The sequence below is a fragment of the Haladaptatus sp. DYSN1 genome, assembly GCF_029489995.1.
Taxonomy (GTDB): domain Archaea; phylum Halobacteriota; class Halobacteria; order Halobacteriales; family Halococcaceae; genus QDMS2.
This window is the reverse complement of the sequence record NZ_CP120470.1, coordinates 559,808-613,584: the sequence shown is the minus strand read 5'-3', so window position 1 is coordinate 613,584 and position 53,777 is coordinate 559,808. Positions and strand designations below refer to the sequence as shown.

Sequence of the window (53,777 nt, the reverse complement as noted above, 5' to 3'; positions counted from 1 at the left end):
ATGCGCTTTTCTTCGCCGAGTTGCGAGAGGAAGTCGTCGAGGGTGGTGGCCGGCGATGCGCCCGCCTCCGCGGCGGTGGCGACTGCCTCGTCGCTGAGGTCGTAGGCGACGACGTCGTGGCCCGCGTCTACGACGCGATTGACGACGATTTGCCCCATTCTACCGAGTCCGATGACGCCGAGTTGCATACTGCACCCTCCGTGGTCGCAAAGTAAGGGATTGTGGTTCGGCGCGCGGCGCGCTGTGGGGCGGAGACGGGAACCTTTATCAAAATACGGGCAATCTCTCAGGGTATGAGCGTGATGTCGTCGGTAGTATATTGCCGACTGTAAGTCAGTGGGAGCTCTCGACGACACCCGGTCGTCGAGTATACACACCCAGTTACAGTCGACGATATACGCCACTAGCGCGAGTACATCGCGCATGTTTCTTCAGCCGACACAGACCCGTCAGTACCGGGTCAGGCCCTGCTCAACCGAGTGCTTTCAAACTATGACAGAGATGCGAGAGAACTACGACCCCGACACGATCGAGCGAAAATGGCGCGACGCCTGGGAAGACTCCGACGTCTACGCCTACGACGACGACGAAGAACGCCCAGACTACATCATCGACACGCCCCCACCGTACCCCACCGGCGACTTCCACATCGGCAACGCCCTCGGCTGGTGTTACATGGACTTCGCCGCCCGCTACCACCGCCTGAAAGGCGACGACGTGCTGTTCCCGCAGGGCTGGGACTGCCATGGCCTCCCGACCGAGGTCAAAGTCGAGGAGAACCACGGGATTCACCGGACGGATGTCCCCCGCGACGAGTTCCGCCAGATGTGTATCGAGCACACCGAGGCGCAAATCGACGCGATGTACGAGACCATGCAGACACTCGGGTTCAGCCAGGACTGGGACCACGAGTTCCGCACGATGGACCCCGAATACTGGGGTAAGACCCAGCGGTCGTTCGTCGAGATGGCGGACAAGGACCTCGTCTACCGCGACGAACACCCCGTCAACTGGTGTCCGCGCTGTGAGACGGCCATCGCAGACGCCGAAGTCGAGAACATCGACCGTCAAGGGAATCTCTACTACATCACCTTCCCCGGCGTCGACAACGACGAGATAGAGATTGCGACGACCCGTCCGGAATTGCTCGCCGCCTGTGTCGGCATGGCGGTCAATCCGGACGACGAACGCTACGCGGACCGCATCGGCGACACCTTTGAGGTGCCACTGTTCGGACAAGAAGTCACCCTGCTCGCGGACGACGACGTGGACGGCGACTTCGGGACCGGCGCGGTCATGATCTGTACCTTCGGGGACAAACAGGACGTTCGCTGGTGGGCAGAACACGACCTAGACCTGCGGCCGGTGTTCACCGAAGACGGCCACCTGAACGAACTCGCCGGCGAGTTCGAGGGGCTGACCATCGCCGAAGGGAAGGAGGCCGTCGCGGAGAAACTCGACGCAGAAGGCTTCCTCAACGACACCCAGCCGACCGAGCAGTCCGTCGGGGCCTGCTGGCGCTGTGACACCCCAATCGAAATCCTGAGCAAGGAACAGTGGTTCATCCGCGTCGACACGGACGAAATCATGGCGAAGGCCCAGCAAATCGAATGGATTCCAGAGCACATGTACACCCGCCTCGAAGACTGGGCGGAAGGCATGGAGTGGGACTGGGTCATCTCCCGCCAGCGCGTCTTCGCGACGCCGATTCCGGTCTGGTTCTGTGGCGACTGTGACTACGTCCACGTCGCGACGGTCGAGGACCTGCCAGTGGACCCGACCGAGGAAGGCCCGTCCATCGGCGACTGCCCAGAGTGCGGGGGCGACCACTGGCACGGCGAAACCGACGTCATGGACACGTGGATGGACTCCTCCATCTCCGCGATGCACGTCGCAGGCTGGCCGGAAAACGAGTTCTCGCCCGTCCAACTGCGCGAGCAGGGCCACGACATCATCCGGACGTGGGCGTTCTACACCATCCTCCGCACCGCGGCGCTCACCGACGAGATTCCGTGGGAAGAAGCCCTCATCAACGGGATGGTCTTCGGCGAAGACGGCCACAAGATGTCCAAATCGCGCAACAACTTCGTCCAGCCAGAGGAAGTCGTCGCCGAACACTCCGCGGACGCCTTCCGCCAGGCCATCGCCCTCGGCGGCCAGCCCGGCTCCGACATCCAGTTCCAGCGCAAGGAAGTCACGAGCGCGACCCGCTTCCAGACGAAGGTGTGGAACATCACCCGGTTCGCCCTCCAGCACTTAGACGAGGACACGCCGAAGATTCAGGACCCGGCTTACCGCGACGCCGACAAGTGGATTCTCTCGAAACTCGCCCGCACCGCCGACGACGTGGCCGAAGACATGGACGCCTACCGCTTCGACTCGGCGCTCCGCACCGTCCGCGACTTCGTCTGGCACGACCTCGCGGACGACTACCTCGAACTCATCAAGGGCCGCCTCTACGAGGGCCGACCAGGCGAGCGAAACGCCGCCCGCCACGCCCTCTATACCGCACTCAAATCCTCGCTCGTCATGCTCGCGCCGTTCGCGCCGTTCTTCGCGGCAGAAGCCTACAGCCACCTGCCCGGCGACGACGACGGCGTCCACGAGGCCGCGTGGCCGAACCTGAAATTCGAAGACGAGGAGGCAGAAGAACGCGGCAACCTCGTCGCCAACGCCGCCTCCGCCATCCGCGCGTGGAAATCCGAGGAGGGCATGGCGCTCAACGCCGAACTCGACCGCATCGAGGTGTACCCAGACGACAGCATCTCCTTCGACACCTACGACCTCTCGGGCACGGTCAACGCCCCGGTCTACATCGAACAGGGCATCCCCGACGTGGACCTCGTCCCCGTCGGCGTTGACCCCGACCACAGCGTCATCGGGCCGAAATTCCGCGGGAAGGCAGGAGCCGTCATCGGGGCGCTCGAAGCCGCAGACCCCGCCGACCTGAAGAAAGAAAAGCGCAAGGGCCACGTCGACCTCGAAGTCGACGGCGAGACCATCTCACTCGACGCAGACGCCTTCGACATCAAAGAAGAACAGCAGGCCGCGACGGGTGAGGAAGTCGAAGTGCTGGAGATTGACGGGGCGACGTTGCTTCTTTTCCCCTAGCCACGCACCTTTTTACTCGTCGGGTGCGCGAAGCGCACCTCTCCGAGTAAAAATCTGCACCAAAAAAGCCGGTCACTCGCTTCGCTCGTGACCGGGTGCAGTGCATGAGAAACTACCGCAGACCGCACCTGTTTTTGCCCCGCCTTCGGTAGAGAGGCCATGGACGAGCGAGTGCGCGAACACGCCCGAACCCTCGTAAACTGGAGTGCGCGAATCGAACGCGGTGATTACGTCGTCGTCAACGTCGGCGAAGACGCCCACGACCTCGGCGTGGCCGTCGCCGAGGAACTCGGAAACGTCGGCGCGACCATGTTCGTGACCTACGGCTCCGGAGAGATGCTCCGGGCCTATCTCAAGAACCACGACGGCGACTTCGAGGACGTCGCCGGGCCGGAACTCGCCGCCTACCAGAACGCAGACAGCGTGCTCTTTCTCGGCGGCGGACGAAACACCACGGAACTGGCCGACGTGAGAAGCGAGGTTCGCCAGGCGTACAACCGCGCGACCAACGAGGCCCGCGAGGCCCGGATGGACACCGACTGGGTCTCGACGGTCCACCCGACGCGCTCACTCGCCCAGCAGGCCGGGATGGCCTTCGCCGAGTACAAGGACTTCGTCTACAACGCCGTCCTCCGCGACTGGGAGTCGCTCGCAGAGGAGATGGCCCAGATGAAGGAGATTCTCGACGAAGGCAGCGAAGTCCGCCTCGTCAAGGAAGACACCGACCTCACCATGAGTATCGAGGGACGCATCGCCGTGAACTCCGGGGCCTCCGTCGCCTACGACTCGCACAACCTGCCCTCCGGCGAGGTGTTCACCGCGCCGTACGACACCGAGGGAACCGTTTACTTCGACGTGCCGATGACGCTCAACGGTAAGCGCGTCCGGGACGTCCACCTCACCTTCGAGGACGGGGAAGTCACCGACTTCAGCGCCGGGCAGAACGAGGCGGTTCTCGAAGAGATTCTGAACACCGACGCAGGCGCACGACGACTCGGCGAACTCGGCATCGGGATGAATCGCGGCATCGACCGCTTCACCGACTCGATTCTCTTCGACGAGAAGATGGGCGACACCGTCCACCTCGCGGTGGGTCGGGCCTACGATTCGAACCTGCCAGAAGGCGAGGAAGGCAACAAGAGCGCCGTCCACGTGGATATGATTACGGACATGAGCGAGGACTCGCGCATCGAGGTCGACGGCGAAGTCGTCCAGCGAAACGGCGTGTTCCGGTGGGAAGACGGCTTCGAGGGCTGAAGGCTACGCCTCGAACACCGCCACCAGTGCGAACGCCGCACCAAGCAAGCCCGTCACGAGAACGACGTAGAGCAGAATGCCCGGCGGTGCGCCGTCGGCGACAATCCAGAAGAAGGCCGCCGCCCCGAGGAAGACGGCGGCGAAACTGAGCAACACCGCCTGGACCAGTCGGTCCGGTTCGTCGCGCTCGGGGCCGTCCTGTTCGACGCCCGCTTCGAGCACCAAGGCGACCTGGTCGGACTGGTCTGCGGGAACCGAGACGAATCGCGGCGAGTTCAGTCGTGCAGCACCCCGTTTGTAGGAGAGATAGCAGAGAACGACGTCCCCAATCTTCACGGTACGAACCCCCGCGAGGGCGTCGAGTTTCGTCGCCGCGCCGTAGCGCAGAACACCGCGTTCGCGGTCGATGGAACCAACGCCCGCGAACAGCGAAATCGCCACGAGCAAGCCGAATTTGAAGATGAGAATCGCGAGAATCGCCCGCGAGTCGGCGCGGATGACGAGTAGATAGCAGGCGGCGAGAAGGACGGCGAGTACCGCAATTTGTCCCCAGTTTTCGATGTCCGAGAACACCGTCTGTTCGAGCGTCGGGCGCTGGGATGCGTCGGTCAGCATCGGCCAGAGGTAAAGCAGCGAGGCTGGGCCGCCAACGAGCGCGAGGATGACGACGAGCACGCCGACTTCCGTGGTCAGCGTGGCGAAGATGGCGGGCAGGGCGTAGGCAAACAGGAGCGCGAACAGGATGGCGAACGCTCCGATAGAGGCGGCGAGCGCGGTGCGAAGGACGCGGACGGTGCGGGCGGAGGTACCGTCTATCGTCCATTCGAGCGGCGGGGGTTCGGACACAGTTCGACGGTTCTTGTCAACCGGGTAAAATTATTCCCACCAGTCGCCCCGGCGGTCGGTGTAGGAGGCGTCGCGGAACGGAGCGGGATACTCGGATTCCGACGAGAACCCGAAGCCGTAGCCGAGCCACCAGCCGACGTGCCAGCCGGTGGCTTCGGTGTCGAGGCCCGTCAGCGTGATCTGGAGGTTGGTGTAGGTTTCGAGTTCGCCGTCGCCGTCGGGGTCCTGCCCGCGGACTGCGCCACACGACCCGGGGTCAGCGCCACAGGGTGAGGCGTCCGTGAACTGAATCACGACGTCGGCTTCGGCCTCGGAGTCGACGCTCACGAACGAGATGTTGGTCGGGACGTATCCCTCTGCGCCCGACGCGTAGTAGTCGAGGGCGTGTTGGACCTGCTCGCGGGTTTCGGCGCGGTCACGGTCCCGGACGGCGCTGTAATCGACGTAGACGCGGAGTTCAGAGCGGTCCCACGGGTTTGGCTTGTCTGTCGCGTTGGTCATCGGGAGCGTGGTCAGGTTCGCGTGACCCGCCATGATGTCCGCTGGTTCGTCGTCGTGGTTCAGCCCCATCGCGTGGCCGAACTCGTGCTGGATGACGAGGACCGTGGACGAATCAGAGAGGCCCGTGAGAACCTGAATTCGCTCGGGTCGGTTTATCTGCCGAGAGTCGGTGATGTAGGGCGCACAGCCGGCGACTTCGCGTTTCTCGCCGCAGGTATCGACTCGTTCGACGAATTCGACGACCACGTCTGCGTCGTTCGCGTTCGGTTCGACGTCGAAGGAGAGGGCGTAGCCGGCGTACTGCTCGCTGTTCGCCTCCCAGTAGTCGAGGGCGTCCCGGAGGAGGACGGTGTAGTCTCGCGAGTCACCGTCCGGTGCTTCGACGGCGATAGTCAACGTCCCCTCTTGCCACGGATTGGAGCGCGAATCGACGGCTCCCGGCGTCTGGGTCTGTGTCTGCGTCTGGACCGCGTTCGGCGTGCCGTCGGCTGGCGGTTGCGTGGTCTGGACCTGCGTGCTGGTCGTGTCGGCGAACCCCGGGTCGAGGGGAGCCGCACAGCCGGCGAGAACGACGAGGAGCGTCAACAGGAGGGCACGCCCGTTCATTACTGACATATCCGGCAGCGCTAAGTATCACGTTTGTGGTCACCGCAACTGCTCGTCGGTACGAAAGTGGCTGAGGGGAGTAAGCCCCCTTCTGTTCTTCCCGGTATTCGGCTGAGCGTCCGCATCGTTGTCCGGGCTACCTTGGCCGATGGGACTTGCACCGGTGAGGTTTCGCCGTTCCATCCGTTCTCCACCATCGACCCTCGGTGGGTTAGCTCCCCGTCCTTGCGGTTGGGTTCGCGCACCTCATCGGTCCGGTGGAGGGGTCTCGTTTCTGTTCCAGCGCCAGCGGTCTCCCGCTCCAGGCTTGCGCCTGGTCACCTGCCCAGACAGTGGGGGGACTTTCCTCGTTGGCTCGCGCCACGGGAACCGGGCTCCCTCTGCCGGCAGATGGTAGGCCGCGTAGCACAATTAAGGCGTTCGATTGGCCGGGTGGAAATAGCGATTGAGATAGTTCGCGTTCCAGATTGTCTGAATGAAAGCGTTGATTATGCTCGTTCCCGTTACAGGTGGTATGTCCGAGGCCCAGACTGCGCTCTTCTCGTACGACGACGGCCGCCGCTCGGTCGACCTTGCACGCGAGGCGGTGGAACTGTTCGTAAAGAACGGCCAGCGAAAACAGCCGGGAAGCATGCGCGACGCCTTCTACAACCGGGCGGGCGTGTTCGTGCGCCTCCAGTCGGCACAGGGGCGTGGCCGCCTCCGTGGCTGTGCGGGTACCGTCCAGAGCCCCGACCGAGTCGGCCACTCGCTCGTCGAGGCGGCGATTCAGGCGGCGAGCGACGACTCCTGTGGCTCCGAAGTCGAGGCCGCAGAACTCAACGCCATCGCCATCTCGGTCTGCGTCGTCACCGACGTCATCGAGAAGAGCGACCCCGCCGCCGACCTCGAAGTCGGCACCCACGGCCTCTTCGTCCAGGACCGCGCCCGCTCGGGGTGGATGTACCCGACCGTCCCGGTCGAAAACGGCTGGAGTGAGTTCGAGTATCTCGACCGTACCTGCCGGAAGGCCGGCCTCTCGCCGACCGCGTGGGAGGACGACGACGTGGACGTCCTGCTCTTTCGCAGTCAGGTGTTCGAAGAGCGCAAGCCGAAAGGCTCCATCAAGGAATTGACGTTCTAGTTCTCGCCGAAGCCGACTTTTTTCGCGTCCGTCGCGGCGCGTTTTGCTGCATCAGAGAGGTCGAACTCCCGAACGAGTTCGCCGTCGCGGATGAGCGGTTCGAGCAGCGGTTTCCCGTCGGTCGGCCCGGGCCGACTCGCGAGGCCAACGTGGTGGCCACCGTCGCGGGTGCGGTACACCTGCTTCTTCCCGGAGAGTTTCCCGCGCTTCGACGCGGGTTCGCCCTCAACTTCGACGATGTCGAGCGCGAAGTCGAGTGGGTTCGCGTTCGAGACGTAGCCGCCGACGCCGAAGCCATCGACGAGGTCCTTCAGTTCGTGGAGGTCCGCAGGCCCGAGGCCGCCTGAGACGAAGATATCGACGTGGTCGTGGCCGCGGATGTCGAGTTCCCAGCGCACCTCTTTGACGATGTGCGCGAAGTCCCCGCGCCGCGAGCGGGTCGTGTCGATGCGCACGCTCTCTAAGTCATCGCCGAGTTCCGCGGCCGCGCGGAGCACCTCTTCGACTTCGTCCGAGTAGGTGTCACAGAGCGCGACGCCCTGCCCGGTCGTCTCGTAGAAAGCGCGCCAGGCGGCCTCCTGTTCGCCCCGGCCATAGCAGATGATGAGCGCGTGAGGCATCGTCCCGCTCGGTTCGCGCCCGAGCAGGTCGCCCGCAGCGACGGAGGAAAAGCCGTCGAACCCGGCGACGAGCGCGGAGCGTTCGACCATCGCGGCAATTGAGGGGTGGACGTGGCGTGCGCCGAAACTGACGACCGGCGTGTCCGGGGCAGCGAGGCGTGCTTCGAGTGCTTTCGTCGCGATGCCCGTCGCGTGCGAGAGGAAGCCGAGCAGCGCCGTCTCGTAGCGAGCGAAGTCGCGGTAATTCCCCGAGATCTGGAGGACGGGTCCTGCGTCGAACAGTTGTCCCTCCGAGAGTGCGTCTACGTCTACTGGAAGGCCTTCGAGAAGGTGGGCGGCGTCTTTGACGCCGGCGAAAAGATTGAACGCGCCCGTCGGGAACTGGTTGGCGGTTACCTCCGCGACGACCGTCGGGTTCAGTCCCGCGTGATCGAGCGTGGTTTCGGTCCGCTCGAAGTAGACATCCGTGGCGCGGCCGTCACGGATGGCTTCTGCGGACACGATATCGAACGAATCGGACATAGTCGGCGCTTACCCGCGAGGGGCGAAAAAGCTACCCGTCTATTCCCGAGAGGTCGGCTTCGGTCGGCGCGTTCACGATTTTCACTCGCGTCCCGTCGAGGGTCACGCGGAAGGCGTCGCCGTAGGGCTGGCTATCAGGAATCCGATAAACGCCCGACGAGCGTTCTGTCGCACCGTTGTTTTCGAGCACCTGGAGGTAGGCATCGTTGAACTCCTGGGCGTCGGTCTCCGTCTCCCACTCGGTCACCCAGACGTAGCCGTACTCGCCGTCGTTGTGGTAGGGGACGACCCTGTCGCCCGCCCACCCGGTCGAGGCGGGGAAAGTGTAGGTGTACGCAGACTGGTCGCCGGCCACGCCGTTCGCCCAGAGCATGGCGTAGATGGACGCCTCGCCGACGGTGTCGTAGTCGGGACGGTTCTCGAAGGTGAACCGCGACCACGCGTTCGAGGAGCGGTCTGGAATCGATATCTCGACGGGCGTATCCTCGGGGTAGTCTTCGGGGTGGATGACCTGTTCTGTGCTCTGTGGGACGGCGTCGTAGGCGTCGTTCACCGCCTCCCAGCCGCCGGATTCGCGCAGCGAGTCGACGAATCGAGGGCCGTCGGCGTAGGGCTGGTAGATGGCCGAGAACACGCCGCGGTTGAAGTCGTCCGGCGACCCGGACTGGTTTCGCTCGGGACGGTCGAGGCAGTCCCACTCGGCCTGACACCGCTGTTCGTAGAGCGATTCGACGTAGTTCGCGTCGCCCTCGATGAGACCGTCGTAGGCGAGTTCGCCGTCCTGCGTGTCGCGGTTGCCCGAGAGGCCGAAGTGCTGGTCCTGGAGGGCGTGGACGAGTTCGTGCGAGAGCGTCGTGCGGTCGACCATCGGCGTCTCGGAGTCGCTCACGAGCGTGATTTCGCCGCCGCCGTAGTAGCCCTGGACCGCGCTACCGAACACGCCGCCGAAGGCGTCGTCGACGGTGGCCTCTTCGTCTACGAGGAACAGCGCTTCCCAGACCTGCTCGTTCCACCGCTGGTAGGTGTTCTGCTCGATGGTTCCCCCGTTACCACCCCGTTGGGCGCGGTACTCGTCGCGGGTGATGAGATTCACCGGGACGGACTGTTTGAACTCGAGTTGGCGGATGACCTCCACGCGGGCCATCGTCCGCGAAACGACGGCTTCGCGTTCGGTTTCGTTCAGGCCGTCGCTCTCGTCTACGGCGAGCGGGTCGTCGTACCAGTAGCCGTTCTCCCAGCCGATAGTGTCGTCGTCAGGCGCGTCTCTGGGGCCGAAAAAGCCGCCGACACAACCCGAGAGGACGAGGAGGAGCGCGAGGCCCACGACAGCGATTGCCCTACGCATTTAGGCTCCAGCGCCGTCGTACACCGCAGGCAGGTCGCCTTCGGTTGGGGCGTTCACGATGGTGACGGTGTCACCCTCGACGTGAATCCAGAAGGTGTCCGCGTACGGTTCACCCTCGGGGATGACCCACGTGTTTTCACCGGCCTGCTCTGCGCCCCAGTGCTGGAGGAGGCGCTCGTAGCCGGTCACGAACTGGTTTGCGTTCTGCGGGGAGTCCCAGGCGAGTTGCCAGACGTAGGCGGTCTCACCGGCGTCGTTCCAGTAGACGTGCATCCGGTCGCCGTCCCAGCCACGCGTGTAGCGCAGGTCGTAGTTGAACGGGTCAGAGCTGTTGACCCGGCCGTTCTGCTCGTAGTTGATAAACTCCTGGGGTTCGACTACCCGCGAGCGGTTGTACTCGTCGGTGAACGTGTGGGCGAACATCGAGGAGAGTGCGGATTGGCCGAGGCTGGCGTAGGCCGGGCGCTCCTGACCGGGGTACGGTGACTCGGGAACGACGCGCTCCCACTCGCCGGAGTTCGTGTCCTCGAAGGTCACGTCAGTCGGCTGGTCTTCCCCGTACTTCTGCGGGTAGATAATCTGCTCTGAGCTGTTCGGTAAGTCGCTGTAGAGTCCGTTTACGCCGTCCCAGCCCTGCGTGCGGTGAATTTGGCCGACGAAGCCGGGACCGTCGCTGTACGGGAAGAAGTTGAGGAAGTAGATTCCCCAGTGGAAGTCGTCTGGTACCCCGCCACCGCCGCCGGAGTCGGGTGCTTCGAGGCACTCCCATTCGCCGCCACAGCGTTCCATGTAGAGGCGCTGGACGTAGTTTGCCTCACCCTCGATGAGGCCGTTGCGACCGTTGTGGAGTTCGCGGGTCGGACGGGAGATGCGAGAGAGGTTGAAGTGCTGGTCCTGGAGGGCGTGGACGAGTTCGTGAGAGAGCGTCCCCTCAGCGTCGAGCGACGGGGTGTCTGAGTTCGCCACGATGACGATGGCGTCCTCCTTCGGGCTGAAGTAGCCGAGGACGTTCGAACCGCGGTTCGTATTCTGGACATCGAGAGCGTCTCTGTCCTCGCCGACGAAGAACATCGCCTCGAACTTCGTGTTGTCGAATGCGCGGAAGGCGTCGGTGTAGTTCTCGTTCGACTGGTTCTGGTACTCTGCACGGGTGATGATTTCGACGGGAACCGTCTCCTGGAATTCGAGTTCGCGGACGTGCTCGACGCGGGCCATCGCTCGGGCAACGATGGCGTCGAGTTCCGTCTCGTTCAGGCCGTCGTCGGTGTTGACCGACAACTGGGCGTCGTGCCAGTAGCCGTTCTCCCAGCCGAGGACGTCAGATTCGGGGTCGGGCCGCGGCGTGGGAGCGGGCGTCTGCGTGCCGGGAGAATCGGTCGTCGGTGCGGCGGTCGACGGCGTGGAGGGCGTCTCCGTCGTCGTGTCGGTCTGCTCTCCAGTCAGTCCGGCGCTGCACCCAGAGAGAACGAGGAGGAGTGCAACGAGGACGCTGGCCAGTGCTCGCATACCCCCATAGACGGGCCTGAGCGTGAAAAAGTACCCGCCGTGTCAGAATTCGTCGCGAGCCAGTTTTTTGCTGGCGGCGAACGCACTCTCCAGCATGAACCTCGACCCAGCCAGAGTCGCCGTCGTCGTCGTCGACATGCAAAACGGGTTCTGTCACCCCGACGGCAGCCTCTACGCGCCCGGCAGCGAGGCCGTCGTAGACGACGTGGCCTCACTCGTCGCCGACGCGAGAGCAGCAGGCGCGACCATCGTCTACACCCGAGACGTCCACCCGCCCGAGCAGTTCGACGACGCCCACTACTACGACGAGTTCGCGCGGTGGGGCGAACACGTCGTAGAGGGAACCTGGGAGACCGAACTCGTCGCCGACCTCGACGTGCGCGACGAAGACCACATCGTCGTGAAACACACCTACGATGCCTTCTACCAGACCGATTTAGAGGGGTTTCTCGACGCGCACGGCATCGACGACCTCCTGATTTGCGGGACGCTCGCGAACGTCTGCGTGCTGCACACGGCGTCGAGTGCGGGCCTTCGGGACTTCCGCCCGATGATCGTCCGCGAGGCCGTCGGCGCTATCGAAGACGCCCACAAACAGTACGCCCTCGACCACGCGGACTGGCTGTTCGGCGAGGTGATTTCACGGGCGGACGTGGCGTTCAGGACTGAAACAGTCTGAAGGCGGCCTGTCCGGTGGCGACTTCTTTACGCTCGCCGTCTGGCGTCTCGCTCTCGACAGTCACCTCGACCCAGCCAATCGACGACCCAGTGCGGATGACCTCTGCGTGGGCGGTAATGTCGCTCGACGCCCGACGCAGGTAGTTCACGTTGAGGTTGACCGTCGCCAGCGTGTCCTCGATGGGGTTTTCGAGCGTGGTTCTGAGCGCGAGGCCGCCGGCGGTGTCGATGAGCGTGGCGGCGACGCCGCCGTGAATCGTCGGCGGGTCGGACGGGTTGGTGAGTTTGTCGTCGAACGGGATAGTAAGGTCCACCTCGCCGTAGCGCACGTCCTCGACCTGCGTTCCGAGCCATGACAGGAAGCCGTGGCGCTCGTCGATGAAGTGCTGGATGGTGCTCGCGGTGCCGTCGGGAACCTGTGGCTCGCTCATATGCGGGTCGTTACAGGGAACTGCCTTTTAGCCTCCGCTACGAAGATTGACGGATTTCTGTGACGAACAATATTATATATTTATATGTTCAGCTACTCAATATATGGCCAGTCGCCACTGAGGGGTCGGGGGCGAAGGGGTTATGCAGTGATACTACACTGGGGTCTGGAGGTCGGCTGGATGGTCGCGGTTCCAATCGTAGCCGCCGCTGTCCCCGTGTTCGGGTCGGCGCTCCGGTCGGTCACTGACATCGTGCCCTGGCGAAACCACGACGACAGCGAGAACATCCACGCAGCTTGTCCCATCCTCGTCGCCCACGTGGTCAAGCGCGTTCCGCCGGACACCATCGTCAGCAACTCCTGGGCAGACCCGATAAAGGATTGCCGGGCGCTTCAGTACATTCTGCGAGAGGCGTTTCTCTCACAGAAGGTGCCGAAGCTCGTCCTCACGAAATCGGAGACCGTCCACGAGGTCAAACACGTTCTCTCGCTGTTGCCGTACACGGAGGGTGAAGAGGAGAACGAACGCGACGGCTACTACGTGAACACCAGTCAGGGTGTGGTCGTGCTCACCCTGGAAGACCCGCTCAAGAACGGGAAATAGCGAGTTCGACACGGTCACCGACCGCGAAGTCGTGGCCGCGGACTACCAGTTTTGCGCCGAATTCGTCCTGCGAACAGAACAGCGAGAGCCCAGTGAGCGCCACGCCGTTCGCCCGGAGGGAGACAGCGTCCCACGACACGTCGCGCCCGGTGGCGACGCCCACGCGCTCGCCCGCCACCGAGACCACCTGCTCGCTCCCGTCCTCGTTTCCGAGCGCGCCGCCGCCGTTGTAATGGGGTAGACCGCCGTCGAGCACGACGCCGGGTGCCCCCTCGATGCCGGCGAAGTACTCGCCGGGGGCGGGGTGGGCCGGTGCGTCGAGTCTGATCCAGGTTTCACCGGTTTCGACCACCGTTCCGGTCCCGTCCCACGGGAGGGGGCGAACGTCGAAATCGAGGTCGATTGGCACCGACCCCGACGCCCGGTACGGGTTCGCGTCGGAGTCGCGAAAGCCGAGGTGGATGTGATTTGCGACCCACGGGGCGAAAAAGCCCGCTCTGACCATCTCGCCGAGCGGGTCGCCGACTTCGACGTGGTCGCCAGCCTCGACTGCGGGTTCGACGTGTAACATTCGGGCCACGTAGTCGCCCGCGTCGACGAGAATGAGGTAGTCGTGTTCCGGCGAATAGGGCTTCGGCGGCGCCCTGACGGCTCGCGTGTCGAGCACCTCGCCGGCGACGGGGGAGGGTGCGACGTTCGTCTCTGGATAGAGGTCGATGGCGCAGCCGTGGTCGTGGGCCGCGTACGGCGAGTTGTAGAGCGAAAAGCGCGGATAGCGCGCGAGCAGAGCCGAGTCGAGCGTGACCATCGACCGCGTGTAGCAAGGGAGAGTGTTTAGTCCCGTCGGGAAGTGGTGACACCCATGCGCGTCATTCGCGGCCGGGGCGACTCCGTCGAGGCTGACCGGGCGGTGACCCGCCGAATGCTCGATTGGGTCGCTGAAAGCGAGACGCCGGCGGTCAGAGTGTGGACGCCGCACCGACAGGTCGCCTTTGGCCGCCGGGATGCGACCGCGCCGGGCTACGAGCAGGCCAGACGAGCCGCAGAAACTCACGGCTTCCCGCCAATCGAGCGCAGCGTCGGTGGCCGCGCCGTGGCCTACACCGGGACGACCGTCGCGTTCGCCCGGGCCGTCCCCGTTGCGGACACGCGAACCGGCCTGAACGACCGATACGACGCCCTCACGGCAGACGTACAGGCTGGTCTTTCGCAACTCGGCGTCCACGCCACCGCGGGCGAACCGCCGGACTCCTTCTGTCCCGGGGCGCACTCGCTGCAAGCGTCGGGAAAACTCGTCGGCATCGCCCAGCGCATCCAGCGCGGGGCGGCCCTCGTCGCGGGTATCTGCGTCGTCACCGACCACGAGGAAATCGCGGCGGTGCTCACCGAGGTGTACGACGCCCTCGACGTACCGTTCGACCCGGATTCGGTGGGCAGCGTCGAGCGAGCGGGCGGTCCGGCAGACCCACAGGCGACCATCGACGCGCTGGAAGCCGCACTCGCGGGGTCGGGTGACCACGACGTCGTCCCGGTCCGGGACGTTTAGGGTACTCCCCAGCGCAGGTGCATCCATGCTCATCACTGACGCGACGCTCGCGGACGGTCGCCGCCGCGACGTGCGAATCGAGGACGGGACGATTTCGGAAATCGGGCGCACGCTTTCTGGAGACGCGGACGTAGACGCGAGCGGGAAGCTCCTCCTGCCGGGAATGATAGACGCCCACGTTCACTTCCGGCAGCCGGGATACGACCACAAAGAGACGTGGGAATCGGGCAGTCGCTCTGCGGCCGCAGGCGGCGTGACCACCGTCGTCGACCAGCCCAACACCTCGCCGCCGACGGTGACGGGCGAGGCGTTCGACGAGAAGGCCAAATTTGCCGAACAATCCTACGTCGACTGGGGCATCAACGGCGGCGTGACCGAAAACTGGGAGCGAAAAAGCCTGCTCTCGCGCCCGCTGTTCGCTCTCGGTGAGGTGTTTCTCGCCGACTCGACGGGGAACATGGGTATCGCCCCGGTGTTGTTCGAGGACGCCGTGAAAGCCGCGACGAAGAAGGGCATCGCCGTCACCGTCCACGCCGAGGACGCGACGCTGTTCGACGAATTGGCGAAAGAACGCGACGATGCCGACGCCTGGAGCGCATTTCGGACGGCAGAAGCAGAGGCCGAAGCCGTCGAGTTGGCGTGTAAGGTCGGCGAGAACGTGGGCGCACAGCTCCACATCGCCCACACGAGCACGCCGGAGGGGATAGACCTCGCCGCAGAGTACGGCATGACCTGCGAAGTCTCACCCCACCACTTGCTGCTCTCGCGTTCCGATTACGAGGACCTTGGCACGTTCGGACGGATGAACCCGCCGCTGCGCATCGAACAACGTCGCGCCGCCGTCTACGAGCGCGTCGTGAACGGAACGGTGGACATGATTGCGACCGACCACGCCCCGCACACGCGCGAAGAGAAAGACGCGAGCATCTGGGACGCGCCAAGCGGCGTGCCGGGCGTCGAAACCGCCCTCCCGCTCCTGCTCGAAGAGGCGCGCAAAGGGAATCTGACCTACGAGCGCGTCCGGCAACTCACGGCGTCGAACCCGGCGGCCGTGTTCGACCTGCCGAAGAAGGGGCGCGTGGCCGTCGGTATGGACGCAGACCTCGTGCTCGTCGATCCGGACAACAGCCGCGAAATTCGCGGCGAAGACCTGCACTCGAAGTGCGACTGGACGCCGTTCGAGGGCATGAAGGGCGTGTTCCCCGAGTGGACAATGGTTCGCGGCGAGTTGGTGTTCGAGAACGGCGCGTTCGCCGACCCGGTTGGGCAGAACGTGCGCTGAGCGAGAGTTTTGCTCTCGGGGCGCGTAGCAACGTGAATGGCCGAAATTCCCCCGGAGTTCCACGACCTGTTCGAGGGGCGGGCCTTCGCCCAGTTCGCCTCCGTCCTCCCCGACGGCACCCCCCACGTCGTCCCCATGTGGGTCGAGTACGAAGACGGCTTTCTCTACGTGAACACGGTGACGGGCAACCGCAAACATCGGAACGTCGAACGCGACCCCCACGTCTCGATTGCGATTAGCGACCCCGAGAACCCGTATCGCTACCTCCACATCCGCGGCGAAGTCGTCGAAATGCGCGAAGACGTCGACCGTGAGCATCTGAACAAACTCGCAGAGCGGTACACGGGCGTCAGAAAGTATCCGCGAGATGCGTCGAACGAACCCGGACGCACGATTTTGAAGATTCGCCCCGATGCGGTTATGGGGCGTGCGCCGCCGACGCGCCAGCGTCGTTAGACGAACGACGCGACGACCGCGCCGAGCATTACACCCGCGCCGAACCCGGCGATGCGGGCCATCGCCCGGCGAGAATCTGCTTCTGTCCACTCTGACGACTCTGAGAGGTACGACTGCATCGTCTCGATGGAGCGACCCATGAACACGGAGCCGGTCCAGCCAAGCGTGGCGAAGCCGAGCGCGAGCGCCCCGAGGGCGAACACCTGATTGACGGCGAACGTGGCGTCACCCAGCCAGAGGCCGTAGGCGAGCGTGCCGACGACGCCGACGGCGAGGCCGACGAGGCCAGCCCCACCCAGCAGTCGGATGCGCGGGCGAAGCCACGCGAGCAGGTCCATCAGTCGATGGCGTCGCGCATCCGTGGGTCCAGTGCATCGCGCATCCCGTCACCAAGGAGGTTGAATCCGAGGACGGTGATGGCGAGGAACAGGCCGGGGAAGAACGACCACCACCAGATGCCAGAGAGCAGGCCCTTGTTGACCCCGTTCGAGAGCATCAGCCCCCACGACGGCGTCCCGGGCGCGGCACCAAAGCCGAGGAACGAGAGCGCCGCAAGGTCGATGATGGCGAGGCCGAAGTTGAGCGTACTCTGGACCGTGATGGGCGCGAGCGTGTTCGGCAGGATGTGGCGGAACAACACCCGCGGGTCGCGTGCGCCGAGCGCGACGGTGGCGTCCACGTACTCGTCTTCGAGCACTTTGAGCGCCGCCCCGCGGACGACGCGTGCGAAACGCGGCGTGTAGACGAGGGTGAGCGCGATGACCACCTTCCAGAGTCCCGCGCCGAAGATGGCGACGAGCGCCAGTGCGAGCAGGAGCGATGGGAACGCGAGCAGCACGTCCATCGTCCGCATGATGACGTTGTCCGTGAGGTCGGAGTAGTAGGCGGCCATGATGCCGAGCGTGATGCCCGCCACCGTCGAGAGGCCGACCGTGATGGTCCCGAACTTCATCGCCAGCCACGCGCCGTACATGACGCGCGGGAAGATGTCGCGGGCCTGCCCGTCCGTCCCGAACCAGAATTCGGCCGACGGTGCGGCGCGGTCGGGGTTCGTCCCGAGTTGCGACGTGGTAATCGCACCGACGTCGATGAACAACCGTGCGTAGATGGCGATGACCAGCATCGAGAAGATGATGAGCAGGCCAGCGACGGCGAGCCGGTTCGACAGGAGTTCAGAGAGGAACGGCGAGGCTTGCAGGCGGTCGAGAAGGCCGCGGTCGTTCCGTTGCTTGGTTTTGGTTTCCGTACTCATTGTTCGATCCTCGGGTCAAGGTAGCTGTAGGTGATGTCGACGCCCAGGTTCACGAGCGTGAACAGGAACGCGAAGGTGAGGACTGTCCCCTGCACGACCGGATAGTCGCCCACCTCGATGGCCTCGACGAGCAGCGTGCCGATGCCGTTGAGCGAGAACACCGTCTCGGTCAGCACCGCGCCGCCGAGCAGCGTCCCGAACTGAATCCCGATGACCGTGATGACCGGGATTAGCGCGTTCTTGAAGCCGTGTTTCATCAGCGTGATTTTCACGCCCTGACCCTTCGCGCGGGCGGTGCGGATGTAGTCCTGGCGGACGACTTCGAGCATCGACGAGCGCATCATCCGCGAGAGCAGCGCCATCGAGTAGATACCGATGACGCAGGCCGGCAGGATGAGGTGGTGGACCGCCGAGAAGAACGCGTCGTACTGCCCGTACAGGAGCGTGTCTATCGTCAGTAGGCCCGTGATGGGTTCCGGCGTCGAGAACAGCGGCGAGATGCGCCGGCCCGTCGGGAAGACGTCGTACTGCTGGGCAAGCAGTAGGATGAGCAGCGGCCCGCTCCAGAAGATGGGGACGCTGATGCCGGTGAGCGCGCCGATTCGCGTGAAGTGGTCGGTCAGGGAGTCCTGTTTGACCGCCGAAATCACGCCGAGTGGAATCCCGAGCAGGATACCGATTATCTGCCCGTACAGCGCGAGTTCGAGCGTGACGGGGATGCGAGTCTGGAGCAACTGCTGGACGCTCGAGTCCTTGTCGATGACGAACGAGTTTCCGAACTCGAACTGCGCCGCGTCGACGAGGAAGCGCCCGTACTGGACGTAGATTGGGTCGTTCAAACCGAGTTGATTCTCTATCTGTCTGACTGCCTCCTCTGTGGCCCGTTGCCCAGCGATGACGCGCGCCGGGTTGCCCGGCGCGAGGTGGAGGATTGCAAAGACGAGCGTCGCGACTCCGAACAACACCGGAATCAGCAACAGGAGTCGCTTTGCAACGAACCGCTTTGAGACCATAGTTCACTAAAAACGAAGTTCAATCAAAAATTGCCCGATTCTATTGTGAGAGGGTAACGTCCTTCAGGTACGGCCCGCCGATTGCAGTCGGGGTGTACCCGGAGACGCCGTTGGCGACGCCGCGAAGCTCCTGTGCGTGGTCGATGAAGACCCACGGAGCCTCGTCGTGTGCGAGTTGGGCAGCCTGGTTGTACTTCTCCGTGCGAGTTGCCTCGTCGTAGGTGGCCTGGCCCTCTTCGACGAGCGTCATGTACTCCTGATTCGCCCAGCCAGCGACGTTGAGGGTGTTGAAGCCCTCGGTGTCGAAGGTGACGTAGTCCTGCCCGTCTGGCGATTCGACGCCGGGGTGGAGCAGTGCGTAGAAGAAGTTGTCCGGGTCGCCGTTGTCGGTGTACCAGCCGAGGAAACACGCGTCGTGTTTGCCCTCTGCGGTGTAGTCGAGGAACGGGTCGAACGACTGCTGGTTGATTTCGACGGTGATGCCGATGGCACCGAGGTCAGAGCGGACCTTCTCCGCGGTCGAAATCGGCGACGGGTTGTACCCGCGTGGGTTCTTGAACGTCGCGAGTTCGAAGGTGAAGCCGTCACCGTAGCCGGCCTCGTCGAGGAGTGACTGGGCCTTCTCCTGGTCGTATTTGTACTCCGAGATTTCGTCGTTGAAGCCGAGGACGTTCGACGGAATCGGCTGGTTTGCCTGCTCTGCGAAGCCTTCGTAGATGTTGTCCACGATGGCTTTCGTGTCGATGGCGTAGCTGATAGCCTGGCGAACCTTCTTGTTGCGGAACTCCTCGCGCTTTGCGAAGTTGAACGCCATGTAGCCGATGTTGATACCCTCGAACTGTTCGAGGGAGGCGTTCGAGGAACTGTCCACGATTTTCGCTGCCTCGCTACCGAGGCCGTCCACGATGTGCGTCTCGCCCGCGTCAAGCGACTGGGCACGCGCCGTGTTCTGCTTCGTCGTGAGGAACACTGCTTCGTCCACCTTCGGACCGTCGCCCCAGTAGTCGTCGAAGGCTTCGAGACGGACGGTTTCCGTGCTGTCTTCGAGGGCCTTCAGCTGGAATGGACCGGTGCCGACTGGGTCAGAAGAGAGGTCCGTGCCCTTCTCCTGGATGGCTTTCTCCGAGTGAACGGAGGAGGCGAACATCGCGAGGTTACGCAGGAACGGTGCGTACTTCTCTTTGAGTTCGATGGTGAGTTTGTAGTCCTCCTCTGCGTTGACACTCTTGATCCAGTTGCCGAGCGTGAACGGCCCGTACGCGGAGGCGTAGTCGGAGCCGGGGAAGTGTTCGTACTCGGTGTCCACGAAGCGGCGGTAGGTCGCCTTGAAGTCGGACGCGGTGAACTCCTCGCCGTTGTGGAATGTGACGCCCTCGCGGAGGGTGAGCGTGGCCGTCGTGCCCGAGAGGTCCCACTCCGTCGCGAGACCCTTCATGAGGGAGGTCTTGCCCGGCTCGAACATCACGAGCTGGTCGTACATCTGGTTGGTGACCTTCACGTCCTCGCCCGAGGTCGTGTTCTGTGGGTCGAGGGTACCCGAGTGAGAGCCACGGGAGTAGAGCAGCGTGCCGCCCGAGCCGCCGTTGCCGCCGCCGTTCCCGTTGCCGTCACCGTTGCCACCGCCGTCGCCCTCATCGTTGCCCGCGATACAGCCGGCCATGGATGCAGCGACTGCTGCACCGCCTGCTGCCTTGAGGAAGCTACGACGCTTCAGGTTGTCTTCAGAAGACATGCGTCAAAGTCCAACATACATCATTGATAATAGTATCGGATATATCTCGTGAACATAAGAACAGGCCCGAGAGGACCTCAAGAGCTAGTTTTCGGAGGGTTGGTCGTAGAGGTGGCAGGCAGCGGGATGAGACTCATCCTGCAACAGTGGGCGGGACTGTTCACAGATGCTCGCAAATGTACTCCGGAGCGTGGCCGCGGCCTGCTCCCAGTCGCCGTCTGCGAGGTGGCGCATCGACTCTTCGACCACGTCGCGAGGTTCGCCCGTGAGTTCCCGGTCGAACTCGCGGTCGTAGAGCGCGTCGATGAACGCGGTGAGTGGGGCCGGGTAGCCACCGTCGGTGGCGACGGCCGAAGACGCCTGTGAATCGGCCGTCGCCCAGACGGGGTCTAACACGAGGTCTTCGTTCTCGACACGCTCGCGGAAGTCCATCACTTCGCGGTAGGCAGCCTGTTCGATGTCGAGGCCCTCCGGTGGGATGACCTGTGGACACCGCGTGCGGAAGTGGCAGCCAGAAGGTGGATTGATGGGGCTCGGCACGTCGCCTTCGAGCAGGATGCGGTCGGTCTCCGCGTGGGGGTCGGGTTCTGGAATCGCAGAGAGCAACGCCTGCGTGTAGGGATGGCGCGGGTCTGCGAACAGGTCGTCGGTTTCCGCGATTTCGACGACTTCCCCGAGGTACATCACGGCCACGCGGTCACACAGGTGGCGCACCACGGAGAGGTCGTGGGCGATGAACAGGTAGGTCAGGCCAAATTCGTGCTGGAGGTCTTCGAGCAGGTTCAGAATCTGGGCCTGCACACTTACGTCGAGCGCCGAGACTGGCTCGTCACAGACGATGAAGTCAGGGTCCACGGCGAGCGCACGGGCGATGCCGACGCGCTGGCGCTGGCCGCCGGAAATCTCGTGGGGGTACCGGTCGTACTGGGCGGGGTCGAGGCCGACGGCCTCCATCAGTTCCTCGACGCGCTCGCGGCGACGACCCTCCGCGAGGTCGTGAATCTTGAGCGGTTCTTTGATGATTTGCCCGACGTTCATGCGCGGGTCGAGACTGGACATCGGGTCCTGGAAAATCATCTGCATGTCCCGGCGCAGCTCGCGCATCTCGGTCTTCGAGAGGTGGTTGATGTCCTCTCCCTGGAACACCACGGTCCCTTCGGTTGGGTCGAGCAGTCGCAGGACGGTCCGCCCGGTCGTGGATTTGCCACAGCCAGATTCGCCGACGAGGCCGAGCGTTTCGCCCTCGTAAATATCTAAGTCCACACCGTCTACGGCTTTCACGCTCTCCGGGTTCTTCGCGAGCAGTTCGTCTAACATCCCGTCTGCCTTCGAGAAGTGCTTTTTCAGGTCGCGCACGGAGAGAATTTGCTCTGCGTCGTAGTCCACCGTGGACTCGTGGGCGGAGACACCCTCGCGGTCTGCGCCGTACTCGTCCTTGTCGAACGATTCGAAGATGCACTTCGCCCGGTGGTCTACGTCTTCGGGACCGTGCTGGAGGAACGGAATCTCACCTGCGGTACACTCCTCGGTCGCCCACGGACACCGGTCTGCAAAGTGGCACCCGTCGGGCATATCGATGAGACCCGGGACGTTCCCCTCGATTGGCGTGAGGCGGTCTGCGTCCTCGCGCGGGATGGATTCGAGCAGCGCGTAGGTGTAGGGGTGACTCGGGTTGTCGAAGATTTCCTCGACTGGCCCCTCTTCGACGATTTCGCCGGCGTACATCACGGCCACGCGGTCGCAGGTCTCTGCGACCACGCCGAGGTCGTGGGTAATGAACAGGACGGACATCCCGAGGTCGTCCTGGAGTTCGTTGATGAGTTCGAGAATCTGGGCCTGAATCGTCACGTCGAGGGCCGTCGTCGGCTCGTCTGCGATGAGCAACTGGGGCTGGCAAGCGAGCGCGATGGCGATGAGCACGCGCTGGCGCATCCCGCCGGAGAACTCGTGTGGGTAGCTCTCGATGCGGGCTTCGGGTTCCGGAATGCCTACCGCAGAAAGAATGTCGATGGTGTCCTCGAGAATCTCCTCGCTCATGTCGGAGCCGAGTTTCGGCAGGATTTCTCGGACGGCGTTCAGCCACGAGTCCTTCCGGCGGCCCCCGTACTGGTGGAGACGCAGGCTCTCTGCGACCTGCTCGCCAACGGTGAGCGCCGGGTTGAGCGACGTCATCGGGTCCTGGAAAATCATGCTCATCGCGCCGCCGCGAATCTCGCGCATGGCCGATTCAGGCGCGTTCGTGATGTCGATGACGCCCTCGTCCTGGTCGACGAACTGGTCCGAATTCTTGTACTTGCGTGCGAGTTCGTCGGCGACCTCGGGAGCGTGAAACGTCACCGACCCGCCGGCGATGTGTCCCGGGTCGTCGACCAGGTTCATCGTCGAGAGTGCGGTCACGCTCTTGCCCGAGCCCGATTCGCCGACGAGGCCCACGGTTTCGCCTTCGCGAATCGTGAGGTCGATCCCGTCCACTGCCTTCACGGCACCCCGCTCCGTGTTGAACTGCGTGCGGAGGCCCGATATGGAGAGCAGGTCGGTCATTGAGGCAAATTTTGAAATCTCACTATAAACCAGTACCGAATGTCCCTAACACCCACGCGAACCGACCCCACAGCCGAACCCTTTTGAACCACGGCGGGTCACGTACGGGTATGTCTGAGGAAGCCCATAACCCGCTTGGCCGGGTCTCCGGCCAGTGGGACGCCGTGCTCGCCGACATGGAGGCGACCGCCGAGGAGTACCGCGACGACAACTGGGAGGTCGTCGAGTTACACCCCGGCGACAGCGTCGCCATCGCGGACGAGGTGCGCTACGGTATCGACCTCATCGTCTCCTCCTCCGAATTCGAGGAACTCGCCGGCTGGATGGACAACGAACACGCCGAGTTCGACTCCTACGAGGTGTTTCGCGCCGGGAACGAGGACATCATCTACCTCTTGCTAGTTATCCGCGACGAACGCGCAAAACGCGCCATCTGCCTCCCGGCGTACTACGACGTGCGAGCCGGTGGCGACATGATTTCGCGTGCCCGCGAAGAAGGTGTCGTCTACACCCACGTCCGACGACTCTCGACCGACCGCATCATCACGTTCACCCACGAGCAGGCGGCGATGTTGTTGCCACAGCGAGACTAGGCGGATTTCGGGGTATAGTGAGAAAGAGTGGAGAGGCTCAGACAGTCGGTTTGATGTTCTGGTTCAACCGGAACAGATTGTCCGGGTCCCACTTATTTTTGAGCGCAACGAGGCGGTCGTAGTTCTCCAGATACGCCATCGATTGCTCACCGTCGGATTCGGTTGTGAAGTTCACGTAGGTTCCACCGGTCGCGTGGGGGGCTAACGCCTCGAAGTACTCCCGAGTCCACCCAATACACGCATCATCTTGGTTGGGGCTTTGCCAGCGTGTCGTGATGTTCACCAAGAAATCTGCGTCTCGGTGGGGATAGGCCGTCGCATCCGAAGGAACGCGATTTACCGCACCGCCGAGGTGGGTGACAGAGACGCGCGTTTCAGGCGTTGGCGGTGAAATGGCGTGGTCAGTGATGCAATCAAGCGCTTCGGCAGACGGGGATTTGAAATTGTGCGACTTCCAGAAATAGCGCTCGCCGGCCGGATACGACGCGTCGAACGCCTGTTGCCACTCGACGAACCGCCACGGTTCGACCGTGTCGGCGAGGAGCGTGCCCAGTTTCTTGAACGGCGCAATCGCCTCCCAGCCGTCTTCGACGGCACCCGAGAATATCGGAATAACCGAGAGAATCCGTTTGCCGTGGTACACTTCCGGGATGAACGGTTCGGGAGCAGCGGTGGAGAAATTGAGCCACACGGACAACTCGTCGGGAGCGTTTGCAGCGTGCTCCCACCACGACCGGACGACCGAGTGTGCCTCTGCAGCAGGATAAATAAGCAACCCCGCGAGAACCCCCTCCAGTTCGTGGAGGGCGAACTCGAAGTTTGTCACGATGCCGAAGTTGCCACTGCCGCCCCGAACGCCCCAGAACAGGTCGGGGTTGCGCTCAGCACTGGCGTGGACGAGTTCGCCCTGCGCTGTGACGAGGTCTATCGACCGGAGGTTGTCTATCGTCAATCCGTGTTTTCGACAGAGATAGCCGAACCCACCACCGAGGGCCAGTCCTGCGACGCCCGTGATTGAAACGACGCCCGCGGGTGCGACAAGGCCGAGCGGCGCGGTTTCGTGGTCAACGTCGCCCAATCGCGCGCCGGGGCCGACGTGAACCGTTCGGGCCTCGGTATCGACACGGACGGAAGTCATGTTACAGAGGTCAATTTGGAGGCCACCGTCACAGACGGCATTCCCCGCAACGTTGTGGCCACCGCCTTTCACGGCAATCACGAGGTCGTGTTCTCGGGCGAAATCGACCGCAGCCATCACGTCGGCAGCCCCAGTCGGACGCACGACGACAGCAGGGCGGCGGTCGATCATCGCGTTGTATACCGTCCGAGCCTCGTCGTATCCGTCGTCGCCCGGTTGAATCACCTGCCCGCGTATGTTCGCCTTGAGCCCACGTACTGCACTATCAGCTCCCGAGTTCGTGGTAAGTGCCATCACAGCTCACAGTTACCAGACGCTTCCCGATTGCATAAACTCACACGCCAGACGCCTGCTCGGTGATGTTCCAGAAAAGCAGTGACCACTGAGAAATGAAAGCGACTGCCGTCACCGACTGCAACGAAACGGGGCGGGCAATCTCAGGGTTCGTGAATGCACCCGCACTCGGGGCACTCGACTTCTTCGTACCGTAATTCCTGACTCGCCTGGCGCACCTCGCGCATCACGGTCGAAATCCGCTCTTCTGCGGCCAGTTCCTCGTCCACCGCGAGGTCCACGCCTTCGACTTCGAGGAGGAATTTCGCCACCTCCGTCGCCTCGTACATCACGTCGTCGAGTTCCTCCGCGGTGAAGAAGTCGCACATCGCGCCGTAGAGGAAGGTCGCCCCGGCTTTGCGAACCTTGCCTTCGAACGACGACCGGGCCTGATTGACGGCCTGTGGCGAGTAGGTGTCCGTCATGAACGGGACGAGTTCCGGCAGGTTCTTGCCGATTTTCGTCATCTCGACGCCCGTCTCGGTGCGGAAATCAGAGCAGAGACGCGCGATGGCCCACTCGCGGGCGGTGATGTGCGTTCGGTCGCGCAGGAACTGGTTGACGCGCTCGTAGGCCGCCCCGTCCATCTTCGAGAAGCGGGCGTACTCGCGGACGTCCGCGGGGATGTCGCGTTCCGGCTGGTCCTGGGCGGCTGCGTCCGCCGCGTCATCTCCGGAGTGTGCGGTCTCCGCTGGCGCTGCTGATTGCTCCTCCGTGCCCGATTCCTCGCGTGCTGGCTCCTCGGAAGCCGGCGGGTCGCCTGCCATACCTCACCCAGTTTCGCCGGCCCCAAAACCGTATCGACGGAGGGACAACGACTTTGCCGCCGGGTCGCCTTGCTGGGCGTATGAAGGTCCTGCTGGGCATCGGTGGCAGCGACGACTCCCTCCACGCGCTGGAGGAGGTCGTCGAACGCACCAAAGTGACGGGCGACACCCTCACCGTCGCGATTCTCGACAACCCCGAGTCCGACCGCGCGACCGCCACGGTCGAACGACGGGTACGCGAGGTCCTGGACGACGGCGGCGTCGAAGCGAACATCCAGCACCTCTCGGGCCATCCCGGGAGCAAACTGGTAGAACTGGCAGACAGCGGCGAATTCGACCGCGTGGTTCTCGGCGGCGGCCAGCGCAGTCCGATGGGGAAGATAAACCTCGGGAGCATCTCCGAATTCGTCCTCCTCAACTCGAGAACGTCGGTGACGCTCATCCGATGAGTCACGAAATCTATCCCGAAGAGGTGGCGGGACCCTTCGAGAAACCGCCGCGCTCGGTCACGGACAAGGATGGCCGCGAGATAGCCGTTGAGACCTACGACGGCGAGGACGTGTCAGACCTCGTCGCGATGTACACCGAGTTCGACCCCGCAGACCGCGCTCAGGGCATCCCGCCCGTCCGCGAGGAGGGGATTCGCGAGTGGCTCGAAAATATCGTCCCGAAGGGCTACAACGTGGTCGCCCGCAACGAGGGCGACGTCATCGGCCACGCGACGCTCGTCCCCGACGGCGAGGAGGCCTACGAACTCGCCATCTTCGTCCTCCACGACTACCAGGGAGCAGGCATCGGCTCTGCGCTGTTGACCGCACTGCTCGGCGAGGGTGCAGCCCGCGGCGTCGAGAAGGTGTGGCTCACCGTCGAACGGTGGAACGCCGCGGCTATCGGGCTGTATCACAAGGTCGGCTTCGAGACGAGTGGGAGCGAGAGTTTCGAACTCGAGATGTCGATTCGGCTAAACTGAGAGGACGGGCTGGCTCGCGTAGAGCAACACGTATTCTGCGGATTTCGAGAGAACTTCGTCCGGACGACCGGTGAGCGGTTCGCGCGGAATGACGAGGAAGTCAGCGTCCACCTCGTCGGCCACGTCGAGGATGACGCTGCCGGGGTGCTGGGTCTTGCGCTTGAGCGAGAAGCCAGCGGCGGCGGAGTGGCCGATGGTGACTCCCTCGGGGACGATGGATTCGAGCGATTCGACGAACGTCTCCATCCGGTTTGCGACGGTCTCGGGTTCGAGTTCGCCGGTCGCCATCGCACGGACGGAGTCTTCGCTTACGATGCTCAGGATGTGGACCGATGCGCCGTAACGTTCGGCGATCGCGAGTGCGTACTCGGCAGCCTGCATGGACGCTTCGCTGCCGTCTACGGGGGCGAGCACCGTGTCGACTGAAACGGGCGCAGCCATGTCGCAACCTGCGTCGCCCCACCTAAAAAAGCCTCCGAGGGTGGACAGGCAGAGTTTATACACTATCGACCAGAAGATGGACGCATGATAGACTCCGTGGTCATCGCGACCGACGGCTCTGCGAGCGTAGAGCGAGCCGTCACCGTGGCACTCGACCTCGCAGACCGCTTCGATGCCACGGTCCACGCGCTCTACGTCGTCGACGACAGCGAGATAGACACCGCCCCCGACACCATCCGCGACGAGTTCCGCGACGCGCTCGAAGCCTCCGCCGACGAGGCGCTTTCCGCCGTCAAAGACGCCGCGAGCGGCGAGGTCATCACCGCAATCGAAACGGGTCGCCCGGCGAGCGTCATCTGCGAGTACGCCCGCGACAACGACGTCGACGTGGTCGCAACGGGCACGCGAGGCCGCCACGGCGAACACCGCTTCCTGCTCGGCAGCGTTGCGGAGACGGTCGTCCGTCGGTGCTCGGTTCCCGTCCTCACGGTCCGCCAGCTCGAAGGCGAACCCGCCTGAGCCCGGCCCGCTCAACCGAGTCGTTCTTTTCGCGTCAGTTCGTCGAATGCCTATGGACGATTATCTCATCGACGACGAACGACTCTCGCTGCCCCGGAAATCCGTCCTTCCGGGGACCGGCTTTTTCACCCCCGATTCGTTCGAAGACGAACTCGAAGTACAGGAGATAGCGGAGGCCCTGGACGGCGCAACGACCGTCGTCATCGCCGACCCGGACGCAGACGGCCTCGCCTGCGTGGCGCTCATCCGCGCGGCCTACGGCGAGGCCGCGCTCGTCGGCGCGGGCCCCTACGACCTGGAGGACGCGATGGAGCACGTCGCCGAGTACGCCGAACCGGGCGCGACCGTTTTCGTCTGCGACCTCTGTCCGGACAAGTTCGAGTACGTAGACGAGGAACTGAATCTGCTCGTCGACCACGCGGACGTGACGTGGTTCGACCACCACCAGTGGAACGACGAGGTGGCTGAAGCCGTCCGCGAGACGGGCGTCGAACTCGTCATCGGCGACTCAGAGGAGGAGTGTACCGCGGACGTGGCGCTTCGCTCGCTCGACTTCGACTTTCCCGAGTACCTGGTCGAACTCGCCGCCGTCACCCGCGACCACGACCTCTGGCTGCGCGAAGACCCGCGCAGCGACGATCTCGCGGACCTCGCCTACTGGAGCGAACCTGAAGAGTACGCAGCAATCATCCAGGAACACGGCGCTGCCCTCCCCGAGGATGCCCTCGAATTCTTAGCGGAGATGCGCGTCGAGAAGGAGGCGCTCATCGAACAGGCCGTCTCGCGGGCCGAGTTCCACGAAATCGGCGACTGGACCGTCGGCGTGACCTACGGCCGCTGTTCACAGAACGAAGTCGCAGAAGCCCTGCGCGAACAGGGCTCAGACGCCGCGGTCATCGTGAAACCCGCCGGCAGCGCGTCGATTCGCGGCACGGAAAACTTCGAACGCTGCCACGAAGTCGCCGCGCAGGTAAACGGCGGCGGCCATCCGAAAGCCGCCGGATGCAAACCGGACATCTACAACGACATGTTAGATTACGCGCATCACTGGACGACGCAGGGCGCGGTGACCAAGCAGACGATTCTCTCCGCGTTTGAGCGCCTCGCTGCGGAGGAATTGCCGACCGACGAGGACTGAGGAGCGCATCGGCCGAGAATCGTGGCCGAATATTCAGATATTCTGTCGATACGGGGTTAAACTTTATATCACATTACGTGAATAATTATGTAGGGGCAATCGGTTATTGTTCTACGTGCCCCTACCCCACCCCACTTCAACGACTCCGTGAGCGGACGTCAGGCTTCGCGGTCGACGACGACCCACCGGTCAGAGTAGGCAGCCCCGCAGGTACAGTGGGCGTAGGCGTGGATGACGTCACCTTCCGCGTAGAGGCCGCCAACCTCTTCGTTTTGCTCCTCGGCGAACGCGAAGATGTTACGAATCTGGTGGTCGTCGTCCGACTCTTCGTCCCACTTCTGCGGACAGGTTCCAGAGAGCAGGTCGCCGCCGATGTCGCCGTCGTTGCCCATCGCTCGCTGCGCGAACGTCATCGGGTCTACGCCCGTCGCCTTCTCGTACATCGCGCGCCCCTGCTTGCCGGGGAGGACCATCACGACGCCCTCGTCACGGACTTCGCCATGTTCGGCGAGCGCCTCGGGATTCGAGAGGGCGTGTGCGGCGAAGAAAATCAACACGTCGTCGGTACGCTTTCCAGCCAGGAACTCCTCACGCGCGGTTTCGCTCATGGCCGTGCTATCGGTGCGGTGGATAAAAACCGTGTGGCTCAGGGTTCGAGCGACGTTGCCGCGAGGAGGACGCGAAGCGCCTGCTCCGGCGGCAAGTCAGGAGCCACCGCCTCGGTGACCGCCAGCAGGAGGTCCTCGAAGGCCGCCCCGAGGTCGTTGGTCGAAATCGCCGTCTCAGCGTGCACGCCCTCGACCCGCAGGGAAAGGGCGAACTCGTACGCTCGCGCTGGCGTCTCGGCTGCGGCCTGAACCTCGGGCGGCGTCGGCCCGTCCGCACCAGACGTGATGACGAATCGATTGTCCCCGAGCGGTTTCGCAAATGATTCGGGAAGTTCGAGGTCTGCGGGGTCGAGTGGGTCTGTGGTTTCGTCGTCGTGGCTGGTCATTGGAATCTCGCTACGAGTAAAGCTGCTGTATAAAAAGTGGAGTGAGGTCTAGATTAGACTAAGACGTAGTCCTTCGAGCCCAGTGTGTCTGGGACGTTCACACCGTACGTGGTGGTCGCGCCGGACTGGTCGATGACACGGAGGGTCGCCGTCTCTCCTTCAGCGAGAGTGGCTCCTTCGATAGCGTTCGCGGCAATCTGAATTTTGAGTCGTTCGCTCGATTGGTCAAGAACGGTGTCCGAAACGTTGGTATTCGACGAATCGAGTACGACGTAGTGGGTTCCATTTGCCGCAAGACCGTCATGGTAAACGAGCGTCGCGTCGCTCGTATCACTCACGCACTGAATTGTCGCTTGACTGAGGTCAATTGGATCGGATCCCGGTGATTTCTTCACGAGAAACGTGACGGTGTCGACACCAGGGCTCGTATCGTTCACAGCGCCAGTGGCGCTCACGACGTCGATTTGATTGGAAACTTGTGCCTGGGCGTCTGCGCCCATGTCTTCAGCGCGGCTCTGGAGCAGGCCCGCGGTGTTGATGAGCACACCGGCAGCGACAGCTGCGACGAGTACCATTGCGATGAAGATGATGAGTGTCCCGATACCGACCTGCCCGCGGTCGTTGTCATCGGAGTTGCTGAATAGTTCCATAGTTGAATTTCACCTTGTGCATCGCGACTCGTCCACAGTCCGTTGGGAGCCAGGGGGCTGGTCCAACGAAAGTCGCCGCCTCGCACTGACATCAGTGCCGGGGTGTCCGAACGGACGAATCGCCGAGTGACATTGTTTCGTGGGTCACTCCCACGAGATCCTCTTACTCATCGGTTTTCGCGGCGCGACCCACGGCAAGGAGCTCATGGGAGACATCTCGAAACTGTTCAACGCTCACCTGAGTCCGGGGACCGTGTACCCGGCGCTTCACGAACTCGAAGCGGCGGAGGTCCTGGAGATGCACAAACTCGTCCGAACCAAAGAGTACACCATCGCAGACGATGCGACGGCCCGCGCACAAATCGAACGCTCGATGGCTCAACACCTCGCGATTGGGTTGTTCCTCTACGGGTCACTCCAGCACGTCTAATTTTCGTCGAGGTTCCGGGCGATGTCTGCGAGACTCGAGTTCGGTGATTCGACCGCTTTGTAGACCGCACGCTGTCCCGGCACTCTGACCCCGTAGAGGAACCCCTTCTCGACGATATCAACCAGCACGGAACTGCCAAAGGACCGACCGGAGTTCCGAACCCACGCATCGAGGTGGTTCTCGCCCTCGCCGGGATTGCGAGCGAGCCGCGCGTTGTCGTAGGCACCGCGGATTTCCGGGTCGTCGCTCCCGAGGGGCGATTCGATTTTGGCGAAGTACTGCGTGCCTGAGAGAACGAGTCGGACGACCTCACCCACCGGGAACGCGTCGTGGTGCTCCTCCGGGATGGTAATCGTGGCGCGGTCGGTGCGCCCGCGGCGGGCGAGTTTGGCGCGGACCTCCGTCACCGCGGGGTTGTCACTCGAAACGTTGTCTGCCATGGGAGGGAAAACGAAAGCGGGCGTCAAATGCCCTGCGATTACTTACTCTGCGTCTTCGTCGCCGCCTTCGCCGAGGAGGTCCTCGATGGACTGGTCCCCGCGGGCGATGATTTTGGCGTTAATCTGGCGCGTTTCGTCGGAGATTTCGCGGCCGCGAACGGTGATGCGTCGGCGCTCACCCTGCCGTTCTGGCTTGTAGCCAGTGCCGCCGGTGAGGAGCACTGCTTTTACGTTCGGCCCGGCGACGTCGGGGCGCATTGCGCGGCCCGTGTTGTCGGAGCCACCGGTGATTTCGAGCGTGTAGCCGTCGAGGCCAACGGCCGTCCCGTCCACTTCGTCGCCGATGTCCTTACCGAGGAATCGGTTCGCATCCTGTCCCTCAATCTCGCGCTGGAAGGTCTCGCCGGAGTCTGGGTCGGCGACGACGACCTGAAAGTCTGCCATGCGTGTCTAAAAATGGTCGCGCTTGAAAAGCACATCGAAACCTCGTTTCGACGCGCCTTGCCCCTCGTCGCCCCACATCGGGGATACAATTCGTCACGGTGACAGGACAGACGCGGTATGATTCAGTGAATATCGACAGAACCCCATGAGAAGACCTCTCGCTGCCGTAATCCGGGGAATTGATCTCGGTAGCCCCGAAGTCTCAAGTGCGTCCGACACTAACTTGAAGGCATCATGGATGCAAAGCGGCTCGAACGGGCACTCTCAGAGGAGTTCGACCCGGATGCTGGAGAGCTGCGTGTTGTCGTTCGTCAGGCCTGTGACCTGGCGGATTCGGGGTTGATAGAACGTGACCGCGGTCACGAACTGGAAGTCAGGGACGTCGTCGCGAACCTGAACGACGCACCGAAAAACAGCTCGCTCTCACAGCGCTGGAACTGGTGGCTCGGCTCGCTCGAAACCGCCTACGGCGGCTACGCCGAATTCAGAATTCTGCCGACCCTCTTCGAGGACATCTGAACCGATGGAGGCAAACGGCATCGTCCGCTACGTCCGATAGATGAAGCTACGCTTTCTTGGCGGGGCACGCGAAGTTGGCCGGAGTGCCATCCTCGTGAACGACCGCCTCCTTTTGGACTACGGGATGGCCCCCGGCGACCCGCCAGCCTACCCCGTCGGTGACGTGTCGCCCGAGGCCGTCGTCGTCTCGCACGGTCACTTAGACCACGTCGGAGCGCTGCCGACGCTGCTATCTGGGGACGAGCGCCCGCCGATTCACTGGACGCCACCCACCCGCGAACTCGCGCTGACGCTCGCCAGGGACACGCTGAAACTCCACGGGGGCACCTACGACTGCCCGTTCACCGAAGTCGAAGTCAGTCGGATGACGCAGGTGTCAGCAGAACACGGGTACGGCGACTCCTTCGAGGCTGCCGGCCACGAAATCACCTTCTTCAACGCCGGACACATTCCCGGCAGCGCCCACGTTCTCGTCGACGACGGCGAGACGCGCCTGCTCTACACGGGCGACTTTCACACCGACGACACCCGCCTACTCTCGGGGACGACGGACCGCCCCGAGGCGGACGTGGTCATCTGCGAATCGACGTACTCGGACGTAGACCACGACCCCCGCGAGCAAGTCGAACGACGATTCGTCGAGAGCGTCCAGACGACGGTCAGGGAGGGTGGCACGGTCGTCGTCCCCGCCTTCGCTATCGGCAGAACGCAGGAGATGCTCCACGTCTGCGCCGCCCACGGCGTCGATTGCTACGTCGATGGGATGGGCAAGTACATCACCCAGATGCTCCGCAACTACCCCGACTACGTGCGCGACGAGACGGCCCTCCAGCGGGCGAAATCGAACGCCCGATTCGTGACCGGGAAGAACGGCCAGCGGAAACGTATCGCCGCCCAAAACACCGTCATCGTGACGACGAGCGGGATGCTCACCGGCGGTCCAGCGATGACCTACGTACCGGAAATCCGCACCCATCCGGTGAACAAAATCACCTTCACTGGCTATCAGGTCGAAGGCACGCCTGGCCGCGAACTACTGGAACGGGGTCGTGCAGAATTGAACGGCCACGTCCGCCCGGTGAGCGCACAGGTAGAGGCCTACGACTTTTCCGCGCACGCAGACAGCGACGGTCTCCGCGAGTTCCTCGCCGCCTACGGGGGGACGCCGATTTTGCTCAACCATGGCGACCGCTGTGAAGCGTTCGCAGCAGAGTTGCAGGCCGCGGGCCACGACGCACACGCGCCCGTCCTCGACGAGACGGTCGAAATCTGATTACTCGTTCAACAGGTGCTGTTCGATGCCGGAATCGCCCCCGAGCAGCGCATTCAGCCGTCGCGTGATGAAGTCGAAGAAGGCGACCAGCGGGTAGAGAAGTCGTTCGATGAACGAGATGGGGATGGCGACGGTGAGCGCCCACTTCGCCGCGTTACCGAGACCGTAGGATTTCGGGACGATTTCACCGAAGACGAGGACGACGAAACTGCCGACGAGGGTGGCGACGGTCACCGCCTGACCCGTAGACAGGTACTCGATAGTGAGGACCGTGATGATGCTCGAGATGGCGACGTTGACGACGTTGTTGCCGACGAGCAACGTGACGAGCAGGCGGTGGGGGTCCCCGCGAAGGTCCGCAAGTGTATCGACGCGAGAATCGTGCCCGGGCGTCTGCGAGGCGAACCACGAGTCGGGAAGTGTGAAGATGGCCGTTTCGCTGCTCGAGAAGAACGCACTCAGCGCGATGAGACAGGCCAACACGACGATAGCGACCAGGGTGACCGAGAACGAAACCATACCATGGATGCGGACGCCAGCCTCAAAGAACCCGCTCCAGTGAAGTGGGAGGGAATCGAACAGGATGGCGATGGCCGCAGTGTTGAGTTCCGAGACGGCGATTTTTCTGCTCCTGCAAATCGTGCTACTGTTGGCTGTGGCTCGGCTGCTCGGGGCGTTCACCGAGCGTATCGGCGCAACGCGCGTCGTCGGCGAACTCACGACGGGATTCGTCCTCGGCCCGTCGATACTGGGCGTCGCCGCCCCGCCCGCCTACGAGGCGCTGTTCGCCGTCGAAGAATCTGCCTCGCTCGAAGTGCTGTCGCTGCTTGGCCTCGTGTTGTTGCTCACCCTCGCCGGCATCGAGATGGAGTTTCAGTTGATTCGCCGACGCCTCCGGGACGTAGTCGTCATCGGGTCTGCGGGTCTCGCACTACCCTTTGGCCTCGGGCTGGGCCTCGGATTGCTCGTGCCCGGGAGTCTGCTCGTCAGTTCGTCACCTCGCCTCGTGTTTGCGCTCTTTCTCGCGACGGCGCTCAGCATCTCCGCGATTCCCGTCATCGTGCGCATCCTGCGCGACCTGAACGTCTTTCACCAGCCATTCGGCCAACTCACGGTGGCGACGGCGATGTACACGGACACCCTCGGATGGGTGTTGTTGAGCGTCGTCGTCGGCATCAGTCGGGCCGGGTCGCTCGAACTCGGCGCGATCGGCGTCGTCCTGCTCGTCCTGCTTGGCTTCCTCGCGGTGGCGTTCACCGTCGGGCAACGAGTCGTGGACAGCGTTCTCCGGCAGATCGGCACCGACGGGAAGGGGCAACTCGCGCTGGTCGTCGGGACAGCAGTGCTCGGCAGTGCAACGACGATTGCGCTCGGCATCGAACCCGCACTCGGGGCGTTCGTCGCTGGCCTGCTCATCTCGCGAAGCGGCGGCGTCAAACCCGCCGTCTCGGACACCCTCGAACGCGTGACCGTCGGTATCTTCGCGCCGCTGTTTTTCGGCATCGCGGGCCTCCGCGCTGACCTCGGCGCACTGGCCGACCCAACCGTCGCCCTGTTCGGATTCGTGACACTCGCCGTCGCGACGGTCGGGAAACTGGCCGGCGTCTACCTCGGGGCCACCGCACTCGGGTACTCACGCACCGAGGCACTCGGCATGGGGGCGGGTCTGAACGCTCGCGGCGCCATCGAAATCGTCATCGCCACCGTCGGCCTCGAACTCGGGATTCTCTCGGTCGAGGTTTACACCATCATCCTGAGCGTCGCCATCCTCACTTCCGCGATGACCGCGCCGCTGCTCCGAATGGTCGGCCCGCAACTCACCCGCGAACTGGCCTGAATTCCCGCCAGACGAACTCCTATCCGTCTGCCGTGCCTACGGCCGCGCATGGTCCAGAATCAGCGCGACACGTTCGACATCGGCGGCGACCTCACCGTCAATCGCCTCGGCTTCGGCGCGATGCGCATCACCGGTGACGGCATCATCGGCGAACCCGACGACGTAGAGAGCGCAAAAGACGTCCTCCAGCGAGCGGTCGAACTCGGCGTCAACTTCATCGACACCGCAGACTCCTACGGGCCGGGAACGAGCGAACGACTCATCCGCGAGGCACTCGCCCCCTACCCCGAGGACCTCGTCATCGCGACGAAAGGCGGCCTGCTCCGCAACCGAGACACCCAGTGGAAGGCACACGGCGACCCTGACTACCTCCGAAACGCCCATCTCGCCAGTCTCGACCGCCTCGGCGTAGACAGCATCGACCTCTACCAGCTCCACCGCCCCGACCCGGACGTGGACTTCGAAGACTCGGTGACAGCACTCGCAGAACTCAAAGACGACGGCGTCGTCGAACACGTCGGCCTCAGCAACGTGAGCGTCGAACAGTTGGAGACCGCCCGCGACATCGTGGACATCGCCACCGTCCAGAACAAGTACTCCATCAAGCAACGCGAGTCAGCAGACGTCCTTCAGGTGTGCGAGGAGGAGGGAATCGGCTTCATCCCGTGGTTCCCACTCGGCGCGGGCGACCTCGGCGAGACGGGCGAGGTTTTAGACGACATCGCGAGTAGCTACAGCGCGACCCGTTACCAGATTGCCCTCGCGTGGTTGCTCCAGCACTCGCCAGTCATGCTCCCGATACCGGGCACCTCCAGCGTGACGCACCTCGAAGAAAACGTCGCAGCCTCGGAGATTTCGCTCTCGGACGACGAAATCGCACGTCTCGACGGGTAAAGAGGCATATCTCTTTTAGCTCTGGCGTGGTAGTTCATGGCATGATTCAGAAGGACCTCTCTGCGGACGAAAAGGCGGCACTCCACGAACTCCAGCTCGGTAGCGAACACCTGTATCGCGCCTACGGGAAGTTACTCGATTTCCACCACGCCGTCGGGCACGCGATGGACCGGTTTGCGAACGCCGAAGAAAATCTGCGAGCGGCGGGGTATACCGAACTTGCGGACGAACTCCGTGACCAACACCTGCCTGCCGGCGTCATCGACGACAAGTGGACGTACGAAATCGTCGAAGAATTCGAACACGGCTTCCTCGCCGCAACCACCGATTTCGAAAAGCGCGTCTGTCTGGAACTGGCCGAAGGGATGGACCACGTCAGCGAACGCGAGTTGCAATCGATGCTGCGGGTCAGGTCGCGACAACAGGGTCGCTAACGCAGTTTGAAACTACGCTTCGTCTACCTTCTCCGCGTACTTCTCGAGTTCCGCCGCCAGTGTTCGCGCCTCTTCGGCCGTCAGTCGCACCGAATCTGCGTGCGGCGCGAGGGTGTCGAGTTCCGTCGGGTCGAGTTCCACCTGCAGTGAGACGTGGTCCGGATTCTTTCGCGGAGCCGTGACGTTGAGCGTGGCGAACGCCTCCTCGGTGAACCCGTGGCCCTCCGCTTGCGCGTCCAGGAGGTCGAGCGTGGTGTACGCGTTGACCGTCATGATGCGGTCGGGCATCAGTCGTCAGATGGCGCGGGCGAGGCGTCCATGCCGTCGTCTTCCGCGTAGGGGTACCACGTCATCTTCGTGTTGTGCATGAACGGGTCCTCGTAGTCCGTCTCCTCGGGTTCGGCGAGGCCTTGCAGGTCGTCTTCGTCTTTCGCCGCGATGAAGTCGCGGAAGCTCTGTCCGTCTTCGCGCTGGTCTTCGTACACCTGCAGGAGGTTCTTGATGTAGCCGGGCACCTCGTCCGCGGCGACGCGCATCTCGACCCACTCTGCGAACTGCGGGTTCTCGCCGAGGCCGCCGCCGAGACCGATGTCGAAGGCTTCGACGGGGTCGCCGTCCTTGCGCGTCTTCATGCCCCGGAGGCTGATGTCCGCAATCTGGGGCTGGGCGCAGGAGGCCGTACAGCCCGAGAGGTGGATGTGGAAGTCGGTGACACCGTCTGGAACCTCGACGTTGTCGCGGAGCCAGCGGCCGTAGCGCACCATCCGGTTTTTCGTCTCGACGATCGAGAGCGAGCAGTACTCCGTGCCGGTACAGGCGATGGAACCTCGCATGAACGGGTGAGGGTCCGGCGAGTACTCTTCCAGAAGCGGCTCTGCGAGGAAGTCGTCTAAGTCCTCCTCCGCGATGTCGGCGACGATGAGATTCTGGCGCTGGGTGATGCCAATCATCTCGGAGCCGTACTCCTCGGCGAGGTCGGCGAGTTCGATGACGTCCTGGGCGTTCTGTCGGCCGACGAGGACGTACAGGCCGACGAAGTACTGGCCATCGCTCTGCTTGTGGACGCCAACGTAGTCGCCCGGCGCGTCGTTGCGCCCGGAGTTGTAGTCGTACTCGTGGCGCAGGTCCTCGCCTGCGGTTTCGAGTTCGTAGTCGATGTACTCGTCTTGCAGGACGCTGCGGAACTTCTCTGCGCCCCACTCGTCGACGAGGAACTTGATGCGGGCGTTGAACCGGTTGTCGCGGTCGCCGTGGTCGCGGAACAGTGCGGAGATGCCGGCGGACACGTCGGTCATCTCCTCGGGCCGGCAGAACACGTCGATGTCGCGGGCGAGACGCGGTTCCTTGCGGGCGAGGCCGCCGCCGACGCGGACGTTGAAGCCGGTGACTTCTTCACCATCGAGTTCCTTCGTCGCGGGTTCGAACGCGAGGTCGTTGATGACGCCCTGCCCTGCGCCGCGGGTGTCGCCGGTCACGGACACCTTCCACTTGCGCGGGAGGTTGGAGTACGCCGGGTTACCCTTGAACTCCTCGTTCAGTTCCTGGACGAGCGGCCAGACGTCGATGTGTTCGTCTGCGTCGCGCCCGGCGACGGGGCTGCCGACGATGTTGCGCCACGAGTCACCGCAGGCCTGGATGGTAGAGAGACCGACTTCTTCGAGTCGGGAGAAGATGTCCGGGATGTCCTGCAGTTGAATCCAGTGGAGCTGGATGGACTGGCGGGTCGTCCAGTCACAGACCGCGCCGGGCCACTCGGGGTTGTCGGCGGGGCCGTGGGCGTAGTCTTCGGCGATTTCACCGACGACGCGCAGTTGTTCTGGCGTCAGGCGGCCCATCGGGACGCCGACGCGCATCATGAAGTAGCTCTCCTGGCCGGAGCGCTGGTGGTAGAGGCCCCACCACTTGAAGCGCTCGAACCAGGCGTCGTGTTCGTCTTCCGGGATGGCTTCCCAGCCCTCCTCGGCGAATCGTTCGAGGTGGTCGCGGACCTCGAGGCCGTAGGCCTCGTCTTTCCAGCCCTCGACTTTGCTTGGCATGACTCGCTAGTTGCCCTCGTCTCATATACGCCCAAGCGTGCCGTCAAGCATCCCCGCGTCTGCCCAACCGAGGAAAATGTTGCCTCTTCTACGCGGAAGTACCTCGGTGTCGCAGCCGGGGGATGTGGATGCTTTCGGGGACGACGCCGTAGAACGTGCCATCTATGACCCGCCCGACGGTCACCCAGTCGGTGACGCTCTCTTCGCCACAGACGATGCAGCGACCCGCGATTTTCGCGGCGATGTCACCGTCTGCAACACCGACATCGACGAACCCCTCCGCGAGAAAGTCGGCGACTTCACAGGCACAGACGTCGTGTCGGGCCAGCAACCAGAGGTCGCTCACGCTCACGCGACGCGCATCGTTTACGCTAATCCACGCGCCGTCGTCGAGCGTGTGGACGGCAACTTGCATATCCCGTCTTTGCACCCGGCTACCCAAAGTCCGACGGCCCGAGCAACGTTCCCCGGCGGTGATGACGAACCTATCTGGCAGAACCGGCCGCATGCGAGCGGTTTTCGTGTGAATCGGCCGTCGTAGAAAGCGGCCGTGGTTGCCGCCAAGCGGTTTTCAGGGTCACAATTTCAGGTGAACGCGGGCTTATTTTAGGTGGGACAATAGAGTCGAGCATGTCAGAAACTCCCGACGCCACGATGTCCGCCTCGACACGGAGGGATGCCAATTGAGTAAGCAGACTGTCGAGCCCGAACCTGAGGTGAGCGACGACCACGATACGAGCCACTTGGACGACTTAGAAGACGGAAGCGGCTGCACCGAAATCTGGGAGAAACTCTCAGAGCAACGCGAGATTCCAGAAGAGTAGGACGTTGTGACCGGCGTGCACAGCACGCGCAGATTTTTAAGGCTCATCCACCTACGCCGACCCATGAGAGAGGCGCGGCGACGCGACGAGATTGGCGCAGGGCGCAGGTCACCCGTCGGTGAGCCCGTCATCCGCGGTGACCCATCGGTCACCGGCGAACGAGCCCAGGAAGCCGCCCGCTTCGACCCCGACGACCCCGACAGCCTCGCCCGCGCTGCGGAGACGGTCCAGAACTTCGCAACGAAGACCATCGGCGACGAAGACTACGTCTACATGCTCGAAGGGGCCGCCGCCTGCGCTGCACTCGTCCGGGGCGAAGGCTCGTACAAGGCCGCCGCCGCCCGCGCCGGCGGTGACGTGACCGTCTCGTTCATTCGGAAGTGGGCACGCGTCCACGACCTGCCCCGTGCCATCCGTCGCCACGTCGCCCAGGGCGAAATCGCCCCGACCGCTGCCAAACACATCGCCCGCGTTCGGGGGGAAGCGCGCTTCCTCCTCGCGTGGGCCGTCCTCGACAACGACCTGACCGTCCGGCAGGTGCGCGCTGCCGCGAGCGCCATCAACAACGGGACGAGTGTCGAGGCCGCGCTCGCAGAACAGGGCGTACACCCCGGCGAAGTGACGCTGTCGCTCCCCGTCGATGCCTACCGGGAACTCCGCCGACAGGCCGCCAATCAGGGCGTCGAACCCGGTGAGCTCGTCGCCGACGCGCTCGAAGCGGTGTGGCAAACGGAGTAGGAAACTGGCAGACGGAATCGTAAAGGTTTACCACTAACCGCCGGTAGTCTGTGGTACAGGGCTGGTAGCTCAGTTAGGCAGAGCGTCTGGCTTTTAACCAGACGGCCAGGGGTTCAAATCCCTTCCAGCCCGCTTTTGCGACGAACAACTCCGCGAGCGCCGCGTAGCGTGTGCGAGCGATTCCGTGAGGAGGAAAGCAGACATGAAGGGATTTGAACGAGGGAGCAACTTGTTGCGACCGGCGTTCAAATCCCAGTAGCCTCACCGTATTGTGTTTTTAGAATACACTCGCAAAACTCACAGAGTTTTGCTCACTTCCGATGCGGCAAAGCCGCATCGACGTTCGTAATCACGTGGTGATTACTCACTTCCAGCCCGCTACATCCTCTCGCGAGCAAGTCCGTGAGCGAGTGCTGTCTCGATGCTGGAAGGATTTGAACAAGGGAGCAGCTCTTCTGCGACCGGCGTTCAAATCCCGACACGCCGTTCGACTCCGTCTCACGCCAGTCGTCGTTCGTGAACGCACGCGTTCACTCACCGCCGATGCGGCTTCGCCGCATCGAGGCTCGCAAACCCGACGGGTTTGCTCACTCACGGGGCGTACCTTTATTTCAAAACCAGACGCAGAGAGAGCCATGCAACTCGGGTCCAATGTCCTCTCTTCGTTGTTGATTGTGGCGGGTGGGTTCGTCGCGCTGGTCGGGCTTGCGACCATCGCAGGAATGCCATGGACGACGAAGGCGAGTGGACTCGCGGCGGGGGTCCAAGTGGGCGGGGCGCTCGCGGCGGTGGCGCTCGGCGCGGGACTCGTGTGGCTCGGAAGAAAAGCGTAGACCGGAGTCAGCCCCTCCGCGGGAGGTACGCGAAGGAGACCATGAAGATGACCGCGAGGAGGCTGAGGATGACGATTCCCCAGAGGCCGTTGATGGTGTCTTCGAAGTCAGTGACCTTCGCTTGCTCCTCGGCGTAATTCTCGTAGTTCGGCGAGAGCTGGACCTCTTCCTCCGAGATGAAGTTCACGACGTAGTCCTGTCCGGAGAGGGTGACGTTGCCGCCCTGTGTGAGGTCGATCGTGTTCGTCCGCGGGGCGTTCCAGCCGACCGTCACGGCGCTTTCAGAGACGCTCTGGACGGTGGTCGAGTTGTTCTGATATTGCAGTTGGTCGCCAGTCTGGAACTCTTGGCTGTCGGGTTCCGGCAGGTACTCAGAGAGCAGTCGCAGCGTCTCGTTTTCCGAGTAGACGACGTACCGAGAGCCGTTCCGGGTAATGGTCTCGTTGTCGACCGCCGGGTCAGCGGCGAGGCGCTGGGTGACGTTGAACTCCTGGGTCATCGTGAACGAGGAGACGTTCGACCCGTTCGGAACGAGGACGCGATAGGTGTCGTTGTTGTAGGGCACCGTGGAGTTGTTCGCGAGTTCTGCCGTGTAGAGGGCGGACTGGTTGGTCCACGTGAGTTCACCCGCGAAGCTGGCTCCGCCTCCGCCACCGTGACCGCCTCCGCCGCTCGACTCTTCGAGCGAGAGGCTCGCCACCGTGTACGTTCGGTCGCCGACTGTGAGCGTGTCGTTCACGCCGTAGGTTGGGCTGTCCAGTGTGATGTGCGGCTGTTCGGCCGTTGCGATGAGCCCGTAGGCCCCCGCACCGGCAACGACGAAGAACACTGCAAATATGGCCGCGGCGCGTCGTTGCATGCCTGAAGCGTCGAACGGACGCCGTATAACGGTTACTTTTCTCGCAGGCCGCGGGGTACAGCGGCGCTGTTCGTCGCTTCACGCACGCAAGCCGCCAGACGGCAGTGACGTGTCGCTGAGCTAACACGGACGCAACCACGAGCAGATAGCGTTATATGTTACCGAGTAGCATAACTGGTAGAGGTATCGATGGCTACAATGACCCAGCGAGCAGCATGGATGCACTCCGCCGACCACCGGATTCTGGACTACTTACAGCGCGAGCGACCGGATTACGCCCCGCTCATCGCGAACCGACTCGGGATGCACTTGAAATACGTAGAGGGGCGCATCGACGTGCTCTGTACGTATGGCCTGCTCGAAGCCATCAGCGGTGAGGTCGTCTACCGCATCACCGACCGGGGCGTGGCGTACCTCGAGGGTGAAATCGACCCGACGACGCTCACCCCGGAGTACGGCGAGACAGAAGCCTAAAACGAGAGGTGCGACGAGGAAGAGGGAATATCGTCGCCGTCGTCGAGGCCGCCCTCGTGGAGGAATCTGCATTTTGCGTCCGTGAGATACACGTCGCCGTCTTCGACGGTCACGTCCACTTCAACGAGTGTCGATTCTGCAGCCTTGCCGTTGTCGCAGTAGCCAGAACAGCCGTCGAACATCGAGCCGTGTTTGGGGCAGATGATTTCGCCGTCGCGCATGGCCGCGCCCATGCCCCGGTCGAGTCGCTGGTCGGTCTCGTGTTGGCAGAAGTTCTTCCACGCCGCGATGCACGTGGCCGTCTTGACGAGGATAACTTCCTCTTCACTCCCGTCCAGTTCGCGGACGGTGAAGAGGTACGATTCGTTTTCAGCGAGGTCCGAGGCGGAGACGAGATGGGTTCCGCGAGGCATATCAAGCGTCGGGAGAGCACGGACTTGAACCCGACGCTCGCCGCCACATCCACGGGCTTTATCGACGTGGCATCCGCTTCCTGACACAATGAGACTCTACAGCGCGGCGAAGCCGGTTCTGTTCAGGCTTCCACCGGAGACGGCCCACGGGCTGGTCCACGGCCTGCTCGGGAAAGCGGACGGGTCACCTCTGATGAGTGCGATGCGTCGCTTCTACACCGTGAACGACGACCGACTCACGGTCCGGGCGTTCAACCAGCAGTTCGAGAATCCCATCGGCGTGGCTGCGGGGTTCGACAAGAATGCCGAGATTCCGGGTGCGCTTGGTAGCCTTGGGTTCAGTCACGTCGAAGTCGGCGGCGTCACCGCGGAACGCCAACCCGGCAATCCAAAGCCGCGAATGTTCCGCCTCCGCGAGGACGAGGCGCTCGTAAACCGCATGGGGTTCAACAACGAGGGCGCAGACCGCATCGGCGAACGATTAGCCGACGTGGACGTGGACTTTCCCCTCGGCATCAACATCGGGAAGTCGAAAGCAACGGCCCTCGAAGACGCCGCAGACGACTATCTGTACACCTACGAGCGCGTCAAAGACGGCGGCGACTACTTCGTCGTGAACGTCTCCAGCCCGAACACGCCGGGCCTGCGCGAACTCCAGAACCGCGAACCACTGGAGCGGATTTTCTCCACACTGCAGGACGTCGGCGCGAGTCCCCTCCTCGTCAAACTCTCGCCGAACCTCACGAACGCCGCCGTCGAAGACGTCATCGACGTGGTGGAGGACCTGGACCTGGACGGCATCGTGGCGACCAACACGTCCACCGATCGACCGGCCCACCTCCAGAGCGCAAACAGTTCGCAAACCGGCGGCCTCTCGGGCAAACCAATCGAGGGACGAGCCACCGAGATGATTCGCTTCGTCGCCAAACGCACGGACAAGCCAGTCGTCGGCGTCGGCGGCATCGACTCCGCCGAAGGAGCCTACCGAAAAATCAAGGCAGGCGCGAGCGTCCTCCAACTCTACACCGGCCTCGTCTATCACGGCCCATCCATCGCTCGCGACATCAACAAAGGCCTGCTCAAATTGCTCGAAAAAGACGGATACGACAGCGTCGAGGACGCCGTCGGTGCGGATTTACCCTGATTACTGCAAAGCGCGCAGGTCGAATTCGAAGCCAGCGACCGGCAGTTCGAGGCCGTGTTCGACGAGTACCTTCGGGTGAAGCTCGCCGATGACGCCGACTTCCTCGCCGTCGATGACGACGGCGGCGGTGCGCCCGGCGATGAACGAGGGATGTTCCGTGGCCGGGGTTTCGAGGGCAACGTCGAACGCGCGACAGAGTGCCTGCAGGCGCGATTTCGCGTCCTCGTAGGACCCGTCGTGGCGGGCGAGAACCGCGGCAACGTGGCGGGCTTCTGCGACCCGCGTGTTCAGCGAATCGTCGCGGTGGGCGACGAAGCCGATTTCCGCTAAGTCCTGTGGATAGGCGCGGTGCGTGTTGTTTCCGAGAACCATCAGCAGCGACGGGAGGTTCCACGTACGAAGCGTCGTGTACTCCTCGCTGTACGGTTCGGTGATGGTCACGGGCGTTTCCGCACCGAGAGCGTCGTCCGCAGGCGAGATGCCCATGCGCTTGAAGTTCTCCACCTCGCTCGTCATGTGGAAGTTGAGCAGGTCCTGGAACCCGAGGCCGACGAGCGTGTCACGGGTGGCGGTTTCGAGCCGCGAGCGGTCGTGCAGCCCACCGACTGTCGAGACGTCCGGGTACGTCGGTTCGAGTTCGTTGAAGCCGTAGGCCCGCCCGATGTCGTCCACGATGTCGAGCGGATGGAGCACGTCCACGCGGTACGGCGGGACCGAAACCTCGTAGACCGGTTCGCCGTCCTGTGTCTCCGTCTCGGCGTCGAGGCCAGCGCGTTCGAGCAGGTCGACGACCTCTTTCCGGTCTAAGTCGATGCCGAGCAGTTTCTCGATGCGCTCGTGGCTGACCGTCTTCGTCTCGAGTTCGAAGTCGGGACGGACGAGTTCGTGGTCGGGGTACTCGACGTTCACCTTCTCGACGGTGCCGCCGCGGGCGTCGAGCGCGTAGCAGATGATGTTGCACATCCGGTCGATTGTCCACTGGTCCGTGCCCGTGAGTTCGATGAACAGATCACGCGAGTCGGTCGAAACCTCTGTCCGGCGGCCGTTGATGACCGGGGGGAACGAGAACAGCCCGATGTCGTCGTAGATGGCAGGGAAGCGGTCGAGCCCCTCCACGAGGTCGGCGTACTTCTTGCCCGTCTCGTGTTCGGTGAGGACCTCACGCGGCGTGAGTTCCTTGTCGGAATCGAGCGCGACGAAGGGCTCCGCGTCCGGGTCCACGCCCTTGTAGGTGATCGATTGATCACCTGCGCCGTCGGTCGCTTTCGCGCCCTTCAGCATGGTCAGGTCGTGGACGCCGATTGCGCCCTTGGCGCGTTTTCGGCCCATCGTCGCGTGGAGTTTCTCCTGTAACTGGATGAGCGAGTCCAGACCGTCCTCGGAGAGGTTCGCGCCGCGGACGATTGCACCCGTGACGTAGGGTCGTTCCTCGGGCACCGACTCGTCGACGACAATCGACCAGTCGGCGTCGTTCGTCCGGGGGACGTACACGCCGCGGTCGTCGCCGTATTGGTAGCGCAGCGAGCGGGCGACGCCTTCGACCGAGAGGCGGTCGAGGCGGTCCGGGGCGAACTCCAGTTGGAAGTCTCCGTCGGCTGTTTCGCCCTCGAATTCGAGGCCGAGACCGAACAGGTCGGTTTTCAGTTCCTCGTCGCTCTTCTCGTCGTGGCTGGTCAGGCGGCGCAGTTCGTCTGGGTTGACGTCGACAACTGGCATTAGTAGACTACCTCCACGTTCCGCAGCAGGTCAAGGTCACAGAGCGTGCCGTGAACGTCGCGGATATCTTCGAATCCGTGCATCAACATGAGCAGGCGTTCTAAGGCGAGGCCCCACGCCATCACGTCGCACTCGACGCCGAGTGGGTCGAGCACCTCGCGGCGGAAGATGCCGCTGTTCCCGATTTCGATGATTTCGCCCGTCTCTGGGTGGCGGCCGAACAGTTCGAAACTCGGCTCAGTGTACGGGTTGTAGTGGGGTTTGAACTCGAGGTCGGTGATGCCGAACTGCTCGTAGAACTCGGTGAACGTGCCCATCAGGTCACGGACTGAGAGATCCTCGGCCATGACCCAGCCCTCGATCTGGTAGAATTCGAGCAAATGCGTCGGGTCGAGCGTGTCGTTGCGGTACACCTTCTCGACGGAGAAGTACCGGGCCGGTTCTTCGAGTTTGCCGATTTCGTGGCCGGAGAGATACCGCATCGAGAGCGAGGTGGTGTGCCCGCGAAGGTCGATAGAGCGCGCCACGTCCTCGGTCCACGGCGAGTGGTACCCCTCGCCGTCCTCGCCCGCGCCGTACAGGTGGGCGTCGTGGACGCGTTCGAGCAGGTCCTCGGGGAGATCCTCCATCGGCGGCACGTCTAAGGCGAACTGGTCCCAGTGGGTGCGCGCCGGGTGGTCCTGTGGCATGAACAGGCAGTCGTTGATCCAGAACTCGCTGTCCGCGTGCGGGCCTTCCATCTCCTGGAAGCCCATGCCGACGAGCACGTCCTTGACGCGGTTTGCCGTCTGGCGGAGGATGTGTTCTTTGCCGCCGCGATACACTTCGGCGTCAGCCTCGACGTTGTACTCGGCGAAATCGACGTCCTGCCACTCGCCAGAGGTGAGCATCTCGGTCGTGAGACGGCCAACGGTTTCTGCGACTTCGACGCCGGCCATCAGCGCGTCCACGCCCTCGTCCGTGAGCAGCACCGAGCGAATCGTCGATTCAGAAATCTCGACGAGGTCACGACGTTCGAGTTGCGAGAGGACGTCGCCATCCGCGACGGAATCCCCCGCGACGAGCGCGGCGAGTGCGTTCGCCTCGTCGTCGGCGTCGGGATCTGCGTCCGGGTTCACGGACACCGCACCGCTGTCGATGGAGCCGTAGCCCTTGCGAGCGAAATTAGAGAGCGCGATGTTCACCTGCGGGCCGCCGAGGCCGGACGCACCGATGATGCGGCCCATCTCAACGGGTCCCTCATCAGCACCCTGTTCGAGCGCGGCCTCGTAGAGACGAATTTCGGGGAGCCCCTCTGCTGCGTATTCTTCGCCTTCGTCGGTGACGGAAACTGATTCTGCCGTCTCCTCAGAGACGGTGACGAGTCCCTCGGCTTCGAGGGCGAACGCGGCCCCAGCGACCGTCTCTTCGGGGAGTTCTGTGGCTTCCGCCAGTTGGTCGAACGTCTGTGCCTCTGTGGCGGACGCGGCCTCTAAGACCGCGACCTGTGGTTCGGGTAATCTCATTATTGCTTGTTGTCGCGTACACTGCCAGCAAGTCAGTTAGCGGTTCCGAATACACCCACGTCGGTTTCCTCGGGCCCGGAGGCCGGATTCCACCGTCGCGTCTCAGAACCGAAAAAAGCCGAACCCAGCGGTCCGCAGGGAGTCGTCGCCGGTCAACACTGGCGTGGGTTCGGTAGCCATACCCGGTGATACGAGTGGATTCGCTAAAAAACGTTCCGGACACCGCGTATGCCCAGCGTGCATACCCGTTCTTACAACCCATTACAGGGGAGTATTGACGTGACCGGTATGTTGAAATAATACTTTTCTGCCCACCAGTGCTACCGTGTGACCACCAACCGGGCAGTCCGGGTTTCGCACAATGAACGCAACGTACGCAGACGAGACGGTAATCGAATGGAACGAGTTCTACGAAAACGGCGAGTACGAGCGCATCGCCTACATCGGCGAGGAAGCGATGCCGAAACTCCTCCACCGATTCTTCGAGCGCCACGGTGCACCTGGGAGTTTCGCCTCCATCGGGTGTGGCCCGGCGGCCGCGGAGTTCGACCTGGCTCCCGACTACCCGGACACCGAGTTCTACGGCTACGACATCTCGGAGGCAGTCATCGACGACAACACCGCCCACGCCGCCCGCGAAGGGCTCGACAACATGCACTTCGACGTGGCGAGTCTCCCCGACCTCGACATCGACCGGCAGTTCGACATGGTGTACTGCCTCGCCACACTCTACTTCGTCGATGGCGTCGACGAGTCCGTCAAAGCTCTCTACGACCTCGTCGAGCCGGGTGGCTACCTCATCTTCAACTACCCCAACCGTTACACGATGTGGACGTTCGACGAGGCGTTCGAGGGGTCCCGCCGCGACCTGTTCCACCGGGTCGTGGAGGGGAAGAACCTGCTCTCCTACGAACGCATCCGCAACCTCCTCGGGACGAACCCGCGGAGCTACTGGACGTTCATGGACGCCGCAGACCTCCCGTTCGTCGGTCGGGACACGCCGTGTGTGTATCTTCGAAAACCGCTCGAAAACGAGGGTTGAGAGTTAGCGACGCGGCGACGTGAGTTCGATGTCCGCCTCTTCGAGCAAGTGTTCGACCTCGGCGCGCTTCTCCTGGTGCTCTGTCAAGAACTCCTTCATGAGTTCTGCGGCCTGTTCTTTGCAGCCACCACAGAGGCGTTCGCCGCCGACACACTCGTCGTAGACTTTCTTCGCGAAGGCGTCGTCGTCGGCCGCGAGCAGGTAGGCGTAGAGTTCGTACACCGGACACTTGTCCGCCTCGCCACCGAGTCGGCGCTGCTCTTCGGCCGTCGAGCGACCACCGGTCGTCGCGGATTTCACCTTGTCGTAGCCGTCCTGTGGGTCGTCGAGCAGGCTGATGTGGCTCGCCGGAATCGAGGAGGACATCTTGCCACCGGTGAGGCCGGTCATGAAGCGGTGGTAAATCGAGGATGGGGCGTAGAAGCCGTACCCGCCGTTCTCGATTTCGACGGTCCGCGCGAGTTCCTCTGCCTCCTCGCGGGTGAGTTCGAACGAGTCGATGTGCTCGTCGTAGACGCGCTTTTCGCCTTTCACGGCCTCGATGAGCGCGTCGAAGGCTTCCGGCGTGGCGTTGCGGTCGACGAACCGGACGCGCGGTTCGATTGGTTCCTTCCCGGCCGAATCGAGTTTGGCGACCACGCTGTCGAAGCCATCGTCGTCGGGATTACCGTGCTCGCGAAGCCACGCAGCGGCGTCCTCACAGCGGACGGTTTCGCCGTCGTCGGCAGAGAGCGCGCCGTAGGCGGCTCCCAGGAGTTCGCGCTCTGCGTCGTCCGCCTCGAAACTCGCGAAGGCCTTAGTCACGCCAAAGTAGCGCATCCGGGCGGCGAGGTCACGGGCCAGTCGGACGTGGGGGTCCTGGTCGGGGCCGACCGGGATGACCGTCGGCTTTGGCTCGCCGAGTTGCGGATAGAGGATGTCCGCCATCTGCGTGACGACGCTCTGCATGTGCGAAACGTCCGTCTCGCCGTCGAAGCCGTAGATGTTCTCCAGTTCGGAGAAGTTGGCCTTGATGCCGAGTTCGAACGCGAGGTCCTGCAGTTCGCGGTTGTCTGACTGTCGATAGAGTTCGCCCGCCTCGGGGTCGAAGCCGAGGGCGAGCAGGCTCAGCAGGTAGTCGCGAGCGTGTTCGTCGATTTCCTCCCACGAGAGACCGCGGGCGGAGTGGGCTTCTAAGTCAGCAATCAGGGCGTAGGCGTCTGCGCCCTGCTGTTGGTGCCAGATTATCTCGTCGAAGACGAGTTTGTGACCGATGTGCGGGTCGCCCGTCGGCATGAACCCCGAGAGCGCGGCCGTTGGCTTGCCCGCAGCCATCGCCTCGAGGACGGCGCGGTAGTCGCGGTGGCCGAAGATGACGCCCCGACGCATCAGGTAGTGTGGATTTTCGATGTCGGGAAGCACCTCGTCGAACTCCTCGATGCCGAACTCCTCGAACAGTTTTCGGTAATCCGCGATGGTCGACGAACCCCACGGGTCGAGCGTCGTCGCATCTGTTTCGTCCGCTGCTCCCGTGTCGTGTTCTGAATCGCGTGTCATGGTGTGAGTCGACCTACCGACAACCAGGTCTCTGTTCCGTCGTTCGCATCCGTCAGCGCAAAAACCATTCGTTTCCGGACCCCGTGGGCGAGGCGCACGTCGAGTGCCAACTCTCGCAGGGCGAAGGCGTGGTCGCGTTCGAGCACGCGAATCAGGTACTCCGAGTGGCTGAGGTCCGACACAGATTCCACGTCGGCGTAGGTGCGGAAGTCAGCACCGAACTTGAACCCCGTCTTGGGGACGACCTGCCGGTCGCGCAGTTCGGTGTACACCCTCAGTCGGCGGTCGAATCGCTCGCCTTCGACTTCGTGACCACGCGCGACGATGGCATCTGTCCCACCGTCTACGGTGAGCGTCCCCTCGTCAGTGAGGTAGGCCGCTTCGAGCAGCGAGAGCTGGACGGGTCCTTCCTCCTTCTTGCGACCGCCGAGCGGTTGGCCGTAGAACGCGGAGGCGTAGAGGGCACTCGGCGGGTCCCAGACGACCACGCGGTCGTCGATGAGCGTGCCCCTGCACGGTGGGAGGTCGAACGTGGTCGAACCCGTGATAGCGAGGGTGTCCGTGTCGAGGTAGGTGATTTCACCTTCCTCGTCCACCACGGCGAGGACGCAGTCGCCGAGCGCCGCGGCCGGGACGCGCGTTCGTTCGCCCACGGTGCGGATGCGATAGGCGATCTCGTCGTCCCACGGGCCGCTGCCGCGTGGGAACACCACGAAGTCCTCGTCGCCGGTCGGTTCGACCCAGCCGTCGCGTGCGGGAGAGAGGTAGAATCCCCGGTCGCGCAGGTCGCGGTAAACCTGAAAGCGGACGGCGAAGCCCTCGCCGGTTGCATCGGCGAAGAACGCCTCGAAATCCATGCCCTCGACCGTGTCGAGGTCGCCGCGAAACAGCAGGTGGGCCGCCTCGACGGGGTCTAAGGCGACCTCGTTGCCGTCGAGCGGCCGGCCGTAGCCTCGGGCGTCGTAGTAGCGCTGGCGGGCGTTTCCGCCGACCTTCACGACGCCATCTTCGAGCGTGCCGTTCATGACTAGAGGCAGACGGCGGGCGACAAAGGGCCTGCGGTCACACCGCGTCGCAGGTGGCGTCGAGACACCGATGACCGGACGCAGTTTCGAATTGGGGCAAGCCACACGGACAGTTTCCCGCGTGCGTGCCCGTCGGGAACGCGAACCCAGTCTCACAGTCGGGATAGTTCTCGCACCCGGCGATGAGGCTACCCCGCCGGAGTATGTTGAGGTTGCCGTCGCACTCGGGACACTGCCACTCGCCGTCGAACTCGGCTTTGATTCGCTCGTCGAGCGAGTCACACGAGCGGTCGATGCAGAGTTCGAACGCCTTCCCGTGGGTGGCGCGCATCTTCGGGAGGCCACAGTCCGCGCACTGCTCGTCCAGAATGGCTGCGTGCTGAGGCAGGCCGTATTGGGCTTCACAGCCGAGACAGGAGACGTGCGTGCGGGTCTTGACCAGTGTTCCGTCGCACTCGGGGCAGGTGCCGACGGGCGTGCCGGCTTTCGCGGCAGGCACAGAAGTGGCGGTGTACTCGTCGTGGACGGTGACGGTCAACAACTGGTCGCCGTCCTGGGCGATGATAGCCGTGTCGCTCATCGAGAGAGCGTCGGCGCGAGTCAGCCACGCGACCGGTTGGTAGCCGTCTGCGTCGTGGACGAGGAGCGTGTTGTCGGGTTTGGCGATGACGACGACGTGGCCGCGGGCGGTCTGCTCACGGGTGCCTTCGAAGATGATCGTACAGTCGCCGGCGAGGACGCGAATCGAGTCGAGCATGATCCGGACTGGTCCCGTATTGGTATATAAAATTCAGTCCACGCGAACCGTCTTCGTCTCGGTCTGTGGCAGGAGCGGCAGGTCGGGATACGCGACGTGGACGGCGTACTCGATTTCCTCGAAGTTTCCGCCGAAAACGGGGACGAGCAGCGTGTCTTCGCCGAGATAGGAAGACTTCGCTGAGAGTTCGGTGTCGTTTCCAGTGACGCGGAGCCCAGCGCGAGCGCCGCCACGGCGATTTTTCACGTGGACTTCGCACATGTTGTTCTGGCCCGCGGCAATCGACGTGGGGAAGTCGCCCCAGTCGATTTCGACGTTCGGGAGGTTGTTGGCCGACTCGTAGACGCGCTCTGCGACGCCCGCAGAGAGTCCGGCGTCGATGAGGCCTTCGACGCCCGCGGCCCGCACGTCTTCGGGCGTCTCGATACCTTCTTTCGCGAGTTTGTGGGCGCGACCTGAGCCAACGCCGTCGATGGCGGTGAGGCCGACGGCGGCACTGGAGATGCCGGTTTCCACGCGCGCTTCCACGCGACGTGCGAGGTTCGCCGTCTCCGCGGTGTCGAACCGTTCTAAGAACGACTGCATCGCCGCGAGCAGGCGGCGAGCGTTCTGCTGGATGACCCACGCGTCGGAGCGGAGTTCCGGCGGTGTGCCGCCGTTCATGCTCGCTCGCAGAATCGCGAGCACTTTGCGCTGGCCGGGTTCCATGCTGTCTGGCGTGTGCTGGCCCACGAGGATGGCGTTGATGGCGTCGCGCTCCGATTGCCGGGCGCTCACGCTGTCGAACTCGGCGGCGCAGGACACGGTTTCGAGAATTGCGGCTTCGTTCACGAACTCACGGTCGGCGAGGCGTTTGAATCGCTCTGCGGTGGTGAGGCGCAGGTAGAACTTCGAGGCGAGCACACCGAGAGCCGTCCCGTCTACGCCGAGGTCGTCGTCCATCTCGACGAAGCCACGGGAGACGAGTCCCGAGAGCGCGTTTCGCACCCGGTCGCGCAGGCCCTCGAAGTCGTACTCCTTCGGTTTCGACCGCGAGCGGACGGCGTAGAAGGTGGTGTCGAGCCAGCTCATCACGTCGTCTAAGTCGCGGAGGGTGCCCATCGCGATTTCCGCGTTCAGGTGGGCGTCCAGGTCGTCCGCGAGTCGAGATTCGATTTCCTTGCCCTCGCGCAGGAGGCGGCGGTACTTGTCGGCCTCGGCACGGTCACATACCACCCAGCCGTAGCCCACGTCGTCGTACCCCGGTCGCCCCGCGCGTCCGAGCATCTGGAGCACGTCGAGGGGACTCATGTCCACCTCGCCTTCGAGCGGGTCGTGGAGTTTCGTGTCGCGGATGACGACACAGCGAGCCGGGAGGTTCACCCCCCACGCGAGCGTGGAGGTCGAAAACAGCAACTGGATTTTGCCCTCGCGGAACCACTTTTCGACGGCGTCTTTGTCTTCTTTCGAGAGCCCCGCGTGGTGGAACGCCACACCGTCGGTGACGGAGTTTTTGAGCGTGTTGTTCTGGAGGTCTTTCGCCTCGGTGTGGAAGTCGTAGTCGCCGCGGGCACCGATTGGGATGTCGCGCTCTGCGAGTTCGTCGCGGGCCTTCTTCGCCGCCTGCACAGTGTCCTGCCGGCTGGCGACGAACACGAGCGCCTGCCCGCCGTCTTTGATGTGCGGTTCGGCGAGGTCGATGGCGCGGTAGAGGCGGCGGTACTTGTCCGCGAACGAGTTGTCCCCGTGCGTGTACGTCTGGACGTCCGCGTGGAGGTCCACGGGTCGGTAGGCGTCGTCGAATTCGAGCGTCGTCTCGGGGACCGCACCGAGCCAGTCGGCCACGTCCGCGATGTTCGGCATGGTCGCAGAGAGCGCGACGATGCGCGGGTCACACAGTCTGCGAAGTCGCGAGACGGTCACTTCGAGGACGCTGCCACGTCGGTCTGAGTCGAGCAGGTGCACCTCGTCGATGACACAGCAGGTGACGTCTGTGATGAAGGAATAGCGCGGCGAGTCGTGCTTTCGGGTGGCCGAATCGGTCTTCTCCGGGGTCATCACGAGGATGTCGGCGCGTTCGGCCCGTCGGGAGTTTAGGTCGCGCTCGCCCG

General features: G+C 63.4%; 58 protein-coding genes, 1 tRNA gene and 1 other RNA gene (2 of these 60 running past the window's edge). 26 read left to right on the top strand and 34 right to left on the bottom strand.

Translation table 11 applies throughout. The annotated features are described in order from the left end of the window. On the bottom strand, window positions 1–188 hold the 5' end (the start) of the coding sequence (gene gnd, locus P0648_RS03230; RefSeq protein WP_276245677.1) for a phosphogluconate dehydrogenase (NAD(+)-dependent, decarboxylating). It extends 709 nt beyond the left edge of the window; only the first 188 of its 897 coding nucleotides appear in the window; it begins with the start codon at window positions 186–188; its stop codon lies beyond the left edge, outside the window. Window positions 189–492: 304 nt separating this feature from the next. On the opposite strand from gnd, the gene P0648_RS03225 reads away from it, so the two are divergent. Continuing rightward, the gene (locus P0648_RS03225; RefSeq protein WP_276245678.1) at window positions 493–3,111 is read left to right on the top strand and encodes a valine--tRNA ligase; all 2,619 of its coding nucleotides are present in this window, start codon (window positions 493–495) and stop codon (window positions 3,109–3,111) included. Window positions 3,112–3,270: 159 nt separating this feature from the next. After that, on the top strand, window positions 3,271–4,368 hold the full coding sequence (locus P0648_RS03220) for an aminopeptidase (protein WP_276245679.1): 1,098 nt from the start codon (window positions 3,271–3,273) through the stop codon (window positions 4,366–4,368). Between the two features lie 3 nt (window positions 4,369–4,371). Here the strand turns inward: P0648_RS03220 and P0648_RS03215 are convergent, their stop codons facing one another. The 3 genes from P0648_RS03215 to rnpB all read right to left on the bottom strand — a co-directional run bounded on the left by P0648_RS03215 (window position 4,372) and on the right by rnpB (window position 6,706). Beyond that, window positions 4,372–5,214 carry a hypothetical protein gene (locus P0648_RS03215; RefSeq protein ID WP_276245680.1) on the bottom strand — a complete coding sequence of 281 codons (843 nt, stop codon included), beginning with the start codon at window positions 5,212–5,214 and terminating at the stop codon, window positions 4,372–4,374. Between the two features lie 30 nt (window positions 5,215–5,244). After that, on the bottom strand, window positions 5,245–6,321 hold the full coding sequence (locus P0648_RS03210; RefSeq protein ID WP_277505187.1) for a matrixin family metalloprotease: 1,077 nt from the start codon (window positions 6,319–6,321) through the stop codon (window positions 5,245–5,247). A gap of 68 nt (window positions 6,322–6,389) precedes the next feature. Beyond that, an RNA gene (rnpB, locus tag P0648_RS03205) (RNase P RNA component) lies at window positions 6,390–6,706 on the bottom strand. A gap of 129 nt (window positions 6,707–6,835) precedes the next feature. Between rnpB and P0648_RS03200 the strand changes: the two genes are divergently transcribed. Further along, the gene (locus P0648_RS03200; RefSeq protein ID WP_277505185.1) at window positions 6,836–7,444 is read left to right on the top strand and encodes a TIGR00296 family protein; all 609 of its coding nucleotides are present in this window, start codon (window positions 6,836–6,838) and stop codon (window positions 7,442–7,444) included. Here the strand turns inward: P0648_RS03200 and P0648_RS03195 are convergent. Genes P0648_RS03195 through P0648_RS03185 form a run of 3 tightly spaced genes read right to left on the bottom strand, consistent with a single transcriptional unit; the run spans window position 7,441 to window position 11,437 of the window. Further along, window positions 7,441–8,586, bottom strand: coding sequence for a nicotinate phosphoribosyltransferase (locus tag P0648_RS03195; protein ID WP_276245683.1), 1,146 nt, complete (start codon window positions 8,584–8,586; stop codon window positions 7,441–7,443). The genes P0648_RS03200 and P0648_RS03195 overlap by 4 nt on opposite strands. Before the next feature lie 31 nt (window positions 8,587–8,617). Next, window positions 8,618–9,931, bottom strand: a complete 1,314-nt coding sequence (locus P0648_RS03190; RefSeq protein WP_276245684.1) for an Hvo_1808 family surface protein — start codon at window positions 9,929–9,931, stop codon at window positions 8,618–8,620. Continuing rightward, entirely contained in the window at window positions 9,932–11,437 is a 1,506-nt protein-coding gene (locus tag P0648_RS03185) for an Hvo_1808 family surface protein (RefSeq protein WP_276245685.1), read from the bottom strand. A 94-nt stretch (window positions 11,438–11,531) separates the two neighbouring features. Here P0648_RS03185 and P0648_RS03180 point away from each other — a divergent pair, with 94 nt between their 5' ends. Then, a complete protein-coding gene (locus tag P0648_RS03180; protein WP_276274603.1) occupies window positions 11,532–12,116 on the top strand; it encodes a cysteine hydrolase family protein in 585 nt (194 codons plus the stop codon). Here P0648_RS03180 and P0648_RS03175 read toward each other — a convergent pair. Next, window positions 12,097–12,546, bottom strand: coding sequence for a PaaI family thioesterase (locus P0648_RS03175; protein ID WP_276245687.1), 450 nt, complete (start codon window positions 12,544–12,546; stop codon window positions 12,097–12,099). The genes P0648_RS03180 and P0648_RS03175 overlap by 20 nt on opposite strands. Window positions 12,547–12,726: 180 nt before the next feature. Here P0648_RS03175 and P0648_RS03170 point away from each other — a divergent pair, with 180 nt between their 5' ends. Then, window positions 12,727–13,149 carry a hypothetical protein gene (locus P0648_RS03170; RefSeq protein ID WP_276245688.1) on the top strand — a complete coding sequence of 141 codons (423 nt, stop codon included), beginning with the start codon at window positions 12,727–12,729 and terminating at the stop codon, window positions 13,147–13,149. On the opposite strand, the gene P0648_RS03165 is transcribed toward P0648_RS03170, so the two are convergent. After that, the gene (locus P0648_RS03165; protein WP_276245689.1) at window positions 13,133–13,957 is read right to left on the bottom strand and encodes a hypothetical protein; all 825 of its coding nucleotides are present in this window, start codon (window positions 13,955–13,957) and stop codon (window positions 13,133–13,135) included. The two genes, P0648_RS03170 and P0648_RS03165, sit on opposite strands and share 17 nt — an antisense overlap. A gap of 54 nt (window positions 13,958–14,011) precedes the next feature. Here P0648_RS03165 and P0648_RS03160 point away from each other — a divergent pair, with 54 nt between their 5' ends. Genes P0648_RS03160 through P0648_RS03150 form a run of 3 tightly spaced genes read left to right on the top strand, consistent with a single transcriptional unit; the run spans window position 14,012 to window position 16,433 of the window. Further along, on the top strand, window positions 14,012–14,695 hold the full coding sequence (locus P0648_RS03160; protein WP_276245690.1) for a lipoate--protein ligase family protein: 684 nt from the start codon (window positions 14,012–14,014) through the stop codon (window positions 14,693–14,695). A gap of 25 nt (window positions 14,696–14,720) precedes the next feature. Then, window positions 14,721–15,977, top strand: a complete 1,257-nt coding sequence (locus P0648_RS03155) for a dihydroorotase (RefSeq protein WP_276245691.1) — start codon at window positions 14,721–14,723, stop codon at window positions 15,975–15,977. Between the two features lie 36 nt (window positions 15,978–16,013). Next, window positions 16,014–16,433: a pyridoxamine 5'-phosphate oxidase family protein gene (locus tag P0648_RS03150; protein ID WP_276245692.1), complete on the top strand. Its 420-nt coding sequence runs from the start codon at window positions 16,014–16,016 to the stop codon at window positions 16,431–16,433. Here the strand turns inward: P0648_RS03150 and P0648_RS03145 are convergent. From P0648_RS03145 to P0648_RS03125, 5 genes are all read right to left on the bottom strand, one after another. Further along, on the bottom strand, window positions 16,430–16,771 hold the full coding sequence (locus P0648_RS03145; RefSeq protein ID WP_276245693.1) for a hypothetical protein: 342 nt from the start codon (window positions 16,769–16,771) through the stop codon (window positions 16,430–16,432). The two genes, P0648_RS03150 and P0648_RS03145, sit on opposite strands and share 4 nt — an antisense overlap. Continuing rightward, complete coding sequence (locus P0648_RS03140) at window positions 16,771–17,685, bottom strand: ABC transporter permease (RefSeq protein WP_276245694.1); 915 nt, start codon at window positions 17,683–17,685, stop codon at window positions 16,771–16,773. Before P0648_RS03140 ends, P0648_RS03145 begins: the two co-directional genes overlap by 1 nt. Continuing rightward, window positions 17,682–18,698 carry an ABC transporter permease gene (locus P0648_RS03135; RefSeq protein ID WP_276245695.1) on the bottom strand — a complete coding sequence of 339 codons (1,017 nt, stop codon included), beginning with the start codon at window positions 18,696–18,698 and terminating at the stop codon, window positions 17,682–17,684. The genes P0648_RS03140 and P0648_RS03135 overlap by 4 nt, the downstream gene beginning before the upstream one ends. A 40-nt stretch (window positions 18,699–18,738) precedes the next feature. Beyond that, window positions 18,739–20,430 carry an ABC transporter substrate-binding protein gene (locus tag P0648_RS03130; RefSeq protein WP_276245696.1) on the bottom strand — a complete coding sequence of 564 codons (1,692 nt, stop codon included), beginning with the start codon at window positions 20,428–20,430 and terminating at the stop codon, window positions 18,739–18,741. Between the two features lie 84 nt (window positions 20,431–20,514). After that, window positions 20,515–22,971, bottom strand: coding sequence for an ABC transporter ATP-binding protein (locus tag P0648_RS03125; RefSeq protein ID WP_276245697.1), 2,457 nt, complete (start codon window positions 22,969–22,971; stop codon window positions 20,515–20,517). A gap of 110 nt (window positions 22,972–23,081) precedes the next feature. On the opposite strand from P0648_RS03125, the gene P0648_RS03120 reads away from it, so the two are divergent. Beyond that, window positions 23,082–23,564 (top strand): hypothetical protein, encoded by a 483-nt coding sequence (locus P0648_RS03120; protein WP_276245698.1) that lies wholly within the window; start codon window positions 23,082–23,084, stop codon window positions 23,562–23,564. Window positions 23,565–23,601: 37 nt separating this feature from the next. On the opposite strand, the gene P0648_RS03115 is transcribed toward P0648_RS03120, so the two are convergent. Continuing rightward, the gene (locus P0648_RS03115) at window positions 23,602–24,996 is read right to left on the bottom strand and encodes an FAD-binding oxidoreductase (protein WP_276245699.1); all 1,395 of its coding nucleotides are present in this window, start codon (window positions 24,994–24,996) and stop codon (window positions 23,602–23,604) included. Window positions 24,997–25,139: 143 nt separating this feature from the next. Then, a complete protein-coding gene (locus P0648_RS03110; RefSeq protein ID WP_276245700.1) occupies window positions 25,140–25,802 on the bottom strand; it encodes a DUF5806 family protein in 663 nt (220 codons plus the stop codon). Between the two features lie 80 nt (window positions 25,803–25,882). On the opposite strand from P0648_RS03110, the gene P0648_RS03105 reads away from it, so the two are divergent. Then, window positions 25,883–26,251: a universal stress protein gene (locus P0648_RS03105; RefSeq protein ID WP_276245701.1), complete on the top strand. Its 369-nt coding sequence runs from the start codon at window positions 25,883–25,885 to the stop codon at window positions 26,249–26,251. Then, entirely contained in the window at window positions 26,248–26,772 is a 525-nt protein-coding gene (locus P0648_RS03100; protein WP_276245702.1) for a GNAT family N-acetyltransferase, read from the top strand. Before P0648_RS03105 ends, P0648_RS03100 begins: the two co-directional genes overlap by 4 nt. On the opposite strand, the gene P0648_RS03095 is transcribed toward P0648_RS03100, so the two are convergent. Further along, window positions 26,764–27,213 (bottom strand): universal stress protein, encoded by a 450-nt coding sequence (locus P0648_RS03095; RefSeq protein WP_276245703.1) that lies wholly within the window; start codon window positions 27,211–27,213, stop codon window positions 26,764–26,766. The two genes, P0648_RS03100 and P0648_RS03095, sit on opposite strands and share 9 nt — an antisense overlap. 84 nt (window positions 27,214–27,297) lie before the next feature. On the opposite strand from P0648_RS03095, the gene P0648_RS03090 reads away from it, so the two are divergent. After that, a complete protein-coding gene (locus P0648_RS03090) occupies window positions 27,298–27,732 on the top strand; it encodes a universal stress protein (protein ID WP_276245704.1) in 435 nt (144 codons plus the stop codon). 52 nt (window positions 27,733–27,784) lie between these two features. Beyond that, on the top strand, window positions 27,785–28,870 hold the full coding sequence (locus P0648_RS03085; RefSeq protein ID WP_276245705.1) for a DHH family phosphoesterase: 1,086 nt from the start codon (window positions 27,785–27,787) through the stop codon (window positions 28,868–28,870). A gap of 158 nt (window positions 28,871–29,028) precedes the next feature. Here P0648_RS03085 and P0648_RS03080 read toward each other — a convergent pair whose 3' ends face one another. The 3 genes from P0648_RS03080 to P0648_RS03070 are packed head-to-tail and all read right to left on the bottom strand — an operon-like array spanning window position 29,029 to window position 30,514. Next, window positions 29,029–29,478: a DUF5807 family protein gene (locus P0648_RS03080; protein ID WP_276245706.1), complete on the bottom strand. Its 450-nt coding sequence runs from the start codon at window positions 29,476–29,478 to the stop codon at window positions 29,029–29,031. 38 nt (window positions 29,479–29,516) lie between these two features. Continuing rightward, complete coding sequence (locus tag P0648_RS03075; protein WP_276245707.1) at window positions 29,517–29,864, bottom strand: hypothetical protein; 348 nt, start codon at window positions 29,862–29,864, stop codon at window positions 29,517–29,519. Between the two features lie 53 nt (window positions 29,865–29,917). After that, window positions 29,918–30,514: an archaellin/type IV pilin N-terminal domain-containing protein gene (locus P0648_RS03070; protein WP_277505180.1), complete on the bottom strand. Its 597-nt coding sequence runs from the start codon at window positions 30,512–30,514 to the stop codon at window positions 29,918–29,920. 139 nt (window positions 30,515–30,653) lie between these two features. Between P0648_RS03070 and P0648_RS03065 the strand changes: the two genes are divergently transcribed. Further along, window positions 30,654–30,944: a helix-turn-helix transcriptional regulator gene (locus tag P0648_RS03065; RefSeq protein ID WP_276245709.1), complete on the top strand. Its 291-nt coding sequence runs from the start codon at window positions 30,654–30,656 to the stop codon at window positions 30,942–30,944. On the opposite strand, the gene P0648_RS03060 is transcribed toward P0648_RS03065, so the two are convergent. After that, the gene (locus P0648_RS03060; RefSeq protein ID WP_276245710.1) at window positions 30,941–31,384 is read right to left on the bottom strand and encodes a hypothetical protein; all 444 of its coding nucleotides are present in this window, start codon (window positions 31,382–31,384) and stop codon (window positions 30,941–30,943) included. The two genes, P0648_RS03065 and P0648_RS03060, sit on opposite strands and share 4 nt — an antisense overlap. A 42-nt stretch (window positions 31,385–31,426) precedes the next feature. After that, complete coding sequence (locus tag P0648_RS03055) at window positions 31,427–31,828, bottom strand: 30S ribosomal protein S6e (protein WP_276245711.1); 402 nt, start codon at window positions 31,826–31,828, stop codon at window positions 31,427–31,429. 234 nt (window positions 31,829–32,062) lie between these two features. On the opposite strand from P0648_RS03055, the gene P0648_RS03050 reads away from it, so the two are divergent. Together P0648_RS03050 and P0648_RS03045 are read left to right on the top strand one after the other, a co-directional pair. Next, window positions 32,063–32,347 carry a hypothetical protein gene (locus tag P0648_RS03050; RefSeq protein ID WP_276245712.1) on the top strand — a complete coding sequence of 95 codons (285 nt, stop codon included), beginning with the start codon at window positions 32,063–32,065 and terminating at the stop codon, window positions 32,345–32,347. Window positions 32,348–32,387: 40 nt separating this feature from the next. Beyond that, window positions 32,388–33,620, top strand: a complete 1,233-nt coding sequence (locus P0648_RS03045; protein WP_276245713.1) for an MBL fold metallo-hydrolase — start codon at window positions 32,388–32,390, stop codon at window positions 33,618–33,620. Here P0648_RS03045 and P0648_RS03040 read toward each other — a convergent pair whose 3' ends face one another. After that, a complete protein-coding gene (locus P0648_RS03040; RefSeq protein ID WP_276245714.1) occupies window positions 33,621–34,139 on the bottom strand; it encodes a DUF21 domain-containing protein in 519 nt (172 codons plus the stop codon). Between the two features lie 64 nt (window positions 34,140–34,203). Here P0648_RS03040 and P0648_RS03035 point away from each other — a divergent pair, with 64 nt between their 5' ends. From P0648_RS03035 to P0648_RS03025, 3 genes are read left to right on the top strand one after another with little or no spacing between them, the layout of a single operon-like run. Further along, complete coding sequence (locus P0648_RS03035; RefSeq protein ID WP_277505178.1) at window positions 34,204–35,457, top strand: cation:proton antiporter; 1,254 nt, start codon at window positions 34,204–34,206, stop codon at window positions 35,455–35,457. A gap of 48 nt (window positions 35,458–35,505) precedes the next feature. Further along, a complete protein-coding gene (locus P0648_RS03030) occupies window positions 35,506–36,351 on the top strand; it encodes an aldo/keto reductase (protein ID WP_276245716.1) in 846 nt (281 codons plus the stop codon). A 41-nt stretch (window positions 36,352–36,392) separates the two neighbouring features. Further along, window positions 36,393–36,785, top strand: a complete 393-nt coding sequence (locus tag P0648_RS03025; RefSeq protein ID WP_276245717.1) for a hypothetical protein — start codon at window positions 36,393–36,395, stop codon at window positions 36,783–36,785. A gap of 12 nt (window positions 36,786–36,797) precedes the next feature. On the opposite strand, the gene P0648_RS03020 is transcribed toward P0648_RS03025, so the two are convergent. The 3 genes from P0648_RS03020 to P0648_RS03010 form a co-directional block, all read right to left on the bottom strand. After that, on the bottom strand, window positions 36,798–37,073 hold the full coding sequence (locus P0648_RS03020; RefSeq protein WP_276245718.1) for a DUF6360 family protein: 276 nt from the start codon (window positions 37,071–37,073) through the stop codon (window positions 36,798–36,800). Beyond that, on the bottom strand, window positions 37,073–38,821 hold the full coding sequence (locus tag P0648_RS03015; protein ID WP_277505176.1) for a nitrite/sulfite reductase: 1,749 nt from the start codon (window positions 38,819–38,821) through the stop codon (window positions 37,073–37,075). The genes P0648_RS03020 and P0648_RS03015 overlap by 1 nt, the downstream gene beginning before the upstream one ends. A gap of 88 nt (window positions 38,822–38,909) precedes the next feature. Next, window positions 38,910–39,236, bottom strand: a complete 327-nt coding sequence (locus P0648_RS03010; RefSeq protein WP_276245720.1) for a hypothetical protein — start codon at window positions 39,234–39,236, stop codon at window positions 38,910–38,912. A 268-nt stretch (window positions 39,237–39,504) separates the two neighbouring features. Here P0648_RS03010 and P0648_RS03005 point away from each other — a divergent pair, with 268 nt between their 5' ends. The 4 genes from P0648_RS03005 (at window position 39,505) to P0648_RS02990 (ending at window position 41,216) form a co-directional block, all read left to right on the top strand. After that, the gene (locus P0648_RS03005; protein ID WP_276245721.1) at window positions 39,505–39,645 is read left to right on the top strand and encodes a hypothetical protein; all 141 of its coding nucleotides are present in this window, start codon (window positions 39,505–39,507) and stop codon (window positions 39,643–39,645) included. Between the two features lie 63 nt (window positions 39,646–39,708). Then, window positions 39,709–40,383 (top strand): hypothetical protein, encoded by a 675-nt coding sequence (locus P0648_RS03000; protein ID WP_277505174.1) that lies wholly within the window; start codon window positions 39,709–39,711, stop codon window positions 40,381–40,383. A 58-nt stretch (window positions 40,384–40,441) separates the two neighbouring features. Then, window positions 40,442–40,515, top strand: a tRNA-Lys gene (locus P0648_RS02995). A 503-nt stretch (window positions 40,516–41,018) separates the two neighbouring features. Then, the gene (locus P0648_RS02990) at window positions 41,019–41,216 is read left to right on the top strand and encodes a hypothetical protein (protein WP_277505173.1); all 198 of its coding nucleotides are present in this window, start codon (window positions 41,019–41,021) and stop codon (window positions 41,214–41,216) included. A 7-nt stretch (window positions 41,217–41,223) separates the two neighbouring features. On the opposite strand, the gene P0648_RS02985 is transcribed toward P0648_RS02990, so the two are convergent. Then, on the bottom strand, window positions 41,224–42,075 hold the full coding sequence (locus tag P0648_RS02985; protein ID WP_277505172.1) for a hypothetical protein: 852 nt from the start codon (window positions 42,073–42,075) through the stop codon (window positions 41,224–41,226). Window positions 42,076–42,264: 189 nt separating this feature from the next. Here P0648_RS02985 and P0648_RS02980 point away from each other — a divergent pair, with 189 nt between their 5' ends. Next, entirely contained in the window at window positions 42,265–42,549 is a 285-nt protein-coding gene (locus P0648_RS02980) for a DUF2250 domain-containing protein (RefSeq protein ID WP_277505170.1), read from the top strand. Here the strand turns inward: P0648_RS02980 and P0648_RS02975 are convergent. Further along, on the bottom strand, window positions 42,546–42,962 hold the full coding sequence (locus P0648_RS02975) for a Rieske 2Fe-2S domain-containing protein (RefSeq protein ID WP_277505169.1): 417 nt from the start codon (window positions 42,960–42,962) through the stop codon (window positions 42,546–42,548). The two genes, P0648_RS02980 and P0648_RS02975, sit on opposite strands and share 4 nt — an antisense overlap. An 88-nt stretch (window positions 42,963–43,050) precedes the next feature. On the opposite strand from P0648_RS02975, the gene P0648_RS02970 reads away from it, so the two are divergent. Next, a complete protein-coding gene (locus tag P0648_RS02970; protein ID WP_277505167.1) occupies window positions 43,051–44,106 on the top strand; it encodes a quinone-dependent dihydroorotate dehydrogenase in 1,056 nt (351 codons plus the stop codon). On the opposite strand, the gene pheT is transcribed toward P0648_RS02970, so the two are convergent. After that, window positions 44,107–45,822 carry a phenylalanine--tRNA ligase subunit beta gene (pheT, locus tag P0648_RS02965; protein WP_277505165.1) on the bottom strand — a complete coding sequence of 572 codons (1,716 nt, stop codon included), beginning with the start codon at window positions 45,820–45,822 and terminating at the stop codon, window positions 44,107–44,109. Beyond that, a complete protein-coding gene (locus P0648_RS02960) occupies window positions 45,822–47,327 on the bottom strand; it encodes a phenylalanine--tRNA ligase subunit alpha (RefSeq protein ID WP_277505163.1) in 1,506 nt (501 codons plus the stop codon). The genes pheT and P0648_RS02960 overlap by 1 nt, the downstream gene beginning before the upstream one ends. Window positions 47,328–47,688: 361 nt before the next feature. Between P0648_RS02960 and P0648_RS02955 the strand changes: the two genes are divergently transcribed. Beyond that, window positions 47,689–48,369, top strand: coding sequence for a trans-aconitate 2-methyltransferase (locus P0648_RS02955; RefSeq protein ID WP_277505161.1), 681 nt, complete (start codon window positions 47,689–47,691; stop codon window positions 48,367–48,369). Between the two features lie 3 nt (window positions 48,370–48,372). Here P0648_RS02955 and P0648_RS02950 read toward each other — a convergent pair whose 3' ends face one another. The 4 genes in view from P0648_RS02950 to P0648_RS02935 are tightly spaced (at most 37 nt apart) and all read right to left on the bottom strand, a layout consistent with a single transcriptional unit that may run on beyond the window. Beyond that, entirely contained in the window at window positions 48,373–49,905 is a 1,533-nt protein-coding gene (locus P0648_RS02950; protein WP_277505160.1) for a tryptophan--tRNA ligase, read from the bottom strand. Further along, window positions 49,902–50,930: a tRNA-intron lyase gene (endA, locus tag P0648_RS02945; RefSeq protein ID WP_276245733.1), complete on the bottom strand. Its 1,029-nt coding sequence runs from the start codon at window positions 50,928–50,930 to the stop codon at window positions 49,902–49,904. Before endA ends, P0648_RS02950 begins: the two co-directional genes overlap by 4 nt. A gap of 37 nt (window positions 50,931–50,967) precedes the next feature. Next, window positions 50,968–51,687 carry an endonuclease NucS domain-containing protein gene (locus tag P0648_RS02940; protein WP_277505159.1) on the bottom strand — a complete coding sequence of 240 codons (720 nt, stop codon included), beginning with the start codon at window positions 51,685–51,687 and terminating at the stop codon, window positions 50,968–50,970. Between the two features lie 33 nt (window positions 51,688–51,720). Further along, window positions 51,721–53,777, bottom strand: partial view of a DEAD/DEAH box helicase gene (locus tag P0648_RS02935; protein WP_277505157.1) — the 3' portion only. 286 nt of this gene lie beyond the right edge of the window; only the last 2,057 of its 2,343 coding nucleotides appear in the window; the start codon falls outside the window, past its right edge — the gene reads right to left on this strand; the stop codon is at window positions 51,721–51,723.

What these genes read in the sequence shown, in the direction of transcription:
- P0648_RS03225 (WP_276245678.1), top strand. Translation starts at nt 493, where the DNA reads ATGACAGAGATGCGAGAGAACTACGACCCCGACACGATCGAGCGAAAA.
- P0648_RS03220 (WP_276245679.1), top strand. Translation starts at nt 3,271, where the DNA reads ATGGACGAGCGAGTGCGCGAACACGCCCGAACCCTCGTAAACTGGAGT.
- P0648_RS03210 (WP_277505187.1), bottom strand. Translation starts at nt 6,321, where the DNA reads ATGAACGGGCGTGCCCTCCTGTTGACGCTCCTCGTCGTTCTCGCCGGC.
- P0648_RS03200 (WP_277505185.1), top strand. Translation starts at nt 6,836, where the DNA reads ATGTCCGAGGCCCAGACTGCGCTCTTCTCGTACGACGACGGCCGCCGC.
- P0648_RS03195 (WP_276245683.1), bottom strand. Translation starts at nt 8,586, where the DNA reads ATGTCCGATTCGTTCGATATCGTGTCCGCAGAAGCCATCCGTGACGGC.
- P0648_RS03190 (WP_276245684.1), bottom strand. Translation starts at nt 9,931, where the DNA reads ATGCGTAGGGCAATCGCTGTCGTGGGCCTCGCGCTCCTCCTCGTCCTC.
- P0648_RS03185 (WP_276245685.1), bottom strand. Translation starts at nt 11,437, where the DNA reads ATGCGAGCACTGGCCAGCGTCCTCGTTGCACTCCTCCTCGTTCTCTCT.
- P0648_RS03180 (WP_276274603.1), top strand. Translation starts at nt 11,532, where the DNA reads ATGAACCTCGACCCAGCCAGAGTCGCCGTCGTCGTCGTCGACATGCAA.
- P0648_RS03175 (WP_276245687.1), bottom strand. Translation starts at nt 12,546, where the DNA reads ATGAGCGAGCCACAGGTTCCCGACGGCACCGCGAGCACCATCCAGCAC.
- P0648_RS03170 (WP_276245688.1), top strand. Translation starts at nt 12,727, where the DNA reads ATGGTCGCGGTTCCAATCGTAGCCGCCGCTGTCCCCGTGTTCGGGTCG.
- P0648_RS03165 (WP_276245689.1), bottom strand. Translation starts at nt 13,957, where the DNA reads ATGGTCACGCTCGACTCGGCTCTGCTCGCGCGCTATCCGCGCTTTTCG.
- P0648_RS03160 (WP_276245690.1), top strand. Translation starts at nt 14,012, where the DNA reads ATGCGCGTCATTCGCGGCCGGGGCGACTCCGTCGAGGCTGACCGGGCG.
- P0648_RS03155 (WP_276245691.1), top strand. Translation starts at nt 14,721, where the DNA reads ATGCTCATCACTGACGCGACGCTCGCGGACGGTCGCCGCCGCGACGTG.
- P0648_RS03150 (WP_276245692.1), top strand. Translation starts at nt 16,014, where the DNA reads ATGGCCGAAATTCCCCCGGAGTTCCACGACCTGTTCGAGGGGCGGGCC.
- P0648_RS03145 (WP_276245693.1), bottom strand. Translation starts at nt 16,771, where the DNA reads ATGGACCTGCTCGCGTGGCTTCGCCCGCGCATCCGACTGCTGGGTGGG.
- P0648_RS03140 (WP_276245694.1), bottom strand. Translation starts at nt 17,685, where the DNA reads ATGAGTACGGAAACCAAAACCAAGCAACGGAACGACCGCGGCCTTCTC.
- P0648_RS03135 (WP_276245695.1), bottom strand. Translation starts at nt 18,698, where the DNA reads ATGGTCTCAAAGCGGTTCGTTGCAAAGCGACTCCTGTTGCTGATTCCG.
- P0648_RS03130 (WP_276245696.1), bottom strand. Translation starts at nt 20,430, where the DNA reads ATGTCTTCTGAAGACAACCTGAAGCGTCGTAGCTTCCTCAAGGCAGCA.
- P0648_RS03125 (WP_276245697.1), bottom strand. Translation starts at nt 22,971, where the DNA reads ATGACCGACCTGCTCTCCATATCGGGCCTCCGCACGCAGTTCAACACG.
- P0648_RS03120 (WP_276245698.1), top strand. Translation starts at nt 23,082, where the DNA reads ATGTCTGAGGAAGCCCATAACCCGCTTGGCCGGGTCTCCGGCCAGTGG.
- P0648_RS03115 (WP_276245699.1), bottom strand. Translation starts at nt 24,996, where the DNA reads ATGGCACTTACCACGAACTCGGGAGCTGATAGTGCAGTACGTGGGCTC.
- P0648_RS03110 (WP_276245700.1), bottom strand. Translation starts at nt 25,802, where the DNA reads ATGGCAGGCGACCCGCCGGCTTCCGAGGAGCCAGCACGCGAGGAATCG.
- P0648_RS03105 (WP_276245701.1), top strand. Translation starts at nt 25,883, where the DNA reads ATGAAGGTCCTGCTGGGCATCGGTGGCAGCGACGACTCCCTCCACGCG.
- P0648_RS03100 (WP_276245702.1), top strand. Translation starts at nt 26,248, where the DNA reads ATGAGTCACGAAATCTATCCCGAAGAGGTGGCGGGACCCTTCGAGAAA.
- P0648_RS03095 (WP_276245703.1), bottom strand. Translation starts at nt 27,213, where the DNA reads ATGGCTGCGCCCGTTTCAGTCGACACGGTGCTCGCCCCCGTAGACGGC.
- P0648_RS03090 (WP_276245704.1), top strand. Translation starts at nt 27,298, where the DNA reads ATGATAGACTCCGTGGTCATCGCGACCGACGGCTCTGCGAGCGTAGAG.
- P0648_RS03085 (WP_276245705.1), top strand. Translation starts at nt 27,785, where the DNA reads ATGGACGATTATCTCATCGACGACGAACGACTCTCGCTGCCCCGGAAA.
- P0648_RS03080 (WP_276245706.1), bottom strand. Translation starts at nt 29,478, where the DNA reads ATGAGCGAAACCGCGCGTGAGGAGTTCCTGGCTGGAAAGCGTACCGAC.
- P0648_RS03075 (WP_276245707.1), bottom strand. Translation starts at nt 29,864, where the DNA reads ATGACCAGCCACGACGACGAAACCACAGACCCACTCGACCCCGCAGAC.
- P0648_RS03070 (WP_277505180.1), bottom strand. Translation starts at nt 30,514, where the DNA reads ATGGAACTATTCAGCAACTCCGATGACAACGACCGCGGGCAGGTCGGT.
- P0648_RS03060 (WP_276245710.1), bottom strand. Translation starts at nt 31,384, where the DNA reads ATGGCAGACAACGTTTCGAGTGACAACCCCGCGGTGACGGAGGTCCGC.
- P0648_RS03055 (WP_276245711.1), bottom strand. Translation starts at nt 31,828, where the DNA reads ATGGCAGACTTTCAGGTCGTCGTCGCCGACCCAGACTCCGGCGAGACC.
- P0648_RS03050 (WP_276245712.1), top strand. Translation starts at nt 32,063, where the DNA reads ATGGATGCAAAGCGGCTCGAACGGGCACTCTCAGAGGAGTTCGACCCG.
- P0648_RS03045 (WP_276245713.1), top strand. Translation starts at nt 32,388, where the DNA reads ATGAAGCTACGCTTTCTTGGCGGGGCACGCGAAGTTGGCCGGAGTGCC.
- P0648_RS03040 (WP_276245714.1), bottom strand. Translation starts at nt 34,139, where the DNA reads ATGGTTTCGTTCTCGGTCACCCTGGTCGCTATCGTCGTGTTGGCCTGT.
- P0648_RS03035 (WP_277505178.1), top strand. Translation starts at nt 34,204, where the DNA reads ATGGCGATGGCCGCAGTGTTGAGTTCCGAGACGGCGATTTTTCTGCTC.
- P0648_RS03030 (WP_276245716.1), top strand. Translation starts at nt 35,506, where the DNA reads ATGGTCCAGAATCAGCGCGACACGTTCGACATCGGCGGCGACCTCACC.
- P0648_RS03025 (WP_276245717.1), top strand. Translation starts at nt 36,393, where the DNA reads ATGATTCAGAAGGACCTCTCTGCGGACGAAAAGGCGGCACTCCACGAA.
- P0648_RS03020 (WP_276245718.1), bottom strand. Translation starts at nt 37,073, where the DNA reads ATGCCCGACCGCATCATGACGGTCAACGCGTACACCACGCTCGACCTC.
- P0648_RS03015 (WP_277505176.1), bottom strand. Translation starts at nt 38,821, where the DNA reads ATGCCAAGCAAAGTCGAGGGCTGGAAAGACGAGGCCTACGGCCTCGAG.
- P0648_RS03010 (WP_276245720.1), bottom strand. Translation starts at nt 39,236, where the DNA reads ATGCAAGTTGCCGTCCACACGCTCGACGACGGCGCGTGGATTAGCGTA.
- P0648_RS03000 (WP_277505174.1), top strand. Translation starts at nt 39,709, where the DNA reads ATGAGAGAGGCGCGGCGACGCGACGAGATTGGCGCAGGGCGCAGGTCA.
- P0648_RS02990 (WP_277505173.1), top strand. Translation starts at nt 41,019, where the DNA reads ATGCAACTCGGGTCCAATGTCCTCTCTTCGTTGTTGATTGTGGCGGGT.
- P0648_RS02985 (WP_277505172.1), bottom strand. Translation starts at nt 42,075, where the DNA reads ATGCAACGACGCGCCGCGGCCATATTTGCAGTGTTCTTCGTCGTTGCC.
- P0648_RS02980 (WP_277505170.1), top strand. Translation starts at nt 42,265, where the DNA reads ATGGCTACAATGACCCAGCGAGCAGCATGGATGCACTCCGCCGACCAC.
- P0648_RS02975 (WP_277505169.1), bottom strand. Translation starts at nt 42,962, where the DNA reads ATGCCTCGCGGAACCCATCTCGTCTCCGCCTCGGACCTCGCTGAAAAC.
- P0648_RS02970 (WP_277505167.1), top strand. Translation starts at nt 43,051, where the DNA reads ATGAGACTCTACAGCGCGGCGAAGCCGGTTCTGTTCAGGCTTCCACCG.
- pheT (WP_277505165.1), bottom strand. Translation starts at nt 45,822, where the DNA reads ATGCCAGTTGTCGACGTCAACCCAGACGAACTGCGCCGCCTGACCAGC.
- P0648_RS02960 (WP_277505163.1), bottom strand. Translation starts at nt 47,327, where the DNA reads ATGAGATTACCCGAACCACAGGTCGCGGTCTTAGAGGCCGCGTCCGCC.
- P0648_RS02955 (WP_277505161.1), top strand. Translation starts at nt 47,689, where the DNA reads ATGAACGCAACGTACGCAGACGAGACGGTAATCGAATGGAACGAGTTC.
- P0648_RS02950 (WP_277505160.1), bottom strand. Translation starts at nt 49,905, where the DNA reads ATGACACGCGATTCAGAACACGACACGGGAGCAGCGGACGAAACAGAT.
- endA (WP_276245733.1), bottom strand. Translation starts at nt 50,930, where the DNA reads ATGAACGGCACGCTCGAAGATGGCGTCGTGAAGGTCGGCGGAAACGCC.
- P0648_RS02940 (WP_277505159.1), bottom strand. Translation starts at nt 51,687, where the DNA reads ATGCTCGACTCGATTCGCGTCCTCGCCGGCGACTGTACGATCATCTTC.